Source organism: Chromohalobacter nigrandesensis (genome assembly GCF_023061285.1).
Lineage (GTDB): Bacteria > Pseudomonadota > Gammaproteobacteria > Pseudomonadales > Halomonadaceae > Chromohalobacter > Chromohalobacter nigrandesensis.
On record NZ_JAKGAM010000012.1, the window covers coordinates 1 to 55,500 of the forward strand.

General features: G+C 62.9%; 58 protein-coding genes and 1 tRNA gene (1 of these 59 only partly in view). 34 read left to right on the forward strand and 25 right to left on the reverse strand.

The genetic code is table 11. The annotated features are described in order from the left end of the window. Positions 1 to 172 precede the first annotated feature (172 nt). Positions 173 to 940 (forward strand): ABC transporter substrate-binding protein, encoded by a 768-nt coding sequence (locus L1073_RS13310; RefSeq protein WP_246900005.1) that lies wholly within the window; start codon positions 173 to 175, stop codon positions 938 to 940. A 75-nt stretch (positions 941 to 1,015) separates the two neighbouring features. Here the strand turns inward: L1073_RS13310 and L1073_RS13315 are convergent, their stop codons facing one another. After that, positions 1,016 to 2,122 carry an AbrB family transcriptional regulator gene (locus tag L1073_RS13315; RefSeq protein ID WP_246900007.1) on the reverse strand — a complete coding sequence of 369 codons (1,107 nt, stop codon included), beginning with the start codon at positions 2,120 to 2,122 and terminating at the stop codon, positions 1,016 to 1,018. A 243-nt stretch (positions 2,123 to 2,365) separates the two neighbouring features. Between L1073_RS13315 and L1073_RS13320 the strand changes: the two genes are divergently transcribed. Further along, the gene (locus L1073_RS13320) at positions 2,366 to 2,872 is read left to right on the forward strand and encodes a methylated-DNA--[protein]-cysteine S-methyltransferase (protein WP_425531587.1); all 507 of its coding nucleotides are present in this window, start codon (positions 2,366 to 2,368) and stop codon (positions 2,870 to 2,872) included. 25 nt (positions 2,873 to 2,897) lie between these two features. After that, on the forward strand, positions 2,898 to 3,452 hold the full coding sequence (locus tag L1073_RS13325) for a DUF924 family protein (RefSeq protein WP_246900008.1): 555 nt from the start codon (positions 2,898 to 2,900) through the stop codon (positions 3,450 to 3,452). A gap of 44 nt (positions 3,453 to 3,496) precedes the next feature. Here L1073_RS13325 and L1073_RS13330 read toward each other — a convergent pair whose 3' ends face one another. Then, on the reverse strand, positions 3,497 to 4,333 hold the full coding sequence (locus L1073_RS13330) for a hypothetical protein (protein ID WP_246900009.1): 837 nt from the start codon (positions 4,331 to 4,333) through the stop codon (positions 3,497 to 3,499). 634 nt (positions 4,334 to 4,967) lie between these two features. On the opposite strand from L1073_RS13330, the gene L1073_RS13335 reads away from it, so the two are divergent. The 8 genes from L1073_RS13335 (at position 4,968) to L1073_RS13365 (ending at position 10,847) form a co-directional block, all read left to right on the forward strand. Beyond that, positions 4,968 to 5,315 (forward strand): putative quinol monooxygenase, encoded by a 348-nt coding sequence (locus tag L1073_RS13335; RefSeq protein WP_246900011.1) that lies wholly within the window; start codon positions 4,968 to 4,970, stop codon positions 5,313 to 5,315. Between the two features lie 57 nt (positions 5,316 to 5,372). Further along, the gene (locus L1073_RS13340) at positions 5,373 to 6,248 is read left to right on the forward strand and encodes a LysR family transcriptional regulator (RefSeq protein ID WP_246900013.1); all 876 of its coding nucleotides are present in this window, start codon (positions 5,373 to 5,375) and stop codon (positions 6,246 to 6,248) included. Between the two features lie 144 nt (positions 6,249 to 6,392). Further along, entirely contained in the window at positions 6,393 to 6,977 is a 585-nt protein-coding gene (locus L1073_RS13345; RefSeq protein WP_246900015.1) for an NAD(P)H-dependent oxidoreductase, read from the forward strand. A 146-nt stretch (positions 6,978 to 7,123) separates the two neighbouring features. Further along, a complete protein-coding gene (locus tag L1073_RS13350; protein WP_246900017.1) occupies positions 7,124 to 8,323 on the forward strand; it encodes a CynX/NimT family MFS transporter in 1,200 nt (399 codons plus the stop codon). Positions 8,324 to 8,486: 163 nt separating this feature from the next. Continuing rightward, positions 8,487 to 8,945 carry an NfeD family protein gene (locus L1073_RS13355; protein ID WP_246900018.1) on the forward strand — a complete coding sequence of 153 codons (459 nt, stop codon included), beginning with the start codon at positions 8,487 to 8,489 and terminating at the stop codon, positions 8,943 to 8,945. 2 nt (positions 8,946 to 8,947) lie between these two features. Then, entirely contained in the window at positions 8,948 to 9,997 is a 1,050-nt protein-coding gene (locus tag L1073_RS13360) for an SPFH domain-containing protein (protein ID WP_246900020.1), read from the forward strand. A 75-nt stretch (positions 9,998 to 10,072) separates the two neighbouring features. Continuing rightward, complete coding sequence (locus L1073_RS17370) at positions 10,073 to 10,231, forward strand: YhfG family protein (protein WP_425531588.1); 159 nt, start codon at positions 10,073 to 10,075, stop codon at positions 10,229 to 10,231. Positions 10,232 to 10,235: 4 nt separating this feature from the next. Next, complete coding sequence (locus L1073_RS13365; RefSeq protein ID WP_343322511.1) at positions 10,236 to 10,847, forward strand: putative adenosine monophosphate-protein transferase Fic; 612 nt, start codon at positions 10,236 to 10,238, stop codon at positions 10,845 to 10,847. Positions 10,848 to 10,861: 14 nt separating this feature from the next. On the opposite strand, the gene astB is transcribed toward L1073_RS13365, so the two are convergent. The 5 genes from astB to L1073_RS13390 form a co-directional block, all read right to left on the reverse strand. Then, positions 10,862 to 12,205, reverse strand: a complete 1,344-nt coding sequence (astB, locus tag L1073_RS13370) for an N-succinylarginine dihydrolase (RefSeq protein ID WP_425531590.1) — start codon at positions 12,203 to 12,205, stop codon at positions 10,862 to 10,864. Between the two features lie 26 nt (positions 12,206 to 12,231). After that, the gene (gene astD, locus L1073_RS13375; RefSeq protein ID WP_246900024.1) at positions 12,232 to 13,701 is read right to left on the reverse strand and encodes a succinylglutamate-semialdehyde dehydrogenase; all 1,470 of its coding nucleotides are present in this window, start codon (positions 13,699 to 13,701) and stop codon (positions 12,232 to 12,234) included. Between the two features lie 179 nt (positions 13,702 to 13,880). Continuing rightward, the gene (gene astA, locus L1073_RS13380) at positions 13,881 to 14,897 is read right to left on the reverse strand and encodes an arginine N-succinyltransferase (protein ID WP_246900026.1); all 1,017 of its coding nucleotides are present in this window, start codon (positions 14,895 to 14,897) and stop codon (positions 13,881 to 13,883) included. After that, positions 14,897 to 15,961 carry an arginine N-succinyltransferase gene (locus L1073_RS13385; RefSeq protein WP_246900028.1) on the reverse strand — a complete coding sequence of 355 codons (1,065 nt, stop codon included), beginning with the start codon at positions 15,959 to 15,961 and terminating at the stop codon, positions 14,897 to 14,899. Before L1073_RS13385 ends, astA begins: the two co-directional genes overlap by 1 nt. 23 nt (positions 15,962 to 15,984) lie before the next feature. Then, positions 15,985 to 17,199 (reverse strand): aspartate aminotransferase family protein, encoded by a 1,215-nt coding sequence (locus L1073_RS13390; protein ID WP_246900030.1) that lies wholly within the window; start codon positions 17,197 to 17,199, stop codon positions 15,985 to 15,987. Positions 17,200 to 17,418: 219 nt separating this feature from the next. Here L1073_RS13390 and L1073_RS13395 point away from each other — a divergent pair, with 219 nt between their 5' ends. Continuing rightward, a complete protein-coding gene (locus L1073_RS13395; RefSeq protein WP_246900032.1) occupies positions 17,419 to 18,213 on the forward strand; it encodes an SDR family NAD(P)-dependent oxidoreductase in 795 nt (264 codons plus the stop codon). Positions 18,214 to 18,336: 123 nt separating this feature from the next. Continuing rightward, positions 18,337 to 18,954, forward strand: coding sequence for a class I SAM-dependent methyltransferase (locus L1073_RS13400; RefSeq protein WP_246900034.1), 618 nt, complete (start codon positions 18,337 to 18,339; stop codon positions 18,952 to 18,954). A gap of 23 nt (positions 18,955 to 18,977) precedes the next feature. Here L1073_RS13400 and L1073_RS13405 read toward each other — a convergent pair whose 3' ends face one another. Next, positions 18,978 to 19,457: a GNAT family N-acetyltransferase gene (locus L1073_RS13405; protein ID WP_246900036.1), complete on the reverse strand. Its 480-nt coding sequence runs from the start codon at positions 19,455 to 19,457 to the stop codon at positions 18,978 to 18,980. A 147-nt stretch (positions 19,458 to 19,604) separates the two neighbouring features. On the opposite strand from L1073_RS13405, the gene tsaA reads away from it, so the two are divergent. After that, on the forward strand, positions 19,605 to 20,363 hold the full coding sequence (gene tsaA / locus L1073_RS13410; RefSeq protein ID WP_246900038.1) for a tRNA (N6-threonylcarbamoyladenosine(37)-N6)-methyltransferase TrmO: 759 nt from the start codon (positions 19,605 to 19,607) through the stop codon (positions 20,361 to 20,363). 91 nt (positions 20,364 to 20,454) lie between these two features. On the opposite strand, the gene purC is transcribed toward tsaA, so the two are convergent. From purC to L1073_RS17265, 5 genes are all read right to left on the reverse strand, one after another. After that, positions 20,455 to 21,165 (reverse strand): phosphoribosylaminoimidazolesuccinocarboxamide synthase, encoded by a 711-nt coding sequence (gene purC / locus L1073_RS13415; RefSeq protein WP_246900039.1) that lies wholly within the window; start codon positions 21,163 to 21,165, stop codon positions 20,455 to 20,457. Between the two features lie 117 nt (positions 21,166 to 21,282). Further along, a complete protein-coding gene (locus L1073_RS13420; RefSeq protein WP_246900041.1) occupies positions 21,283 to 22,065 on the reverse strand; it encodes an MBL fold metallo-hydrolase in 783 nt (260 codons plus the stop codon). A gap of 16 nt (positions 22,066 to 22,081) precedes the next feature. Further along, positions 22,082 to 23,032: an outer membrane protein assembly factor BamC gene (locus L1073_RS13425; protein WP_246900043.1), complete on the reverse strand. Its 951-nt coding sequence runs from the start codon at positions 23,030 to 23,032 to the stop codon at positions 22,082 to 22,084. Between the two features lie 85 nt (positions 23,033 to 23,117). Continuing rightward, complete coding sequence (gene dapA, locus L1073_RS13430) at positions 23,118 to 24,002, reverse strand: 4-hydroxy-tetrahydrodipicolinate synthase (protein WP_246900044.1); 885 nt, start codon at positions 24,000 to 24,002, stop codon at positions 23,118 to 23,120. Beyond that, positions 23,999 to 24,130 carry a hypothetical protein gene (locus L1073_RS17265; RefSeq protein ID WP_281506095.1) on the reverse strand — a complete coding sequence of 44 codons (132 nt, stop codon included), beginning with the start codon at positions 24,128 to 24,130 and terminating at the stop codon, positions 23,999 to 24,001. The genes dapA and L1073_RS17265 overlap by 4 nt, the downstream gene beginning before the upstream one ends. 142 nt (positions 24,131 to 24,272) lie before the next feature. On the opposite strand from L1073_RS17265, the gene L1073_RS13435 reads away from it, so the two are divergent. Continuing rightward, positions 24,273 to 24,749, forward strand: a complete 477-nt coding sequence (locus L1073_RS13435) for a peroxiredoxin (RefSeq protein ID WP_246900045.1) — start codon at positions 24,273 to 24,275, stop codon at positions 24,747 to 24,749. Here the strand turns inward: L1073_RS13435 and L1073_RS13440 are convergent, their stop codons facing one another. Further along, complete coding sequence (locus L1073_RS13440) at positions 24,750 to 25,841, reverse strand: AI-2E family transporter (protein ID WP_246900047.1); 1,092 nt, start codon at positions 25,839 to 25,841, stop codon at positions 24,750 to 24,752. Continuing rightward, the gene (locus L1073_RS13445; RefSeq protein ID WP_246900197.1) at positions 25,838 to 26,089 is read right to left on the reverse strand and encodes a sulfurtransferase TusA family protein; all 252 of its coding nucleotides are present in this window, start codon (positions 26,087 to 26,089) and stop codon (positions 25,838 to 25,840) included. The genes L1073_RS13440 and L1073_RS13445 overlap by 4 nt, the downstream gene beginning before the upstream one ends. A gap of 144 nt (positions 26,090 to 26,233) precedes the next feature. Here L1073_RS13445 and L1073_RS13450 point away from each other — a divergent pair, with 144 nt between their 5' ends. Further along, positions 26,234 to 27,679 carry a M48 family metalloprotease gene (locus L1073_RS13450; protein WP_246900049.1) on the forward strand — a complete coding sequence of 482 codons (1,446 nt, stop codon included), beginning with the start codon at positions 26,234 to 26,236 and terminating at the stop codon, positions 27,677 to 27,679. A gap of 20 nt (positions 27,680 to 27,699) precedes the next feature. On the opposite strand, the gene L1073_RS13455 is transcribed toward L1073_RS13450, so the two are convergent. After that, positions 27,700 to 28,674, reverse strand: a complete 975-nt coding sequence (locus L1073_RS13455; protein ID WP_246900051.1) for a GlxA family transcriptional regulator — start codon at positions 28,672 to 28,674, stop codon at positions 27,700 to 27,702. Between the two features lie 60 nt (positions 28,675 to 28,734). After that, the gene (fabV, locus tag L1073_RS13460) at positions 28,735 to 29,940 is read right to left on the reverse strand and encodes an enoyl-ACP reductase FabV (protein WP_246900053.1); all 1,206 of its coding nucleotides are present in this window, start codon (positions 29,938 to 29,940) and stop codon (positions 28,735 to 28,737) included. A gap of 184 nt (positions 29,941 to 30,124) precedes the next feature. On the opposite strand from fabV, the gene L1073_RS13465 reads away from it, so the two are divergent. After that, entirely contained in the window at positions 30,125 to 30,514 is a 390-nt protein-coding gene (locus L1073_RS13465; protein WP_246900054.1) for a DUF7079 family protein, read from the forward strand. A gap of 12 nt (positions 30,515 to 30,526) precedes the next feature. Here L1073_RS13465 and L1073_RS13470 read toward each other — a convergent pair whose 3' ends face one another. The 3 genes from L1073_RS13470 to L1073_RS13480 form a co-directional block, all read right to left on the reverse strand. Beyond that, positions 30,527 to 31,021 carry a glutathione peroxidase gene (locus tag L1073_RS13470; protein WP_246900056.1) on the reverse strand — a complete coding sequence of 165 codons (495 nt, stop codon included), beginning with the start codon at positions 31,019 to 31,021 and terminating at the stop codon, positions 30,527 to 30,529. Positions 31,022 to 31,086: 65 nt separating this feature from the next. Next, the gene (locus L1073_RS13475; RefSeq protein WP_246900058.1) at positions 31,087 to 31,692 is read right to left on the reverse strand and encodes an NUDIX hydrolase; all 606 of its coding nucleotides are present in this window, start codon (positions 31,690 to 31,692) and stop codon (positions 31,087 to 31,089) included. Between the two features lie 79 nt (positions 31,693 to 31,771). Next, entirely contained in the window at positions 31,772 to 33,004 is a 1,233-nt protein-coding gene (locus tag L1073_RS13480; protein ID WP_246900060.1) for an MFS transporter, read from the reverse strand. 87 nt (positions 33,005 to 33,091) lie between these two features. Here L1073_RS13480 and L1073_RS13485 point away from each other — a divergent pair, with 87 nt between their 5' ends. Together L1073_RS13485 and L1073_RS13490 are read left to right on the forward strand one after the other, a co-directional pair. After that, positions 33,092 to 33,661, forward strand: coding sequence for a TetR/AcrR family transcriptional regulator (locus L1073_RS13485; protein ID WP_246900062.1), 570 nt, complete (start codon positions 33,092 to 33,094; stop codon positions 33,659 to 33,661). Positions 33,662 to 33,749: 88 nt separating this feature from the next. Further along, on the forward strand, positions 33,750 to 35,402 hold the full coding sequence (locus tag L1073_RS13490) for an acyl-CoA dehydrogenase family protein (RefSeq protein WP_246900064.1): 1,653 nt from the start codon (positions 33,750 to 33,752) through the stop codon (positions 35,400 to 35,402). A 19-nt stretch (positions 35,403 to 35,421) separates the two neighbouring features. Here L1073_RS13490 and L1073_RS13495 read toward each other — a convergent pair whose 3' ends face one another. Beyond that, positions 35,422 to 36,030: a LysE family translocator gene (locus L1073_RS13495; RefSeq protein ID WP_246900065.1), complete on the reverse strand. Its 609-nt coding sequence runs from the start codon at positions 36,028 to 36,030 to the stop codon at positions 35,422 to 35,424. 33 nt (positions 36,031 to 36,063) lie between these two features. After that, positions 36,064 to 36,438, reverse strand: a complete 375-nt coding sequence (locus L1073_RS13500) for an MliC family protein (RefSeq protein ID WP_246900067.1) — start codon at positions 36,436 to 36,438, stop codon at positions 36,064 to 36,066. Positions 36,439 to 36,635: 197 nt separating this feature from the next. On the opposite strand from L1073_RS13500, the gene L1073_RS13505 reads away from it, so the two are divergent. Then, positions 36,636 to 37,415: an EAL domain-containing protein gene (locus L1073_RS13505; protein WP_246900068.1), complete on the forward strand. Its 780-nt coding sequence runs from the start codon at positions 36,636 to 36,638 to the stop codon at positions 37,413 to 37,415. Between the two features lie 190 nt (positions 37,416 to 37,605). On the opposite strand, the gene L1073_RS13510 is transcribed toward L1073_RS13505, so the two are convergent. Continuing rightward, positions 37,606 to 37,692: transfer RNA gene (locus L1073_RS13510), tRNA-Leu, on the reverse strand. 160 nt (positions 37,693 to 37,852) lie between these two features. On the opposite strand from L1073_RS13510, the gene queA reads away from it, so the two are divergent. The 5 genes from queA to secF all read left to right on the forward strand — a co-directional run bounded on the left by queA (position 37,853) and on the right by secF (position 43,379). Further along, positions 37,853 to 38,923: a tRNA preQ1(34) S-adenosylmethionine ribosyltransferase-isomerase QueA gene (gene queA / locus L1073_RS13515; protein ID WP_246900070.1), complete on the forward strand. Its 1,071-nt coding sequence runs from the start codon at positions 37,853 to 37,855 to the stop codon at positions 38,921 to 38,923. Between the two features lie 67 nt (positions 38,924 to 38,990). Continuing rightward, the gene (gene tgt, locus L1073_RS13520; RefSeq protein WP_246900198.1) at positions 38,991 to 40,109 is read left to right on the forward strand and encodes a tRNA guanosine(34) transglycosylase Tgt; all 1,119 of its coding nucleotides are present in this window, start codon (positions 38,991 to 38,993) and stop codon (positions 40,107 to 40,109) included. Positions 40,110 to 40,177: 68 nt separating this feature from the next. After that, entirely contained in the window at positions 40,178 to 40,507 is a 330-nt protein-coding gene (gene yajC / locus L1073_RS13525) for a preprotein translocase subunit YajC (RefSeq protein ID WP_246900072.1), read from the forward strand. A 100-nt stretch (positions 40,508 to 40,607) separates the two neighbouring features. Continuing rightward, positions 40,608 to 42,458, forward strand: coding sequence for a protein translocase subunit SecD (secD, locus tag L1073_RS13530; RefSeq protein ID WP_246900074.1), 1,851 nt, complete (start codon positions 40,608 to 40,610; stop codon positions 42,456 to 42,458). A 12-nt stretch (positions 42,459 to 42,470) separates the two neighbouring features. Beyond that, entirely contained in the window at positions 42,471 to 43,379 is a 909-nt protein-coding gene (secF, locus tag L1073_RS13535; RefSeq protein ID WP_246900075.1) for a protein translocase subunit SecF, read from the forward strand. Positions 43,380 to 43,465: 86 nt separating this feature from the next. Here the strand turns inward: secF and L1073_RS13540 are convergent, their stop codons facing one another. Beyond that, on the reverse strand, positions 43,466 to 44,881 hold the full coding sequence (locus tag L1073_RS13540) for a sigma-54 interaction domain-containing protein (protein WP_246900077.1): 1,416 nt from the start codon (positions 44,879 to 44,881) through the stop codon (positions 43,466 to 43,468). A 185-nt stretch (positions 44,882 to 45,066) separates the two neighbouring features. On the opposite strand from L1073_RS13540, the gene speB reads away from it, so the two are divergent. From speB to L1073_RS13575, 7 genes are all read left to right on the forward strand, one after another. Beyond that, positions 45,067 to 46,029: an agmatinase gene (gene speB / locus L1073_RS13545; protein WP_246900079.1), complete on the forward strand. Its 963-nt coding sequence runs from the start codon at positions 45,067 to 45,069 to the stop codon at positions 46,027 to 46,029. A 44-nt stretch (positions 46,030 to 46,073) separates the two neighbouring features. After that, positions 46,074 to 47,465: a YjiH family protein gene (locus L1073_RS13550; protein WP_246900081.1), complete on the forward strand. Its 1,392-nt coding sequence runs from the start codon at positions 46,074 to 46,076 to the stop codon at positions 47,463 to 47,465. Positions 47,466 to 47,475: 10 nt separating this feature from the next. Further along, the gene (locus tag L1073_RS13555; protein ID WP_246900083.1) at positions 47,476 to 49,113 is read left to right on the forward strand and encodes a 5-guanidino-2-oxopentanoate decarboxylase; all 1,638 of its coding nucleotides are present in this window, start codon (positions 47,476 to 47,478) and stop codon (positions 49,111 to 49,113) included. Between the two features lie 69 nt (positions 49,114 to 49,182). After that, positions 49,183 to 50,517, forward strand: a complete 1,335-nt coding sequence (locus L1073_RS13560) for a purine-cytosine permease family protein (protein WP_246900085.1) — start codon at positions 49,183 to 49,185, stop codon at positions 50,515 to 50,517. Between the two features lie 5 nt (positions 50,518 to 50,522). Continuing rightward, on the forward strand, positions 50,523 to 51,305 hold the full coding sequence (locus L1073_RS13565) for a carbon-nitrogen hydrolase family protein (RefSeq protein ID WP_246900087.1): 783 nt from the start codon (positions 50,523 to 50,525) through the stop codon (positions 51,303 to 51,305). Next, entirely contained in the window at positions 51,302 to 52,045 is a 744-nt protein-coding gene (locus L1073_RS13570; RefSeq protein ID WP_246900089.1) for an MBL fold metallo-hydrolase, read from the forward strand. The genes L1073_RS13565 and L1073_RS13570 overlap by 4 nt, the downstream gene beginning before the upstream one ends. 10 nt (positions 52,046 to 52,055) lie before the next feature. After that, positions 52,056 to 53,504 carry an aldehyde dehydrogenase family protein gene (locus tag L1073_RS13575; protein WP_246900090.1) on the forward strand — a complete coding sequence of 483 codons (1,449 nt, stop codon included), beginning with the start codon at positions 52,056 to 52,058 and terminating at the stop codon, positions 53,502 to 53,504. 85 nt (positions 53,505 to 53,589) lie between these two features. Here L1073_RS13575 and L1073_RS13580 read toward each other — a convergent pair whose 3' ends face one another. Beyond that, positions 53,590 to 54,384, reverse strand: a complete 795-nt coding sequence (locus L1073_RS13580; protein WP_246900092.1) for an inositol monophosphatase family protein — start codon at positions 54,382 to 54,384, stop codon at positions 53,590 to 53,592. A 133-nt stretch (positions 54,385 to 54,517) separates the two neighbouring features. Here L1073_RS13580 and L1073_RS13585 point away from each other — a divergent pair, with 133 nt between their 5' ends. Together L1073_RS13585 and iscR are read left to right on the forward strand one after the other, a co-directional pair. Next, positions 54,518 to 55,294, forward strand: a complete 777-nt coding sequence (locus L1073_RS13585) for an RNA methyltransferase (protein ID WP_246900094.1) — start codon at positions 54,518 to 54,520, stop codon at positions 55,292 to 55,294. Between the two features lie 112 nt (positions 55,295 to 55,406). Continuing rightward, a protein-coding gene (gene iscR / locus L1073_RS13590) for a Fe-S cluster assembly transcriptional regulator IscR (protein WP_246900095.1) crosses the window boundary here: on the forward strand, positions 55,407 to 55,500 show its 5' portion. 389 nt of this gene lie beyond the right edge of the window; 94 of the gene's 483 nt are visible here — the first part of the coding sequence; it begins with the start codon at positions 55,407 to 55,409; its stop codon lies off the right edge, out of view.

The following is a 55,500-nucleotide window of genomic DNA, read 5'->3' on the forward strand; positions in this document are numbered from 1 at the left end:
AGCGCTATGGAATTCAGCCGACGCACGCGGCTACCTGCTGCCCCGCCCCTCGCCAAGCCACGCGATGCTAGGCATCAAGGCGGCGCTTCGCTATGCTGCAAGGCGTGAAACTCAGGGCTGCTCACGAGGCGGCTCCATAACAACACACTGCAAATTCCGTAGAGAGCTTTCCATGAAAAAATTGCTGACCATCACCCTTCTCGGCAGCGCCCTGCTGGCAGGGAGCGCTTTCGCTCAGGACACCTTGCGTATCGGCGTCGACGTGCCTTACGAGCCGATGGAATACCGTACGTCCGACGGTGAACTCACCGGCTTCGACATCGAGCTGGGCAATGCGCTGTGTGCCGAGATCGACAGGAAGTGCGAGTGGGTCGTGCAAGCGTGGGATGGCATCATTCCGGGCCTGATGGCGCGTAAGTACGATGCGATCATGTCCTCGATGACCATCAACGAAGAACGCAAGGAGACCGTGCTCTTCTCCGACCCCTACATCACGCCGCCTTCAGCGTGGTTCGCGCCGCAAGACAGCAGCATCGACTTCCCCGCCAAGGAGACGCTCGAAGACAAGACCATCGGGGTGCAGCGCGGGACCTTGCAGGACAATTACGTCACCGACATGTTCGGCGACGCGGCAGAGATCAGCCGTTACTCCACCGCAGACGATCTCGTCCTCGACATGGATGCCGGTCGCGTCGACATCGCCTTCCTGGACTTCCCGATAGGCAAGTCCACCCTGCTGGATAGCGATGAAGGCGATTATAAAGTCGTCGGCGAGATGATCACCGAGCCCAAGAAGTACTTCGGCGAAGGCTTCGGCGTTGCATTCCGCAAGCGCGATCAGGAACTGGCGAACCAGTTCAACGAGGCGCTGGCGACCCTGAAAGACAACGGCACCTATGAGGAGCTCTACAACAAGTATTTCGTTGGAGAAGCCAAGTAAGGCGGCGTTTTACAAATTAACGCCAGACGCCATGGGGGCGGCCTTCGGGTCGCCCCTTTGCGTTACGGCAAACGCTCAGGACGTCTCCTCCACGGGCCGGGCGAAACGCGCGATGAAGCGCGCCATCGCCGGCCCCAGCAGCATCACCGTGAAAAGCCGCAATGTCTGCAGCGCCACCACTAGCCCTACATCGGCATGCGTGTCGATGGCGATGATTGTCATCGAGTCAAGTCCACCGGGGCTGGTCGCCAGATAAGCGGTAATGAAGTCTGTATCCATGAGCCCCACCATCAACAGCGCCGAGAGCGCGCATAGGGCGATCAGCACCAGCGAGGCCAAGACCATCTTGCCTAGCGAGCGGGCCACGGTCGCCAGCGCGTCACGATCGAAGCGCAGCCCTACATAGACGCCGATGAAGCCGTAAGCCAGCATCAGCAAGGGCGCGGGCATCGACAGCGTCGCCCAGCCGCCGAGATGCAGCAGCGTGCCGATGAGCATCGGCCCCAGCAAGGCACCCGCCGGCAAGCGACGATCGCACAGCCAAACCCCACCGACGACGACCGCCAGGGTAATCGCCAGATCGAGCACCCCGGCCAAGTCGCCTGGCAAGCCGCTTCCGCTGCGCGATGGCGTACCGCTTACCCCTAGCCAATGGCTCACCAGGGCGCCCACGAGCACCACGCATACCACCCGCACGTATTGCATCGCCGCCACGATGCGCGGGTCGGTATCTTCGCGCTCCTCAGCCATCGCCACCATCGCCGCCGCCGCGCCCGGCGTGGTGCCCCAGGCTGCCGTGCTCCCGGGAAGCCCGCCGTAACGCACCAGAACGATCCCCACCAGCAGGCTGAGCAGCAAAGTAATGGCCGTGGCCAACAGCATCACCAGCCAGCCATCGAGGATCGTCATCAGCACGCTCATCGTCATGGCGTGCGCGATCAACACGCCGACCGTGCCCTGGCCGAGCTTGAAGCAGCGCCTCGGCAGACGCAGGCCGCTGCCGCCGATACCGAAGGCGATGCCCACCAGCATCGGGCCGATGAAACCGCCCGCCGGCATATGCCAATAGTTGAGCACGCCACTCGCCACGCAGCACGCCACGAACAAGCCCAGCCACAGCCCGGCACGGCGCATGCGGGAAGATGACGGTCGAGAAGGCGCAGGGGACGGAGAAGGGGCCAAGGGAATGCTCCGCAAAAGAGACGCATTATAGCAGGCTAAGTAATATCGGCGAGACCACCGCCCGCGCATATCACTACCGAATCCGGCGAGTCCGGTGCCGCCAACGCGTTACACTAGGGTCGTCATGCCCACGAGGAGTCCCCGCCATGCTCGATCCCGACCGCTGCCGCGTGGCCCGTCTGTCGCGGGATGCTCGCTTCGATGGGCGCAGTTATCTCACCCTGCAACTCTGGAGTCGCTGATATGGTAATGCCCGCTTACGCTATCGATTACTTCACGCCTGAGCCGACCTCGCCGCTGGGCATGCTACGCATCCTCGCCAGCGAGCATGGAATTCGCGAGATCACCTTCGTCGACAGCGTCGAGACACAGGCGCCGGCGTCACCCTCGCCGCTCACCGAGACCTGCCGCGAGCAGCTGAGCGCCTATCTCAAGGGAGAATTGCGCAACTTCGACGTGCCACTCGACCCTCAAGGTACGCCCTTTCAGCAACGCGTATGGGCGGCATTGGCTCGCATTCCTTTCGGGGAGACGCGCAGCTACGCGGAGATCGCCCGGGACATCGACAACCTCAAGGCAATGCGCGCGGTCGGCGCCGCCAACGGGCGCAATCCGTTGCCCATCGTCGTGCCTTGTCACCGCGTGATCGGGCGTGATGGTACGCTCACCGGGTACGCTGGCGGGCTCGAGCGCAAGGCCTGGTTACTTGAGCTCGAGCGCACGCATATCAAGCACCATCCAATGCGTTAAACGCATCAAACAGCGGAGGTGAGCCATGACGCAAGATGTTGAACAGGCGCGGCAAGTGCTGGATTTCTGGTTCGTTGAGGCGGGCCCCAAGCAGTGGTTCAACAAGAGCACGTCGTTCGATCAGGCGCTCACCGAGCGCTTCGGGGCCCTCCACGACGCGGCGTGTCGCTGCGAGCTTTACGCCTGGCGGCAAAGTCACCGCGGTGCCTTGGCGGAAATACTGCTGCTCGATCAGTTCTCACGCAATATCTACCGCGATCAGCCCCTGGCCTTCGCTCAGGACCCGCTAGCGCTGAGCCTCGCCCAGCATCTGGTCGCGCAAGGCGGCGATCAAGGACTACCGTCCGAACAGCGCGCGTTTGTGTATATGCCGTATATGCACAGCGAATCGCCCGTGATCCACCAGGAGGCTCTGCGGCTTTTCGATCATCCGGGACTGGAGCGCAACCTGGACTTCGAGCAGCGCCATTGGGCGATTATCGAGCGCTTCGGCCGTTATCCGCACCGTAATGCGGTACTTGGTCGGGAATCGACGCCGGAAGAACGCGACTTTTTACGCCAGCCCGGCTCGTCTTTCTAAGCATTGTCTGGAAAGTATCTAGTTTGAGCGACCCGGTCTGGCGATCAGGCGCCGCGAGCAACAGGATAACGCCCTGCCAGCGGGGCTGTCAGCGTGCCGAGCAGGCGCCAGCCCAGATAGAGAAAGCCCAGCGGGAATAGAATCGTCTGGACGATGAACACCGCCGACAAGGCCACCACGTTCTCGGTCATGCTATCCAGACGTGTCAGCAGATCGCGCACCGGATGGCCCACGGCACTGTCCCATTTATCCTTGAGCCGCTGCCAAACACCGTCGTCTTCTTCACGCATGCCAGCCTGCGTCTCGGCGACGTCCTGAAACACCGCGCGGTCCTGGTCCAGCGCCGTGTAAAGTCCCTCGCGTTGGTCGCCGATCAGTGCATCGCCCACCCAGGTACTGGCCAGCGCCGCGATGAGCACCGCGAAACGCAAGAACGCCATCAGCAGGAACGCCCGACGCGCCCATTCGCGCCAGACACCACGCCCCCAGACGAGCGACACCGCCAGCAACAGGCAACTCAATGAGAAAAGCGCCTTGATGAGCGTATGGCCGGCCATCTGGATCAAGACCTTCTGCATGGCCAGCGAGGCCGTGGAGGCGAACATGATCCATGAGAAACGCTCGACGAGATCGTTGGCGGGGTCCAGCGCCTGGCCGAACTGCACCTGGAAGACCATGGCGTCGGCGGTGATGCTCTGCATCACCGAAATCGCCGCGTTGAGCGCCTTGGCCAGGGCAAAGCTCTTGAACGCCGTGGACAGAGCGTCATCCAGCGTGGCCATCGCCACGTCGTGCGTGACGCCGAGCCACGAGACCAGCGCCAATACCAGTAACGCCGCCACCACCCAGCGACAATGGGGCATGCGAGAAGACAGCGACATGACGAAAGCTCCCGGGACAATGCCCAGACCCTAAGCTCTGTCTGAAAAATCGGCGAGCGATGGCCAGACAAGGCAAAAATTGGCGAAAAAGCGGAGTTTACACAGGGTAAATGAGCATTTTGAGTCGATTTTTAACGCCGTATGGGTGAGCGCAGGCATTTTTCCGATAGAGCGTAACCGCTCGGCGGCCCGAGCGCCATCGTCATCAGATCAGCAGTTGGTAGCTCAACGCCGATAACAACAAGGTGGCGGAGCCCATCGCGGAGACGATGAGGGCATGGCGCAGGGTATCCGGCTTCACGATGCGCATGGGGGCAACCTCGCATGACAGTGACTTGTGCCTCCTTGATAAGCAATTACGCTAGCGCGCTCAATACGCCTTTGGATTAAGACGCCGCGACGGACAGCCGCGATGCGGCTCTGAGGGTGTTTACAAAACAGGCGAACGAAGACAAGACAAGGCAAAATTGGCTGAAAAAACGGAGTTTAGATGGGGTAAATGAGTATTTTGAGGCCGATTTTAACGCCGTATTGTCGAGTGCAGCCCTTTTGTAAGCACCCTCTCACGCTACCGATACCAGACACCAAGATGATATCGTCTACGCCTTCATCCGTATCCATTCACGAGGTCATCATGTCCAGCAAGATCTATTGCACCGCCCAGTTCAAGCCCAAGCCCGGCAAGGAAGAGAGCGTCTTTCAGGCACTTCAGGCGCTCGAGCCCAACGCGCACCGCGAAGACGCCTGCATCCAGTACACCGTGACCCGGAAGATCGACAACCCGTTCGCCGATGGCACCAGCTATCCCATCGTCTTCCACGAAATCTGGGCCGACCGTGCCTCTTTCGAAGCGCATTGCCAGCGTCGCGAAGTGCAGGCCTTCTTCGCTGACTACGTCGAAGCCGAGGACGGCGATGTCGAAGACGCCAATGTCTGCGTGTATACCGATGAGCCGGCCAATTTCGACGCCCCCAAGCTGTAATGCGCCGCACCGTCGGATGATCGTCCCTGCCATTGCCTTCGTGCATCGCGAGGTGGCATGAAAAGCCGCTGGGACGATCTTGAGGCGTTGCTCGCCGTGGTCGATGCCGGTGGCTTCACCGCCGCCGCCGAGCGCCTGAGCACCAGCACCGCACGGCTTTCGCGGGCCGTCTCGCGCCTGGAGAAGCGGCTCGAGACGACCCTCGTGCACCGCACTACGCGACGCCTGGATATCACCGAGGAAGGCGAGGCATTCATCGCCCAGGCCCGCCAGGCGCTGGGTACCCTGGAAACCGCCGAGGAAGCGCTCACGGTGCGCCGTCGCGAGCCCGCCGGGCGCCTGCGCGTCGACGCCGCTACGCCGTTTCTGCTGCATCAGATCGTCCCCCACCTCGCCGAATTCCATGCCGCCTACCCCAAGATGCGCCTGGAATTGACCACCCACGAGACCAACATCGACCTGATCGAACAACGCACCGATGTCGCCATTCGCATCGGGCGCCTGGAAGATTCCACCCTGCATGCCCGTCCGCTCGGCCATAGCCGGCGCCGCCTGGTGGCGAGCCCCGCTTACCTGGCACGCTATGGCACGCCGCACCATGTCGAGGATCTGGCGCATCACGTGCTACTGGGCTTCACGCATTTGACCCAGCTCAACCGCTGGCCCATCGGCGACGGCCGTACCATCCAGCCCACCCTCGCCTCGAGCAGCGGCGAAGCGTTGCTGCAAATGGCGGAGGCCGACGTGGGCATCGCTTGTCTGGCGGATTTCCTGACGCGCGGCGCTCGCCAGGCCGGACGCCTGACGGTGGTACTCGACGACGCCACCCACGAGCGCCACGAGCCCATTCAAGCGGTCTACTACCGCAATACGGCGCTCCACGGCCGCATCAATGCCTTTTTGGATTTCTTCGTCGACCGCCTGACACTCTGATTCCATCACGCCGCACCATGCACGCAGCTACCTTTGCGATTAATGCAAGAATGTTTTGCAATTAGGCGTCTTTATCGCAAGGCCGCGACTCGGCAGACTGCCCCACCTTTTGCATTCACATGCCTACCAAGTGGGAACGACACCATGAAGATTCTGCTGATCAACGGCGCCAAGGCCTTCGCCCATTCCGGTGGCCGTTACAACGATACGCTGCACGACGTGGCACGCGGCGAACTCGCCGAAATGGGCCACGAGATCCGCGAGACCCGCGTCGACGACGGCTACGATACCGACGCCGAAGTCGAGAAATTCCTGTGGGCCGATGTCATCGTCTATCAGATGCCCGGTTGGTGGATGGGCACGCCATGGACGGTCAAGCGCTATATCGACGAGGTGTTCACCGCCGGCCACGGCTCGCTCTACGCCAGCGACGGCCGCTCACGCAAGGACCCCAGCCTTCAGTACGGCAGCGGCGGCTTGCTCCAAGGACGTCACTACATGCTCTCGCTGACATGGAACGCACCCGCCGAAGCCTTCGATGAAGCCGGCAACTTTTTCGAGGGGCGCGGTGTCGACGGTGTCTACTTCCCGTTCCACAAGTCGCAGGCATTCATTGGCCTGGACGCCATGCCGACCTATATCGCCAACGACGTCATCAAGGCACCCGACATCGAAGGTCATATCGACGCCTATCGCGCCCACCTGCGCGAGCACTTTTCCAACGCCTGAATCGGCACACCGGGCCGGCGCTTCACCGCGTCGGCCCGCACTTCTCTTGCCTACCTCGTTCTCCTGCGCTTTCACCTTTCGGCCCACGGCAAGCGTTTCAACGAGATGCTAAGATAGCGCGCCCGTTCGAGAGGAAGGCTTTGTCCATGTCCGCGCGTTCCGCTTCCCCAGCCGCTCCCCTGCCCGCTGCGCTATGGCTCGTCGCCTTCGCGTTGGCGGCCGTCAATCTGCGCGCGCCGATCGTGGTGGTGGGGCCGGTACTCGAATCGATCATGCAGACACTGGCCATCGGCGCCGGCGTCGCCAGTTTGTTCACCACCGGCATGATCCTGTGCTTTGGGGTGCTCTCGCCGCTGGCGCCCGGCGTCGCCGCACGCCTGGGGCTGGATCGCGCCATCGCTCTGGCACTCGGCGCTATCGCGCTGGGTGGGCTACTGCGTGGCATCGAGAGCCTGCCGGTGATGCTCGTCGGGACATTCTTCGCCGGCCTGGGCATCGCCTTCGGCAACGTCTTCATGCCCAGCCTGGTCAAGCGCGACCGCCCCGAGCGCATCGGCCAGACCATGGGGCTCTACACAGTGGTAATGGGGATCGGTGCAACGCTCGGCGCGGGGACTGCCGTGCCTTTGATGAACCTCAGCGGTGCCTGGTCGGTGCCCATCCTGATGTGGGCGGGCGTGGGCGTCGCCACCACAGCGCTGTGGATCTGGATGGCCTGGCGGCGGCCCAAGGCAAGCGACGACGGGCAATCGACCAATATCACGCGGCTATTCAAGAGCCGCACCGCCTGGACCTTGACGCTGTTCATGGGCATGCAATCACTGGGCTTCTACACCCTGCAGACCTGGGTGCCCGCCGTGGCCTCGGCCGCAGGCGTGCCCAGCGCCGCTGCGGGGAACATGCTGTCAGTCATCAACCTGACCACCATTCCCGCGAGTTACGTGATCGCGCGTCTCGCCGCGCGCTTAAATCACCATAGCCTGCTGGTGCTGGGGCTTTGCCTGCTGATCGCGCTGGGGCTGGTAGGATTGTGGCTGGCGCCCACGGCGTCGCCCACGCTATGGGCAATCCTGCTCGGCGCCGGCCAGGGTGGCTGTTTCAGCTTCGCCCTGACCATGATCGTAATGCGCACCCGGCGTGCCAACCACGCCGCCATGCTCTCCGGCATGGCCCAGAGCCTCGGCTATCTCATGGCCGCCGGCGGCCCACTGGTGTTCGGCGCCCTGCACGGCGTCACCGGCGACTGGCGACTCTCGCTGTGGCTGCTGATGGCCCTGCTCAGCGTGCAAACCGTCGCCGGAGTGATGATCGGCCGGCCCAAGCTCGTCACGGTGCGCGAAGGTTGAGCCACCGTCACGTCGTGCTACCTCCCGCACCCATGCTGGCGGTCATTCCTCACCGCCCGCAGCGGCAATCTCTGATACGCTGCTGGATTAAATGCGAGTAAGCTCTTGGAGCCGATCCCCATCCTCGCAAGACTTCCGCAAGAATCGATCACCGAGGACTGATATGGACTGGAATATCGCCTACACCTGGCTGGCCATTGCCCTGCTATTGGGCCTTGCGGAGCTCGCCTCAGGCGCGTTGGTGCTGCTCGCTCTGGCCGTCGCCGCCGCGCTGACGGCGCTCCTGGCCTGGCTCGGCGCCAGCCTCGCCTGGCAACTACTGGGGTTCGGCGTCCTCGCCGGGCTGCTGTTGCCAATAACCATCAAAGTGATTCGCCCCTGGTTCTCGCCCCGCGGTGTCGCCTACGGAACGACCGGCACGGGCGTCGAGAAGGGCAATGAATATCGTACGCTCAAGCGCGATTTCGATGGCGCGACCGGCATCAAGATCAACGGCGATTTTTATCGATTGAGAGTCGCCGATACCCACACGACTGAACTGCCTTTAGACAGCCGAGTCGTTTTCCAGCGCTTCGATGGCACCACCGCCATCGTCACGCCAGCATCGCCACAGGAGCAATAAATATGGATTCATTTCTGACCCCGGGATTGATCCTCAGTCTGATCGTCGTTGCGATCGGCATTGTGATCATCGTCAAGGGACTGGTGATCGTTCGACAGTCCGAGGTAATGGTGATCGAGCGACTTGGCTCGTTCAACCGCCTGCTGGAGAGCGGCATCAACATCATCATCCCGTTCATCGAGCAGCCTCGCGCCATCAGCATGATCCGTTATCGCAAGCAGGGCGAGGAGTACTACCCGATCGCCACCGACGAGACCCGCATCGACCGCCGCGAGACGGTGATGGATTTTCCCGGTCAGCCGGTAGTGACCACCGATAACGTCACGGTGACCATCAACGGCGCACTTTACTACCAGATCATCGACCCCAAGCGCGCCGTCTACGAAGTCGCCAACATGAGTCAGGCCGTCGAGGTCCTGGCCAAGACCACGCTGCGCTCGGTGGTGGGCAAGATGGAACTCGACAAGCTGTTCGAGTCCCGCGCCGAGGTCAACAACGCGATCCAATCCGCCATGGAGGAGCCCGCGTCCAAGTGGGGCGTCAAGATCTCCCGCGTCGAAGTGCAGGACATCGCCATGCCCGAGGAAGTCGAAGGTGCCATGCGTCTGCAGATGGCGGCCGAGCGTAAACGCCGCGCGACGGTCACCGAAGCCGAGGGCGAAAAATCCGCCGCCATCGCCATGGCACAAGGCCAGCGTGAGTCATCGATTCTCAACGCCGAAGGCGACAAGCAATCCGCCATTTTGCGTGCCGAGGGCGAACAGGAGTCGATCAAGCTGGTCCTTAACGCCATCGGCGACAGTGAGGACGACAAGCGTACCGTGGTGGGCTACCTGCTCGGCCAGAGCTATATCAAGGTGCTGCCGAACATGGCCAAGGATGGCGAGCGCGTGTTCGTGCCTTACGAATCTTCCGCGCTGCTGGGCAGCATGGGCATGTTCCGGGAGATGGCCGGCTCACCGGAAGATGTGGTGAGCCAGCACGTCAAGAATCGCCAGGATGGCACCGACCTGCGCAGCGGAATGGTCGGCGGCGCCGGCAGCAGTAGCTGACTCAGGCCGTGCGCTCACTCTCTTCATCGCGACCATGATGCGGTAGAATAGGAAGAAACGCTTGTAGGAGTCGTCATGCCAAACGTATCTCTGAAGGCCAAGCGGGCCTATTTCGCCAAGGTGAGACAGGCCAACTATGCAGCCAGTCTACGACTTGAGGGTGTAGATGTGGCTTCCTCTTACCGGCCCACGAGCAGCAAAGCAGCTGTCCTGAAAAAATATCGTCAGAATTAACCTTGTGGATAAGTACGGTGCTGGCCAAGACCCTTATTGCTACGAGGGGACTACCATGCTCAGGAACTTACTGGGCATTCGCGATGATCCTACGCTTGAAGCAGCGGAGCGTGAGCTGACGGTTCTCGCCGCAGACACTATTCAGTTCGCTCCGCCCCCTTACGACCTCGATTATCTAAAGCACCTTCATCGCCAGCTATTTGCCGATCTTTATCCTTGGGCTGGTGAGATCCGAACCATCGACATCGCCAAAGGTGAGACGCGCTTCTGTAACGTACAGCGCATCGAACCCGAGGCATACAAGCTCTTCACCCGCCTGAGGCATGAGACTTATTTCACGAATCTGCCTCGTCAACAGCTAGTCAGTGCCGTCGCAGAGCTTTATGGCGATTTGAATGTGATTCATCCCTTCAGAGAAGGCAATGGCCGGGCACAGCGCCTTCTCTTCGAGCATCTCATCATTAATAATGGCTATGAGATTTCATGGGAAGGGATTCAGCGTGAAGAATGGCTTCACGCCAATATCGCTGCCTACCATTGCGACTATGATGCAATGATTGCCATCTTCGATAGATGTATCGGCTGGCCACTAGATGAGTTGTCTCCCAACTCGTGAACCACGCCAGGCGATCACCCCAACTGAAACGGATATACCGCGCCGATGCCCAGTAGCTGCGTCAGTTCATCCAGGGCGGTGAGCGATTCCCGGGCGAGTTGCGGGTCGGCGAGATCGGCGGGCGTCAGCCGATCACGATAATGCCGCTCGACCCAGGCGGTGAGGTCGCCATGCAGGACCTCGTCGAGCAACACGCGGCCACCCAGCGCTTGGCGTTCGGCCGACGAGAGCGCGACGCGCAGGCGCAGACACGCCGGGCCGCCGCCGTTGCGCATGCTCTGCTTGACGTCCTTGACCAGCACCTCGCTGATGGGGTTGTACCCCGCCAACAGCAGGTCCTGAATCGTCCGCCACACGGTTTCATTTTCCTGACACTCGCCAGGCACGACCAGCGTCATGCTGCCGTCAGGGTTGGAGAGCAGTTGCGAGTTGAACAGGTACGTCGACACCGCATCCTCGAGACTGACCGCCTCGCTCGGCACCCGCACCGGGATCAGCGGCGACGCCATCCGTGCGCGCAGCGCGTCCAGCGTGGCGTCTTCATCCCGAAACGCCATATCGTGATAGAGCAGCACCGGGCCATTGCCGACGGCGATGACGTCGTTATGGAAGACACCGGCATCGATGGCCTCGGGATTTTGCTGGGCGAACACCGTCTGCGCGTCGCTCAAGCCATGCTGCCGGGCGATCGCCTGGCTCGCCTCCAGGGTCTGGCGCGCGGGATAGCGCGTGGGGCCGTGTTGCCCGCCGAACGCCTGGCGACCGTAGACGAAAAGATGCACGCCGGGCTCGCCATGCGCGCCGCTCAACCGGGTGTGATTGGCCGCGCCTTCGTCGGAGAAGGCCGGCGTCGCCGGCAGCACCGGGTGATGCGCGAAGTGCGTCTCGTCGCGGAACATCGCCGCCAGCACGCGCGCGGTGGTGCGCGGTTCGAGGTAGCGATGAAAGCTCGATTGCAGATTCGCGGCGGTGAAATGTACGCGGCCATCCGGGGCATCCGCGCTCGGCGTCACGGTCGCCGCGTTGGCCGTCCACATCGACGAGGCCGAGCATACCGCGCGCAGCAGTTGTGGGGCTTCCTGGGCCGCTCGCGCCAGCACGCTCGCGTCATCACCGGTAAAGCCGAGATCGCGCAGCGCGCCCAGGTCGGGGCGTTGCTGGGGCGGCAACACGCCTTGCGCGTAGCCGGCCTCCATCAGCGACTTCATCTTGTCGAGCCCCTGCAACGCCGCCTCGCGGGGATTGGCCGTAAGCCCCTCGTGGCGCATCGACGCTACGTTGCCATGCGCCAGCCCGGCGTAGTTGTGGGTCAGTCCTACCAGGCCGTCGAAATTGACCTCGCGTACCTCTTTACTCATAGAACCTTCACTCATAGCACCTTCGCTCATAGCGTCACCCCCGGCGGCAGGGTATCGGGCAGGCTAAGCGTCTCGGTTTCCATCGAAGCGACCGGATAGGCGCAGTAATCGGCGGCGTAATAGGCACTCGGGCGGTGGTTGCCGCTATCGCCGATACCGCCGAACGGCGCGTCGCTGGAGGCGCCGGTGGTCTGGCGGTTCCAGTTGACGATGCCGGCACGGATGCGCAGCAGGAAGTCATCCCAATCGGCCTGCTCACCGCCGATCAGCCCCGCCGACAGGCCATAGCGGGTATCGTTGGCCAGGGCGATGGCCTCGTCCCAATCATGATAGCGATGCACTTTGAGCAGCGGCCCGAAGTGCTCCTCGTCGGGCACCTCGCAGCCGGTGACGTCGATCAGCCCCGGCGAGAGGATGCTGGTGCCCTCCTCCAGGCGACGCAGCGGCGCGAGTATTCGCCCGCCGCGTGCGACGAAATCGTCTTGGGCTGCCAGCAAGCCATCCGCGGCCTCGACGCTGGCCAATCCCGCATAGAACGGCGGCGGTTCGCTGAACGGCCCCGCCACGCGCAGCGCGCCAATGGCATGTACCAGCGCTTCGAGCAACGCATCGCCGGCCGCCCCCTGGGGCACGATCAAACGCCGCGCGCAAGTGCAACGCTGGCCGCCGGAGGCGAACGCCGACTGCAGAATCGACAGTACCGCCGCGTCCTGATCCGGCACGTCCTTGACCACCAGCGGATTGTTGCCGCCCATTTCCAGCGCCAAGATCTTGTCGACCTGGCCGCCGAACTGGCGATGCAGAAGCCCGCCGATCTTGGCGCTTCCGGTGAACAGCAAGCCGTCGATGTCGGCGCTGCCGGCCAATGCCTGACCAACCTCGGCCGCGCCCTGCACCAGATTGATCACACCGGCGGGCAGGCCCGCCTCGAGCCAGCATTGCAGCGTCAGATCGGCGGTCATCGGCGTCTGCTCGCTGGGCTTGAAGACCACCGCGTTGCCGGCCAAAAGCGCCGGGACGATATGCCCGTTGGGCAGATGCCCGGGGAAGTTGTATGGGCCGTATACCGCCAACACGCCATGCGGGCGGTGGCGCAGCACCGCACGGCTGCCGCCGACATCCCGCGCGCGTTCGCCGGTACGCTCATGATAGGCGGTGATCGAAATTGCCACCTTGCCGATCATCGCGCCGATCTCGGTACGCGCCTCCCACAGCGGCTTGCCAGTTTCCTGCGCGATGCTCGTCGCCAGCGCCTCGCGATTGGCTTCCAGACGCTCGCGGAAGCGCTCGACCACCGCCTGACGTTCTTCGAAGCTGTGACGCGCCCAGGCGGGAAACGCCCGGCGTGCGCCGGCTACCGCCGCTTCGACCTGGGCCGCGCTGGCCGCGCTGGCACTCCATAGTGTCTCGCCGGAGACGGGGTCGGTCTTGTCGAAACGCGCGGCATCACCCTCGACCCAGGCGCCGTCGATCAGCAACTGCTGTTTGGGTTGCATATGTCGCTCCTGATTCATTTGTAAGCTACGAGCTACGAGCTACGAGCTACGAGCTACGAGCTACGAGCTACGAGCTACGAGCTACGAAAAGCAGTATTCGGCCACGCTGAAAGCTCGCAATCCTTTTCCCGAAGCCCGTCGCTGACAGCTTATGACTTCTCACTCCCGGCGCAGCCGGATTACGTCTCGAGCAGGCGCAAGCGGTCGCCCGCACCGACGCCGAGACGCCGAGCCTCATCCGCGCTCAACGTGAGCACGCCATCCGCACTGGGCCCGCGTCCGATCCAGGCGGCTCGGAATTCGCTAATGTTCGCCGTCGCTACCAACCAGGTCGGGCGTTCGACACTGGCGGCCTCGTCCACGATCTCCACAGGATAGGACGCCGAGTCGCGCACCGCGCGTACATCGTCGATATAGGCCTCCACCGTGGGGCCGCCGTCGAAGATGTCGATGTAGCCCTCCCAGCGCAGCCCTTCCTTCCTGAGCATTTCCAGCGCCGGGCGGGTGTGCTCGTGAACCGCGCCGATGCAGGCCCGCGCTTCTTCGGACAGAAACGGCGTGTAAATCGGGAACTTGGGCATCAGCTCGCCGATGAAGCTTTTCTGCCCGAGGCCGGTCAGGCGGTCGGCCTCGTTGAAGTTCATGGGAAAGAAGTGGCTGCCCAGGCATTCCCAGAACGCGCTGGTGCCGTTCTCGTCGAAGCGCCCGCGCATCTCGGCAAGCACCTTGTCAGGGAAGCGATCGCGAAACTCGGCGATAAACAGCCAGCGCGCCTTGGACAGCAAGGCGCCGTTGCGATCGCGTCGGTATTCGGGGCGCAGATACAGCGAGCAGACTTCGGCATCGCCGGTATGGTCGGAACTGAGAAACAGCGTATCGATGGTGCGATGCAAGTCGAGCTGCACCGACGAATGCGCCAGAGTGCCCAGGCGATAATTGTAGAATGGCACTTCGCGGCCGACCTGCGCCTCGATGGCGCAACATCCGGCCAGCTCGCCGTTGGCGTCGTCTTCGAGCACGAAGAAATACAGCCGGTCGTCGATGGCGCTGCGCTCCTCGAAGGCGCTGACCGCGTGTTCGATCTTGGCAGCGAGGAAGTCGCGATTGTCGGGCAACGAGGTGAACCCCACGCCGGTCTGCCAAGCCATGGCTTGCAGACTATCGATATCGCGACGTTCGATGGGTCGAATGCGCATCAGGTTTCTCCCTCGTCGAACTCATCCAGGACGCTGGGCAATGCCATTGGCGCGGCCAGGACCGCGCGACCTTCCTCGACGCCCAGCAACTCGGCATGCTCGGGCGTGAGCATCAACTGCCCGGTGGGCGACAGCGCATAGCGCGCCACCAGGCAGCGGAAGCCGCCCAGTTGCTGATTGGCGATCAACGCCGGTTCGGCATCCGGCAGCACGTTGCCGGGGCGCAAGCGTACCGGATGCCAACTGGCCTGGCGGACGCTCTGCAGACGGTCACGCTCGCCGCGCACCACCGGCCCGCCATCGAAGATATCCACGTGCCGCGAGCGCACGAAGCCTTCGCCGAGCATTTCCTCGAGCGCGCCCTCGTGGTCGGGGTGTTCGCGGCCGATGGCGGCACGCGCCTGGGGCGTGAGCAAGGGTAGGTAGAGCGGGAACTGCGGCATCACCTCGGCGATGAAGCTCTTCGAGCGTACCCCGGCCAGCAGGTTGATCTCCTGAAAGCCACGCGCAAAGAAGTGCCGCCCGACGCTGTTCCAGAACGGCGACTCGCCCTCGGCATCGAGATAGCCCGGGAAAGCCACGGCCAGAATCGAGGCGAAGCGCTCGGGGTACTGCGCGATGAACATCAACCGCGCGCGCCGCAACAGGCTCTCGGCGCTGGTGCCCTTGTAACGCGCGTCCAACGACAGCGCGCACAAAAGCGTGGTCTCGGAAGTCTCGTGCGACAGCGACAGGGTCTGCACCTCGCGGCGCACGTTGAGCTGTTGCGAGGCGTGGATCAGCGTTTCCTGACGATAGGTGTAGTAGGCATCCATGGCGCCCGCCTGGGCACGAATGCTGGCGGTCCCCACTACTTCGTCAAGCTCGAGATCCTCGAGCACGAAGGTATAGGCCTCGTCTTCGGGAAAATCGACCTCGCGCGCCAGGGCCCGCGTCGAGCGCGCAATACGCTCCTCGAGGCGGTCGCGATGCGCCGGCAGATTGGTCAGGCGCGGCGTGGCACTGCCCGCCAGGCGCTCCAGTGCCGGCAAGTCGCGGGGTTGAACGGGGCGAACGACAAGCATGGCAATGTCTCTCGATTGCGGGTTCATGCGTCCTGCACGAAGCGCGCCACGGCGCGTTCCAGGCGGGCCATCCCTTCACGGACTTCCGCCTCGGAGATCACCAGCGACGGCGCCATGCGCAGCACATTGGGGCCGGCGACCAGCGCCATCAGCCCCTCTTCCATGGCCAGCGGCAGGATTTCCTTGGCACGCCCTGCGTAGGCCGGCGCCATCTCAGCCCCGAGCAACAGGCCCAGGCCGCGCACTTCCTTGAAGATGTCGTACTCGCGATTGATCGCTTCGAGGTGCTCCTTGAACAGCGCATGGCGATGCATGACGCCTTCCAGGACCTCCGGGGTGTCGATGGTTTCCACCGCCGCCAGCGCCACCGCGCAGGCCAGCGGATTGCCGCCGTAGGTGGAACCGTGGGTACCCACCGCCAAGGAGGGGGCCACGCGGTCGGTGGTCAGCATGGCGCCGATCGGGAAACCGCCACCCAGCGCCTTGGCACTGGTCAGGATGTCCGGGGTCACGCCGTAATGCATGTACGCATAGAGATGCCCGCTACGGCCCACGCCCGATTGCACTTCGTCGAATACCAGCAGCGCCTGATGCGCGTCGCACAATGTGCGCAAGCCGCTCAGAAAGTCGGGATCGGCCGGTACCACGCCGCCCTCGCCCTGCATCGGCTCAACCACCACGGCACAGGTCTCGTCATCGATCAGCGCGCGCACGCTGTCGAGGTCGTTGTACACGGCATGTTCGATACGCCCGGGAATTGGGCCGAAGCCTTCGGAATACTTGGGCTGGCCACCGACGCTGACCGTGAACAGGGTGCGGCCGTGGAACGACTGGCGGAAGGAGATGATCTTGTCCTTGTGTGCACCGACGTTGTCGTATGCCCAGCGCCGGGCCAGCTTGAAAGCTGCCTCGTTGGCCTCGCCGCCGGAGGAGCAGAAGTACGCCTTGTCGGCGAAGCTACGCTCGACAAGCGACTTGGCCAGGGCCAGCGCCGGCTCGTTGGTGTAGACGTTGGAGAGATGCCAGACCTTGTCGGCCTGTTCCTTGAGCGCCGAGACCAGCGCGGGATGACAATGGCCCAGCGCATTGACCGCGATCCCGCCGGCGAAATCGATGTATTCGCGCCCGTCCTGATCCCACAGACGGCTGCCCTCGCCGCGCACAGGAATCGTCTGCTGCGGGGAATAGTTGGGCACCATGTAGCGGTCGAAATCGTCGCGGGTCGGTGACTGGGACATCGTGTCGGTCCTCCTGGGTGGGTCAACGAATACGGTAGGTTGGCATTGAGTATACGAGGCTGAGAGGTCTCGGGTCTTTCAGCGATGTGACGACGAATTATGAAAAGAGGTTGAGTTTTGGCGTCTACGCCCCGACTCATTCGTTTGCAGGCTCATGGTCGTGTCATCACGACGCGAGGAGCCACATCGGACACACGAGGCGCTACAAGGAGACGCACCATGCAGATCGATCTCAGCGGCAAATCCGCTATCGTCACCGGTTCCACCGCCGGCATCGGCTTCGCCATCGCCCAGGGGTTGGCCGAGGCCGGCGCCGAGGTCACCCTCACCGGCCGTACCCAAGAGCGGGTCGACAGCGCGGTGCAAGCGCTGAAAGCCGACGTCTCGGGCGCTCAGGTGTCCGGCGTCGCCGCCGATCTGGGCAGTACCGAAGGCTGCCAGGCACTGATCGACGCCCGCGCGGACACCGATATTCTGATCAACAACGTGGGCATCTTCGGCCCGCAGGATTTCTTCGAGATCGACGACGACACCTGGGAGCAGTTCTTCCAGGTCAACGTGATGAGCGGCGTGCGACTATCGCGCCATTACGCTCAGGGCATGAAGGCGCGCGGCTGGGGACGTATCCAGTTCCTGTCCAGCGAGTCGGGACTGAACATTCCCGCCGAAATGGTCCACTACGGCATGACCAAGTCCGCCGTGCAGTCGATCTCACGCGGGCTGGCCAAGGTACTGGCCGGTACCGGCGTCACCGTCAACGCGGTGTTGCCCGGGCCGACGCGTTCCGAGGGCGTGGTCAACATGATCGCCCAGATGGCCGAGCAGGAAGGCGTGTCCCAGGAGGAAATGGAAGCGCGTTTCGTCAAGGAAAACCGCCCCAGCTCGATCATCGGCCGTCTCGCCACCTCCGAGGAAGTCGCCAACATGAGCGTCTACGCCGCCTCGCCGCAGGCCAGCGCGACGACCGGCGCCCCCTTGCGAGTGGAAGGCGGCATCGTCGACAGCATGGCGTAATCGCACGCGCACGGCCCGATACCCCCGGGCCGTGTCGGCATCGTGTCGTGCGCCTATCCTCGCATGGACGCCCCACCGGCAACGTGCTAAGACAGCGGTATGTCTTTGCCGGAGCGCCGCGTCATGCTCAACACGACCGCCTGGAACCGTCTGCGCTATTCGCTTTATGCGCCGATCTATGACCTGGTGGCGGCGCGGGCGTTTCGCCGCGCACGACGCCTGGCGTTGGACGGTGTGCATTGGCGCCAGAGCCAGCGCGTGCTGCTGATCGGCGCCGGTACGGGGCTCGATTTGCCTTGCCTGCCGCGCGACATCGAAGTGCATGCCATCGATATCTCGCCGATGATGATCGCGCGCCTCAGGGCGCGTGCCGATCGCCACGGCCTCGACGTGATCGCCGCGACGATGGATGCCGCACGGTTGAACTACCCCGATGCGCATTTCGACGTGGTGGTAATGCACTTGATCGTCGCCGTCATGCCCGATCCCGAGGCCGGGCTGCACGAAGCGCACCGCGTGCTGACAAAAGACGGCCAGTTATGCGTGATGGACAAGTTCCAAAGCGATGCCCGCCCCGCCGGCTGGGGCAGGCGCCTGATGAACATCGTAACGTCGTTTGTGGCCACCGATATCACGCGTCAGGCGCGGCCACTTCTAGAAGGTGCAGGCTTCGTCATCGAGCACGATACACCGGTGATGATGGGCTCGCTGTTTCGTGCACTGCTGGCGCGCAAGGCATGATCGCTCACCGGCGCACGAACGCCTCACAACGCCTTGCTGAGCCTGACACGCGGCAGACGTTCGCCGCCTCGCGCCACCCAATCTTCGCCTTGATGCGCCCAATCGCGGCGCATCAAGGCATCCGCCAGTACCAGGCTGGCTTCGATCCGCATGCACGCCACGCCGCGCTGGCGCATTTCGCCCTCGGCGTGCTCCAACAAGCGGCTGCCCACGCCTCGACCGGCCAGCGAGGGCCACACGTAAAGCGTTTCGATACGCCCTTCGCCGGGGTCGAGCTCGCAGAACCCCACGCAGCGCCCGTCGCAGACCGCCACTAGGGTGGGATAAAGCACCTGACGCGCCGCCCAGGCTTCGGCATCGCGCGGCAGAGCCATGGTCCACGCCTCGCGTTGCGCCAGCGTGTAATAGCCGGCGGCCCCCTGCATCACGGCGTGGTGAAACACTTCCGCCTGGTCGGCGGCATCACGCGGCGTAGCCGCTCGATAGACGATTCGTTCGATCACCGTTGCCTCCTGGAAATGGCCTGCATGGCGGGTCACGCCGCAGACGCCCAACCCGCCATGGTGACGGGCACAGCGCAGCCTACACAAGGCCCAAGCGCCACACCAGCATGTCTCGTCGCATGGACCGGCATTAGGCATAATGCCACGATGACCGATTGCGATTTCTCCTCTGACGAAGCATCCAACGCGTTCACGCTCACGCCCATTGGGCGTATCGCCAGCGACTATCCGGACAAGTTCGGCATTCCGCGCCAGCCCGGGCTGGCCAGCGCCGCGCAAGCGACGCTGACGCTGACGCCGCCGTTCGACGATCCGCTTAGCGTGCGCGGGCTGGAGGCGTTCAGCCATCTCTGGCTGACCTTCGTCTTCCATCAAAGTCCCACACGCTGGACGCCGCTGGTGCGCCCGCCACGCCTGGGTGGCAATGTCAAGCACGGCGTCTTCGCCACGCGCAGCACGCATCGCCCCAACCGTCTAGGACTGTCGTTGGTCGAACTGGTGAAGGTCGACACGCACCATGGCGTGACACTGCACCTGCGCGGACACGATCTCGTCGACGGAACGCCCGTACTCGACATCAAGCCTTATCTGGCCTGGGCCGAAGCGCTCCCCGAAGCACACAGTGGCTTCGCCCCCGCACCACCACCGTCGCTTCCGGTGACGTTCTCGGCCGCCGCCGAGACACGCCTGCTGGTGCGTCGCGACGGCGACTCATTGCGTGAATTGATTCGCCAGGTGTTGGCCCAGGATCCGCGCCCCGCGTACCACAAGAACGCGCAGAACAAGCCCGAGCGTCGCTACGGCGTGCGCCTGCGCGATGTGGACGTGCGCTTCTACCCGACCACGACCAACGGCATCGAAGCACTGCACATAGAAGACATCATCGTGTTGTCTTCTCCCACGTGAACGACAGTCCCGCGTGAACGACAGTCCCGCGTGAACGACAGCGGGGCGCCCGTTGGCGCCCCGCTGGGGATAGGCCGGAAACGCGCGGCAATCAGAACGTGATGCCTATCCGCCGTCCGACTTCTTCATAGGCTTCGATGACGCCACCCAGGCCCTGGCGGAAGCGGTCCTTGTCCATCTTCTCGCGGGTATTGGCGTCCCACAGGCGGCAGCCGTCCGGCGAAAACTCATCGCCCAGGGTTACCTTACCGTCGAACATGCCGAACTCGAGCTTGTAATCGACCAGCAGCATGTCGCCATCGAGAAACAGCTGCTTGAGAACGTCGTTGACCTGGAAGGTCAGCGCTTTCATGGTCGCCAACTGCTCGGGCGTCGCCCAGCCGAACGTCTCGGCCAGCGACTCGTTGATCATCGGGTCACCGTTGGCGTCGTCCTTGAGGAACAACTCGAACGTCGGCGGTGTCAGCGTCTGACCTTCCTCGACGCCGAGACGGCGCACCAGCCCACCTGCGGCGACATTGCGCACCACGCACTCGACGGGAATCATCTCGAGGTTCTTGACCACGCATTCGTCGTCGGAGAGCAGCATCTCGAAATGCGTCGGAATGCCCGCCGCCTGAAGCTTTTCCATGATGAAAGCATTGAACTTGTTGTTGACCGTGCCCTTGCGCGCCAGCGATTCCTTCTTCTTGCCGTCGAAGGCGCTGGTGTCGTCGCGGAAGTGCAGGATCAAACGCTGCGGGTCATCGGTGCGGTAGACCGACTTGGCCTTGCCCGCGTACAGTTCGTCACGTTTTTCCATGGGGTCTCCACAATGGCCCTCGCGGGGCCGGCTGGCTCTTGTCTGGGCGCGGATCGCACGACCCGCGACGTATACTATTCAAGGCATTCTACGCTGCCAACGACGCGCGGCCTCGACTCACGCGATGCTCTGCCAGGCGAAGCCGTGTTCCTGCGCCGATACCAACAGCCGCGACTCATCGCCGGACAACAACGGCGTCAGCGCTTCCAGCGCCAGTTCGGGACGATTGTTCTCCACCGAGATATGCGAACACACGATACGCTGCAGGCGATCCAACCCCAGCCGCGTCAGGAGCTCCGCGGCCTGAACATTGGCCAGATGCCCCCAGTGCCCCCCGACCCGCCGCTTGAGGTTGCGTGGGTAGGGGCCGACATCGAGCATACGGCGATCATGATTGCACTCGAGAATCAACGCATCGCAACCCCGGAACGCATCGATGACGTGTTCGCTGGGATAGCCGAGGTCAGTGAGCACGCCCAGGTGACGCCCATGCGCGCGAAACCGAAACTGCACCGGCTCGCGGGCATCGTGGGGCACCGTGACCGCCTCGATCTCCAGTCCCTTGATCGCGAAGCATGACTGGGGCACCACCCACTCATGTCGCGGTACTTCGCCCAGCCGCCCCGAGAGCCAGGTGCCCGCGGTCAGGTAGACCGGCATCGCATAGCGCCGCGCCAGGGGCCCTACGCCACGAATGTGATCGCCGTGCTCATGGGTGAGGAGAACGGCATCGAGCTGGCGGGGATGCAGGCCGAACTGCGCGAGACGACGTTCCGCCTCGCGCATACCAAAGCCGCAATCCACCAGCACATGCGTTTCACCGTCACTGACCAGCGTGGCATTGCCCTTGCTGCCGCTACCCAGCGATGCGAAACGCAGGGCCGCCTGAGGCTGATCCATCATGCCGTCCGGCATCTCAGCGCAAGGTCGCCGCCACGGCGTCGAGCACTTCACGGGCATCGCCCGAATCCACTGGACCGCCGTCTTCGCTGCTGACCTGCACCTGCGTGGCGGTGCCGCCACTGGCACTGACATCGAGACGGTAGCGCTGGGTCGCATCGTCACCGCCGAACCAATCGAACCAGCCGGAATCGTCATCGCGAGCGGTGTAGTCGACCACGAACTGACCGGCACTACGGTTCTGGTCGACCAAGGCGCCGCGTTGGTCCTCGAAGTTGTTCTCCAACTGATAACGCAGTTCCGGCCAGGCACGCTCAAGATTCAGCGCCAGCTCGAGCTGCCACTCACCACCATGGTTCGATAAGCGTACGCGCTCATCGCTCGCCAGCGGTTGTGCCGCCAGAGACACGCCTTCCTGGTCACCGACATTGTCGTTCAGGTAGCGCTGCAGCGCGTCGAGGCACCGGGTTTCGTTGCTGCTGCCTTCACAACGCACCTCACTGGAGCCGTCACGCAACCCCTGACGGATGCTCAACGTCCCCAGGCTGGTCTCGAGACGCCCGCTATCGGCATCGGCACTGTCAACATTGGCGCCTTGCGCGGACGCAAATCCCTGTAGCATCGGCCAGACACCGCCCGGCGCGGCATTGACGACCAACCAGCGTTCGTCGCCAGCCTCGCGCGATTCGACGAATGTCGCCTCGGCTTCCTGGCTAGAAGCCAGCGGACGTGGACGCGGCACGTCGAAGTCTTCGTCCGTGGCCGCGAAATCACTCTCGGCGTCAGGTACCGGCATCGCGTCCTGGTAACGTGACGAATCGCGCGAGTCCGGCAGCGTCACTGGCTCGACCATCTCGGCATCGGCGTATTCGGCGTTGCGGTCGTAATAAAAACCGGAACGGCTACAGCCACTTACGATCAGAGTGGCGCCGATGATCAGCGGCATCCATTTAAGGACGGGTTTCATGCATCCACCTTCTTTATGCGTTGATCGGCGTCGAGGAGCATCGCTAACGCAGGTAAACGTCTGACCTCCCGCTCACGACGGTATGTCAATCTTCGGCCACATCGGCGAGCTGGAGTGCCTCACTCACCGTGGAGTGGTACTTCTCGGATAGCCACGTCATCGGCAGGCGAATGCCCTGCTCCGCCAACCCCATGCGGTTGAGCGCCCACTTCACCGGGATCGGATTGGCCTCGACGCCCAGTGCGGTATGCAGCGACATGAGACGTGAGTTGATCTGATGCGCTCTTTCGGCATCGCCGGCGACGGCGGCCTCGCAGAGATCGTGCATGGCATGCGGCGCGACATTGGCAGTCACGGAGATATCGCCGTGGCCTCCCATCAACATGAACTCGCACGCCGTGGGGTCGTCACCGGAATAAAGCGCGAAGCCGGTACCCTTGAGGCGATCGACCAGTTCCTCGGCGCGCTCCAGATTACCGGTGGCGTCCTTGAGCCCCACGACGTTCTCGATTTCGGCGAGACGGAATACGGTCTCGTTGTAGATATCCGAGCAAGTGCGACCGGGCACGTTGTAGAGAATGACCGGCAATCCGCCACCCTCGGCGACCGCCTTGAAATGCTGGTAAAGCCCTTCCTGAGTGGGCTTGTTGTAGTAGGGGGCCACCGACAAGCAGAGGTCCGCGCCGACTTCGCGTGCGTAACGCGCCAGCTCGACCGCTTCCGAGGTCGCGTTGGCGCCGGTACCGGCAATCACCGGAACGCGGCCGTCGACTTCCTCGACGACGCAGCGAATGACGTCGAAATGTTCGGCGAACGACATGGTGGTCGGCTCACCGGTGGTGCCCGCCGCGACGATGGCATCGGTGCCGTTGTCGAGATGGAATCCCACCAGGCGACGCAGCGCCTCCCAGTCGATATCGCCACTGGCCTTCATCGGTGTCGCCAAAGCGACGATGCTGCCTGTGATCATGCTGCAGTGCTCTCCTGTGAATCGGGCCAGCGTGCCACCGGCATGCGCGGGCGATCAAAATGCGCGTATCGCCAACCGGGCGTTTCGAGCGCCGGACCGGCTTTTTCTGTCATGATGTCGATCAACATCAAATGGTACTCAGCCAGCTTCATCCTGTACAGAAGCGGCGTGCTTTGACACGCGCGCCTGGCGGTTATGTAATCTGGACTATCCACGTTCAGGCAATGCTATCTTTCACGTCACTTTCATATCAGCACGCAAGGAACCCTCATGAGCGTCAGCATCGGCCAGCCCGTTCCCGATTTCACCGCCCCGGCAACCGGCGATACGCAGATCACCCTTTCCGACTACCGTGGCCAGCAGGTCGTGATCTATTTCTATCCCAAGGATAGTACCCCGGGCTGCACCACCGAAGGGGGCGATTTTCGCGATCACAAGGCCGACTTCGAGGCCGCGAACACCGTCGTTCTCGGTGTCTCGCGAGACGGGTTGCGTGCCCATGAGAACTTCAAGGCCAAGCAAGGGTTCAATTTCGAGCTGATTTCCGACAAGGACGAAGCGCTATGCCAGCTCTTCGATGTCATCAAGCTCAAGAAGCTCTACGGCAAGGAACATCTGGGGATAGAGCGCAGTACTTTCTTGATCGACACCGACGGCAAACTGGCGCGCGAATGGCGCAAGGTGAAGGTCAAGGGCCACGTCGAGGAGGTCCTCGACGCCGCCCGTGAACTCAACGCGACGTCCTGATCACTGCTCTGCAGGCGGAGATCGCAGGCCTGGGTCGCGCACACCGCGCGGCCAGGCATACACCAGCGCCTTGAGCAGGGTCGCCAACGGAATCGCAAAGAATACGCCCCAGAATCCCCAGATACCGCCGAAGAACAACACCGCGAGGATGATCGATACCGGGTGCAGGTTGACCGCCTCGGAAAACAGGATCGGCACCAGCACATTGCCATCCAGCGCCTGAATAACGGCATAGGCCAGCAGGACGTAGGCGAGTTGATCGCCGATGCCGAAGTGGAAACCTGCGACGGCCGCCACTGGCAAGGTCGCCACCGCCGCGCCGATGTATGGCACCAGCACCGACAAGCCGACGATCAGTGCCAGCAAGGTGGAATAGGGCAACCCGAACGTCCAGAAGGTAATGAAGGCGACCACGCCCACGATCAGGATCTCGATCGCCTTGCCGCGAATGTAGTTGGCGATCTGATCGTCCATCTCATGCCAGATGCGCGTCATCAAGGTACGCTTCTTGGGTAGCAGGGACAGCAGGAACAGCGTCAGGCGCTGGCGGTCCTTGAGCAGGAAAAACACCAGAATCGGCACCAATACCAGATAGACGATCACGCCCAATAAATTGCCCAACGACGCCAGCGACAGCGTCAGCGCCCGCTGACCGAGCTGGGTCGCTTCGCGCCCGGCGGTGGCAATCCACTGTTCGATTTGATCGGGGGTGATCAAGGTCGGGTAGCGCGACTGCAAGGCATCCAGCAATGCCTGACCACTGGCGAACATACGTGGCGCTTCCTGCACCAGTTCGACCATCTGGTTCCAGACCAGCGGCATGATCACCAAGGCCAGCGCCAATAATGCCCCCATGAAAATCAGGAACACGACCAGTACCGACAGCAGGCGTGGCAAGCCTCGCCGTTCCAGCCACGCGACCACGCCTTCCAGAAGGAAGGCCAGCACCAGAGCAGTGAAGAACGGCGCCAGCATCCGGCCCAGGCAAATGACAGCGGCAAAGCCCAGCACCAGCACGATAAGCAAGACGACCGCTTCCTCATCCGAGAAATAGCGCTCCATCCACCCCTTGAAGAGGCCTTTCATCGTCATGCGGTGCTTCCTCGTTCGCCCTTGCGCAGCCAATAATAGTAGACGCCGTCCCTTTCTTCGCGCGCCTCCAGGCAGTGCGTGCCCTGCGCGGCAAAGGTCTCGAAATCCTGCCACGAGCCCACATCGGTCGCCTGAACCTCAAGCAACGCGCCCACCTCGAGCGTCGACAGGGCCTGCTTGGCCTTGAGCAGCGGCAACGGACAATGCAGGCCGCGTGCATCGAGCATATGATCGGGTTGCAACGCCATCTGCGTCCCCCAGCGGTTGGGTAGTTGAAAACGCACCGATTTAAAGGCACTTTGCCAGTCAGTTCAATGTCGAAGACAACGGTAGCATGGCGTGCACCATGCCGTCGGCCTACCCGCCCCGTCGCGTCATTCAAGAGGATGCCCATGCCACGTCGCTGGACGCTGCTTCCTGCCCTATTCCTGGCTCTGACATTTGGCGCCTTTGCGTCGAATGCCCTGGCACAGAACGATTACGGCCTTCCCGAGCTGGGTGGCTCGAGTGCCACCGTTTCAAGCGGTGAGGAACACCGCCTGGGACGCGCCTGGCTACGCCAGTTCCGCGCCCAGACCGACGAGTGGCAGGACCCCATCGCGCAGGATTACATCCATGGCCTGGTGGCACGCCTGTTACCGCATACCGGGGTCCACGACGACACCGTCATCACCTTGGTCGACAGCCGACTTCTCAATGCCTTCGCCGTGCCAGGCGGCGTGGTCGGCGTCCACAACGGCCTGTTCACCTTCACCGAGACCGAGGATGCCCTGGCCTCGGTAATCGCCCACGAGCTCGGCCATCTGTCGCAGCATCATTTTGCGCGCCGCATGCAACGCGTGGAAGAGACACAGTTGCCCACCATGGGCGCCATGCTGGCCGGCATGGTGCTTGCGGCGGGTGGCGCAGGCGATGCCGGGCTGGCTGCCATGGTCGGCTCGCAAGCGGCATTCATCCAGGATCAGCTCGCCTATTCGCGGCGTTTCGAGCAGGAAGCCGACCGCGTCGGGCTGGAGGCCCTGGCCGACGCCGGTTTCGACCCGCAGGCCATGCCCGAACTCTTCCGCGTCATGCAACGCTTAGCCAGTCTCCAGGGCGGCAATCCGCCGGAATTTCTGCTCACGCACCCGGTTACCGAAGCCCGCATCGCCGACACCCAAGCCCGCGCCGACCAGTTGCCCTCGCCCGCACCGCACGATAGCACGGCCTTCAGCCTTATTCGCGCTCGCGCCCTGCTCGCGCTGAATCGCGACAATCCCGACCAGGCCATGACCCAGCTACGTCAGGACGATCCTCCTGACGCCGCGATACGCTATCTGCAAGCGCTGATCGACGCCCACAACGACCATACCGCACAGGCACTCGACGCCATCGACCGATTGAGCGCAGCGCAGCCGAATCTCTCGATGCTGCCGGCCAGCGCAGCCCAGGTAGCGCTCGACGCCGGCCAGCGCGATGCGGCATTGATCCGCGCCCGGCGCATCCTGCGTCTGCAACCGGACTACCGCCCGGCGCAGCTCATCGAAGCCGAGGTCCTGCTGCAGCAAGCCCCACGCCAAGCATACGATATCTTGCGCCGCATGAGCGATCAGTACCCCGAGGATCCGCAGGTTTTCTCCCTGCTCGCGGAAGCCGCCGGACGTAGCGACCGCAACCTGTGGGGCATGCTCGCCCGCGCCGAGCAATTGCAACTGACCGGCCATATCGACCGCGCCATCAAACAGCTCGACATCGCCGAAGAGACGGCACGCAACCAAGGCGATTTCGCCATGGCCAGCCGCTTGGTTGAGCGCCGCAAGGCGTATTTGGGGTATCGGCAGACGCTCCAGGACTTCTAGGTTCTCTACGACAACTACCGTCAGTGACGCGGGATGCGTTCGTCGCGCGGGCTGATGCCGAAATGGTTACGGTACGCCGTAGAGAAATGCGCCCCGGAGGAAAAGCCCGTGGACAGGGCGATGTCGCCGACCGCCTGCTCGTTGTCACGCAGCAATTGGCGGGCCTTCTGAAGACGCAGTTCCAGATAGTAACGGCTGGGCACCGCCTGCAGATACTTCTTGAACAACCGCTCGAGCTGCCGCCGGGAAATCCCCAGGTGTTCCGCCAGCTCGTGGGTGGTCAACGGCTCCTCGATGTTCGACTCCATCAGCGTCACCGCGTCGACCAGACTCTGCGGTGCGTGCGAGAGGCGCGCGCGCAGCGGTACATGCTGGGGCTCGTCCGCCATGCGGATGCGCTCGCAGACGAAATGCTCGGAGACACGTTCGGCCAACCGCGCGCCATGCTGCTGGGCGATCAACGTCATCATCATGTCCATCGCTGCCGTACCGCCCCCGCAGGTCAGGCGGTCACGGTCGATCTCGAACAACTGATGCGAGACATGCACGCCGGGAAAATCCCGCGTGAACGCGTCGGCCCCGGCGACGTGCAGCGTGACCCGATAGCCTTCCAGCACGCCAGCGCGAGCCAGCACCTGGGTGCCACCGGCGATGCCGCCCAGCATGACCCCGCGTGACGCCAGCCGTTGCAACCAGCCATGCAAGGTCGGGGACTCGCTTGCTGGCGACGGACTCACGCCACACACCATGAGCATGTCCAGATGCTGGACATCGCTGCCCGCCACGCTTTCCGGGGTCAACGCCAGCTCTGCGGCACTTCTGACCGCGCGCCCATCGAGCCCGAAGGTACGCGGCACATAGAGTCGACGCTCGGCCAGCAAGTTAGCGACGTGCAACGGCTCCATGGCGCAGGCCTGCGCCAGCAGCGAAAACCCCGGCAGCAGCAAAAACCCCACCTGGCGTGGTGCATCGTGGCGCGCTTCACTGTCTGGCATCGAGCAGCGCCTCCACCAACGCATCCGTCTCGCGGTCGATCTGCGCGACGCGTGTAGCGATCACAGTTGCACGACGTCGAACTCCGCCACGGGATCGACGTCCGCCTCGTAATCGACATCCTCGCGCTCGAAGCCAAATAGCTTGAGAAAATCGTGCTTGTAACCGGCATAATCGGTCAGCGTGAAGAGATTGTCGGTGGTCACCTGTGACCACAGCTCCTTGCACGGCTGCTGCACGTCATCGCGTAGCTCCCAATCGTCGAGACGCAGACGCCCCGCTTCGTCGGTACCCTGCTCTTGTGATGCATACAGACGCTCGGCATACAGACGGTTGAGCTGATCGATGGTGCCTTCGTGCAGGCCCTTCTCCTTCATGATCTTGTAAACCATCGAGATATAAAGCGGCATCACCGGAATCGCCGCGCTGGCCTGGGTCACTACCGACTTGAGCACCGCTACGTTGGCGCTGCCGCCCTCTTTGGAAAGACGCGCGTCGATCTCGCCGGCGGCGCGATCGAGGTCTTCCTTGGCCTTGCCCAGCGCGCCATGCCAGTAGATCGGCCAGGTAATCTCGGTGCCGATGTAGCTGAACGCCACGCTGCGTGCGCCCGGCGCCAACACACCCGCTTCGTCCAGGGCGTCGATCCACAACTCCCAATCCTCACCACCCATGACGGTGATGGTATCGGCGATCTCTTCCTCGGTGGCCGGCTCCACGGAGGCCTCGGTGATGGCATCCTTGTTGGTGTCGATGGCCGTGGCAGTGTAGGTCTCGCCGATAGGCTTGAGGGCGGAACGCTTGAGTTCGCCGCTATCGGGCATCTTGCGTACCGGCGAGGCCAGCGAGTACACCACCAGATCGACCTGGCCCAGGTCCTGCTTGATCAACTCGATGGCCTTGGTGCGCGCTTCGTGCGAGAAGGCATCGCCATTGATCGCCTTGCTGTAAAGGCCTTCTTCCTTGGCGAACTTGTCGAACGCCGCCGAGTTGTACCATCCCGCCGTGCCCGGCTTCTTCTCTGTGCCCGGCTTCTCGAAGAAAACCCCAAGCGTCGATGCCCCATAACCGAAGGCCGCGGTGACACGCGCGGCCAAGCCATAGCCGCTGGAGGCGCCGATCACCAACACCTTCTTGGGGCCATTTTGCTGTTCGCTTTGCGGAATATTCGCACGCGTGGTGGCAATCTGCTCGGCGACATTGCGCTCGCAGCCCTTGGGGTGCGTCGTCGTACAGATGAAGCCACGAACCTTGGGTTTGATGATCACAGAGGGGACCTCTTTGCTGACGTCATTCGTTGATCGCGGTCGAAACCGCCACGGAGAAACGCGCGCCAATGCACGGTTTCTTTATTGTGGGGCATTCTAGCGGGTGATGGCGTCCATGTCCGCACCCCCTTGCTCGCCATGGCCGAGTGGCCGAAGATGCCCCTTCACAGCGAAGGTCCAAAACATGCACGACCCCAACGAGCTTGAAACCCTACTGGAACGCCGTGGCGCCCTGTGGTTGGCACTCTCGCCTTTATGGCTCGAGCGCGAGCCCCGGGAGCGCGAATACACCCGAATGCTCGAGGTGATCGAGACACAAGGGCATACGCCTCAGGAGCTGGAGATGATCTATCGCCTGGAGATGGCGCCGGTCATGTCACGTCGCCAGATGTCGGTGGCCGGCGAATGGCGCGCCTTCGACGAGGACCGCCTGCTGCTCGACCTGGCACGCCACACGCGGCGCTTGCATGGCTGGCGCAAGGGCTTCTGGCTGCTGTTTTCCGGGTTGACCACGATGATGAGTCGGCCACGCTTCGACATCCTGGTCGAACGTCTGCATGCGACCGCGCCATGAGCCGTACGAGCGTCATGCCGAGAACGGAATGTCCAGTGCCCGCTCGATATCCGCCGCCATACGGCGTGGCGAAACGCGCGGCGCAAAACGCCGAATCACATGGCCATCGCGCCCCACCAGGAACTTGGTGAAATTCCACTTGATGGGGGTACTGCCCAGCACGCCCGGCGCCTGGCGGCGCAGCAACACGAACAGCGGATGGGCATCGCGCCCATTGACGTGCACCTTTTCCATCACCGGAAAGCTGACCCGATATTCACGCATGCAGAAGGCGCCAAACCCCTCGGCCGACTCCGGCGTCTGGCGACCGAACTGATTGCAGGGGAACGCCAGCACGGTGAAGCCTTGATCGTGGTAACGGCGATACAGCCACTCGAGCTCCTTGAGCTGCGGCGTATAACCGCAGCGGCTGGCGACATTGACGATCAACAGCACCTGCCCGCGCAGCGCGCGCAGATTGAAGGGCTCCATCCGATTGGTATGGCAATCCTGGCTATATAGCGTCATGGCGGTCGCGCATCACGTTCATCGTCGGAGATACCTCTTCATTGTCGTCCGCCTGCGCCAGGGCTTCAATCGTTCCCTGCCGTCAACCAGCCCTGGGCGAGCATGCGCTCCAGCGCGACACGACTGTCCGGCGTGGCATCTTCCAGGGCCAACGCGGCCTCCACCGTCAACCAGGTGGCATCGGCGACTTCGTCAGCCTGCAGGACCAGCGGCCCATCGTAATCGACCACGAAGGCACTGCCATGAATGAAGTTGCCACCATCGGTATAACGGAACGTGAAACACGGCGTCAACGACACGCCCTCGATGCCGAGTTCTTCCGCCAGCTCGCGACGCGCGGCGACATGCTCCGCCTCCCCCGCGCCGACCACGCCCCCGGTCGCCAAATCATGATAGCCGGGAAAGACTTCCTTGGTCAGCGTGCGACGCTGCACGCATAGCTCGCTCCGTCCATTGCGGACGAACACGTACGTCGCACGGTGCCAGAAGCGAAAGCGCCGCATCAGCCGACGCGAGGCACTGCCACAAGGACGATTGCGAGCGTCCACCAGTTGGATGCGCTCATCCTTGATGACCGGCTCGGGCAATACCCCAAGCGTTGCGGAAGACGACGGCGTGACCATGGCGTGTCCTGTGACCTGTGACGTATCGATGCGAAAAGGCTTCAGCATGCCAGAGCCCGGGCATCGCGTCATGTCGAATCCACTAATGGACATGCAGAAGGCCTACACCAGAAGCCTGGGGCGCACGTCAGGCTGGGTTATCGCAGGCACGGCGGCGGGCCGGGGGCGAGCGCTGCGTCAACGCACCGATAAAAGCGGTGAGCGACAACGCCGCCACGACACCGCCATACACGTACGTCGTCGGCAGCAGGCCCATGTGCTGCGTCGCCACGCCGCCAACCATGGCCAAGAGGCTGGCGGACAAGTAGCAGATGACATAAAACGCCGCCATCAACGCCGAGCGCTCGGTGGGCGGTGCCAATGGCATCACCGTACGCATGGCGCCCATGAAAGCCGCCCCGAAACCAATCCCGGCAACGGCCGTGCCGCTCAACAGCACCGCCACGCTGCGCCAATAAACCCCTAGCAACAGCACGCTCATGCCGACGATCAAGCAGCCCGTGCCGATGAGCACGGCCACACGAGGCGGCTTGCCGCGCAGCGTCAACACACTGATGGCACCCACGCAGGGAAGCAGGAACGTAATCAGGCAACCCACCAGCGGGTTATGGATACCGCTGACGGTCTCCACCAGTGTAGGACCCAACGACAGTGAGAAACCGCCCAGCGCCCAGGACGAAATCACCGCTGCCACCACACGCAGCAGCGGCCCTCTGACCGGCGGCGGTATATAGGCGCGTGGCCGTAGCGAGGCCCAGACACCCGGGCGCGGTGTCACGCTCTCGCGGATGCGCCCCAGCAACAGGCCTTGAACCATCAGGACCGCAGCCAGGAGCGCATATACCAGATGCAGCGGTGCGGGGGCGTACGTCACCAGGATGCCCGCGATCAGAGCACCGATGCCCATGCCGAAAAGCGGCGCGATACTCGCCATGACGGGCCCACGCTGGTGATCACTATCAAGCATGGCCGCTGCCAACGCGCTGGTCACCACACCGGTCGCGATGCCCTGGAGAATACGTGCCACCATGAGCCACGCCAGACTATCGGCCCAGAAGAATACCCCCAGCGACAGGATTTCGCCCACGATGGCACCCGCCACCACCGGTCGCCGACCGATATGATCCGACAGCGATCCTGACACCAGCAGTGCCCCCAGCAAGGCGAACACGTAGCTGGCAAACACCAGCGTCAGCATCGTGGCGGAGAATCCCCACGTCTGCTGATACAGCCGGTACAACGGTGTCGGGGCACTGGACGCCGCCAGGAAGGTGATCATCAAGATGGCATAATAAGCCAGTTGCCCGAGGCGCGGCGTCGGGTAGGCATTCGTCGTACCCGTGGATGAAGGCGGTGACATGGTGAAGTCCATTAATGCTAAGATTGTGCGTTAGTAGCAGTCTGAACTTAGCAGGCTCATAAAGCAAATATTTTGCGTTAGGTAACCATGGCTATCAAAGAAGCCGTTCGTCCCGGGGGACGCAGCGCACGGGTGCAAGAGGCCGTGCATCAAGCGGTGCGCGAGTTGCAGACCGCCAAATCCCGCGAGGAACTCAGCGTTCCGCAGATCGCGCACAAGGCCGGCGTAACGCCGTCGACGATCTATCGCCGCTGGGGGAATCTTGCCGAGTTGCTGGCGGATGTGTCCCTCGAGCGCCTTCATCCCGACGACGAACCACCACATACCGGTTCCTTGGCGAATGACCTACAGGCCTGGGGCGAGCACTATCTCGACGAGATGACCTCGCCAACCGGCCAGTGCATGCTCGGCGATATCATGGCCAGTGCCGAACGCGAACGACGCCAACGCTGCTACCGTTACAATGAAACGATCATGGCATGCCTGCGTGAACGCGCCGTGATGCGCGGCGAAGCCACGCCGTCGGTCGAAGACTTGATGGACGGCGTGATCGCGCCGATGACCTATCGGCTGCTTTATGCCCCTGACACGGCGACGCCCGAGCGGCTCAGTCGCTGGATCGCGCAGACGCTGTCGAGTACCGACATGCCCGGCTAATCCCACCAGGGTCGCATTGACCCCGGCACGACGTCTGGCCATGCTCGAAGCACAGCGCAGTCCGCTGCCGCCTTCAGGAGTCGCTTCCATGTCCGACCACGCCGCTCGCACTCATCTCGCCACGCACGACGTCACCAACCAGCCCCCGCTCGGCGGCGACCATGACCTCTTGAAAGAGGACACGGCCCTGCACGAGGCCCTGACCCGCGAGGCCCCGGACTGGGTCGCGACGCGTCTCGCCCCGCTCGCCCGCGAGGCCGGGCGTGACACCTGGCAAACCATCGCCGACGAGGCCAATCGGTACCCTCCCGAGCTGCACTCGTTCGATCGCCACGGGCGCCGGCTCGACGAAGTGCGCTACACCGAGGCCTATCATCGCTTGATGCACTTGGCCTGCGATGGCGGCTGGCAGGCCGTAGCCTGGGAACAGGAAGGCGAAGGCGGTCACCAGGCGCATGTCGCCGCGCTTTATCTCTTGACCCAGGTCGAACCGGGGTTCTGCTGCCCGATCACCATGACCCACGCCGCCTACCCCGTGCTACGCCACGACAGAACCGTTCTCGAGACATGGGGACCGCGCCTGCTGGCAAACGATTACGACCCCCGCGCCCTGCCCGCCAGCGACAAGCGCGCGGCGACCTTCGGCATGGCGATGACCGAGAAACAAGGCGGCAGCGACGTGCGCCGCAATACCACTCAGGCGACGCGCCAGCCGGATGGCAGCGCGCGTCTCATCGGCCACAAGTGGTTCTGCAGCGCGCCGATGTCGGATGCTTTTCTAACCCTGGCCCAGGACGACGCCGGCATTGGCTGCTTCCTGGTACCGCGCTTTCGCCCCGATGGCGAGCGCAACGGCATCCAGTTGCAACGCCTCAAGGACAAGTGCGGTAACCGCGCCAACGCCTCGGCCGAAATCGAGTATGTCGACGCCTGGGCGCACCCCATCGGCGACCCGGGACGCGGCGTCGCCACCATTCTCGAAATGGTGCAGCAGACCCGGCTCGATGCCGCCACCGCCCCCGCCGGCATGATGCGCCAGGCGACGCTCGAGGCCTGGCGCCACGTGCAAGGCCGCGAAGCGTTCGGCAAACGCCTCGCCGACCAGCCCTTGATGCGCCGCGTGATCGCTGACCTGGCCCTGGAAACCGAGGCCAGCCTGGCACTCTGCCTGCGCACCGCCCGCGCCTTCGACGGCGCCGCCCGCGATCCACATGAGCACGCTCTGGCGCGTCTTCTCCCTGCACTGGCCAAGTTCTGGCACAACAAGCGTGGCCCGGCGTTCATGGCCGAGGCCATGGAATGCCTCGGCGGCATCGGCTACGTCGAGGAAGCACCGCTGGCGCGGCTTTATCGTGAGGCGCCGGTGAATTCGATCTGGGAAGGTTCGGGCAATGTCATGTGTCTGGACGTGATGCGCGTGATGGCCCGCCATCCGGAAAGTATCGCCGCCCTGCGCCAGGAGCTTGCCCTGGCACGCGGCGCTCACCCCGATTTCGACCGAGCATTTGAAGCCCTCGAACGACGTCTCAAGGCCACGCCGGACGTGCTGGAAGCCCAGGCGCGCTGGCTGACCCAGCGCCTCGCGCAATGTCTGCAGGCCGCGCTGCTGTTGCGCTACGCACCCAATGCTATCGGCGAGACTTTTTGTGCGGCCCGCCTCGGCGAGGAGGCCTCACCGTTGTTCGGCGTCTTGCCGTCTCACGCGCCGCTGGACGCCATCCTTGAGCGAATCGCGCCTTGAGGGTGGTTGCTACGCTCCATCAACCGATGACGATGCGCAGCGCCAGGCCCAGCAGCAAGACACCGGTCGCCCGGTTGATCCAGTGCGCGCGTGCCTGAAGCCAGGGTAAAACCGCCGAATGCGAGAGCGCCAGCGCCACCAGCACGTACCAGCCAGCGTCGATCAGTGACGCGGTCGCCACGATCAACGTCTTGGCCCCCGCGCCCATGTCGGCGCTCACGAACTGGCTCAACAAGGCCACAAAGAAAAGAATCAGCTTGGGATTGGCCAACGCCACCAGCACGCCGTCCCGCGCGGCCACACCAGGGCGACTGGCCACACCGCCGGTCTCCAGGGCCCCGCCCCGGCCAGCGCGCAACGCCTTCACGCCCAGCCAGGCCAGGTACGCCGCCCCGCCCCAGGTAATCGCCTGGAACAACAGCGGCTGATGAACGATGACCGCGCCCAGACCCCACACGGTCAGCGCCGCATAGAAGCCCACGCCCGCCGCATGGCAAACACCGGCGACCACGCCCGGCACGCGCCCACCGCCTAGCGTATGGCGCAGCACCATCGCCAAACTCGGCCCCGGCGACATCGCCCCCATGGCACACACCGCCGCCAGCGACAGCCACAAACTCAGTGACATCGCACAGGCTCCGTCATGAAATAAGCGCGCAACTTAGCGGTCGGCGTCCTTCATGCGGCCCTGGCAATCGCGCTCGATGACGTTGCGTTCACCCTCGTCGTTCTCGCGGTAAAGCTCACCTTCGTCATCCTGGGTGTGCCAGATGTAGGCGAGCTGTTCGTCGTCGCTGGCATAGCGTGCGTCGGCGCCCGAGGCAATTTGATGCATGGGAATGGAATCGTGACCGTAGCTCAACATGGCACTATCGGTGTCAGCGCCATATTGGAAATAGGTCACCGACAGCGATGTGTCTCCCTCACACTGGTAAATCTGGGTATGCTGATCGGCGCGATCATCATCGCCACCTTGCATGGCACACCCCGTCATCAAGGTCGCTAGCGCCAACAGGGTAAGACTGACAGGTTTCATCGGAACTCCTTATCCAAAAACATCATGATGGAAGCACGATACGACACGGCGTTCTCAAAGGCGTACCGCATCCATTTTATGATCGTACAATATGCTGCAGACATCTTATCTTAAACGACGCGTGACACACCCAACACGCACCGGGATATTTAGTGGGCATCATTACGGCGCTCTCAACCCATCACACGGAGGTCAGCATGACGAATTGCGCGCGAACCGACCATCATTGCCAGCGTTGCGAAGGCCCGTTGCCGTTCGCCTTCAGCATGGCGTTCCAGCCCATCGTCGATGTCGCGACGCAACGTATCGTCACTCATGAGGCCCTGGTACGCGGCGTCAATGGCGAATCGGCCTACCAGATACTTTCCCAAGTATCGGACGGCTTGCTCTACCGATTCGATCAGGCCTGTCGCGTCAAGGCCATCGAACTGGCCGACCAACTCGAGATGACAAGCGCGCTCTCGATCAACTTCCTGCCCAACGCCGTCTATGAACCCGAGGCCTGCATACAGGCTACATTGGCTATTTCCGAACGCGTGGGATGGCCCGCCGAGCGCCTGGTGTTCGAAATCACCGAAACCGAAAGCGTCACCGATCGCGCCCATTTGCGCAGCATCATCGACACCTATCGCCGGATGGGCTTCACCACCGCCCTGGACGATTTCGGCAAGGGCCACGCCAACCTGGATCTGTTGGTCGAGTTGCGCCCGGACAAGCTCAAGATCGACCGTGACCTGGTGATGGACTGCCACCACGACAGGCGTCGTCAGGTCCTGCTCAAGGCGGTGGCCGACATCGCCACTCAGCTCGACATCGAGATGGTCGCCGAAGGCATCGAGTGCCGGGACGAAGCGCGCTGGCTGCATGAGGAAGCCGGCATCGTGCAGCATCAAGGCTTTTATTACGCACGTCCCGCGTTCGAGGCACTGCCGTCGGTCACGGGTTTTTCAAATATCACAGACATCTCGAACGGCTAGCCAGAAGAGTAGTGGTCAAGTGTTTTTGGCCACTGCCTTTTGAGCATTCCAGCACTTCAACAAGCACTTCATGCCAAATAGAACGCGACGCACTATCAACAAGGCGAGTACGCGATGACACTTCGTTGACACATAAGGCTAAGGGAGCAAAACCAAGCGAGGAAGGGAACTGCTAAGTGCTTGATTTAGTTGGTGCCCGGGGTCGGACTCGAACCGACACGGTGTCGCCACCGGCGGATTTTGAATCCGCTGCGTCTACCAATTTCGCCACCCGGGCAGCGGAGACGTATTATACGGAGCAGATTGGCGACGTCAATCATCCGGACCTGACTTCGTCGCCTGTCTCGACTATCATAGGCCGCCTTCGCTGAGCGTACGCCGCGCGTGCCTCATCTCCGATTTCCGTTTTTCGATTACAGGTCGTTTTCTCCAACGCCATGCAGCGCGCCGATTTCCATTTCGATCTCCCCGATGAGCTGATCGCTCGTTACCCGTCCGAGAAACGCAGCGACTGTCGGCTACTTTGCCTGGACGACGCCAGCGGCGAAATTCAGCATCGACATTTCACCGACCTGCTGACGCAGCTCGAGCCCGGCGATCTGCTGGTGTTCAACGACACCCGTGTGATTCCCGCGCGGCTGTTCGGACAAAAGGCCAGCGGTGGGCGCGTGGAGATGCTTCTCGAACGCCCGCTGGATGCGCATCGCGGTCTGGCACACCTGCGCGCCAACAAGGCTCCCAAGCCCGGCACCGAGCTGATTTTCGAGGGCGATATCCACGCAGTGGTCGAGGAGCGTCACGAGGCCTTGTTCGAGCTGCGCTTTTTAGGCGAGACACCGCTGATCGCGCTACTCGAACGCCACGGGCACATGCCGTTGCCGCCGTATATCGACCGCGAGGACGAGCTCGATGACCGCGAGCGTTATCAGACCGTCTACGCCCGTCGCGAGGGCGCGGTGGCAGCGCCCACCGCCGGCCTGCATTTCGACGAGGCGCTGATGGCAGCGCTGCGCGAAAGGGGCGTGGAGATCGGCTATGTCACCCTGCATGTGGGCGCGGGCACCTTTCAGCCGGTCCGCGTGGACGATATTCGCGAGCACCATATGCACAGCGAATGGCTGGAAGTCGACGAGACGCTATGCCGCCAAGTCGAGGCCACCCGAGCACGCAGCAAGCGCGTAATCGCCGTGGGCACGACCAGCGTGCGCTGCCTGGAAACCGCTGGCCAGGGCCACGACGACGGCCGTATTGCGCCTTACCGTGGCGACACCGATATCTTCATCTATCCCGGTTACGCTTGGCGCTGCGTCGATGCACTGATCACCAACTTCCACTTGCCCGAGTCGACCCTGTTGATGCTGGTCTCGGCATTTGCCGGCTATCGCCAGACCATGCGTGCCTACCGCGAAGCCGTTGCCGAGCGCTACGCCTTCTTCAGCTATGGCGATGCCATGTTCCTCAGCCGGTCGGCAACGTCACATCCGTCCCCCGAGACTTCTCATGCGTAACGAGACCTCCCATGCCTAACGAGACTTCCCATGCGTAACGAGACTTCCCATGCGTAACGAGAGCTTCATGCGTTTCGAGCGCCTCGCCGAAGATGGCATGGCGCGCCGTGGCCGTTTGAGCTTCCCCCGCGGCAGCGTGGAAACGCCCGCTTTCATGCCCGTCGGCACCTACGGTACAGTCAAGGGCATGACGCCCGAGTCGGTCGAGCAGATCGGCGCCGAGATCATCCTCGGCAACACCTTTCATCTCTGGTTGCGGCCGGGCACCGAGGTCATCGAAACCCACGGCGACCTGCACGACTTCGCCCAGTGGCACAAGCCGATCCTCACCGATTCGGGCGGCTTTCAGGTCTTCTCACTGGGCGACATGCGCAAGATCACCGAGGAAGGCGTTCACTTCCGCTCGCCCGTGGATGGCGCCAAGGTCTTCATGGGACCCGAGGAATCGATGGCCGTGCAGCGCGCGCTGGGCTCGGACATCGTGATGATCTTCGACGAGTGCACGCCCTATCCGGCCACTGAGGAAGACGCCAAGCGCTCGATGGAGATGTCGCTGCGCTGGGCCGAGCGTTCGCGCATCGCGCATGGCGATTCGCCCTCGGCGCTGTTCGGCATCATTCAGGGCGGCATGTATCCCGAGCTTCGCGAGCGCTCCCTGAAGGGGCTTTTGGACATCGGCTTCGACGGCCTCGCCATCGGCGGACTATCGGTGGGCGAACCCAAGGAAGAGATGCTCAAGGTACTCGACTACCTACCGGGCTGGATGCCGGACGACAAGCCGCGCTACCTGATGGGGGTCGGCAAACCCGAGGATCTGGTCGAAGGCGTGCGGCGCGGGGTGGATATGTTCGACTGCGTGATGCCCACGCGCAACGCGCGCAATGGCCATCTCTTCACGGCCGAAGGCACCGTCAAGATCCGTAACGCCCAGCATCGTCACTCCACACAGGCACTCGAAGCGGAGTGCGATTGTCATACGTGTCGGCACTTCACGCGCAGCTATCTGCATCATCTGGATCGTTGCGGCGAAATGCTCGGCGCCATGCTCAATACCATCCACAATCTACGCTATTACCAGCGTGTCATGGCTGGTTTGCGCACTGCCATTGAAGCGGGTACATTGACAGCCTTTGTCGAAGACTTCTACGCACGGCGTGGCATGCCGGTGCCGGCGCTGTCAGCGTGATCGAATGCCATCCGGGACACGCTCTCGGGCACAGATTCACCCTCACTACCATCCGGAGATAACAATCCATGCTGGAGTTTCTCATTCCCGCAGCTCATGCGCAGGATGCTTCCCCCGCAGGCGGCGGCATTGCCCAGATCGTCATGCTGGTCGGCTTCGTACTGATCTTCTATTTTCTGCTCTGGCGTCCGCAGTCCAAGCGTGCCAAACAGCACAAGCAACTGATCAGCAACCTTTCCAAAGGCGATGAGATCGTCATCGGCGGCGGCTTGATGGGACGTATCACCAATGTCGGCGACGATTTCCTCAGCATGGAAATCGCCGAAGGTACCGAGGTGAACGTTCAGAAAAGCTCTGTCGCTGCAGTGTTGCCCAAGGGCACCTTGAAGTCCATCTGATTCCCTATCAGGAGGCGCGAAACCGCCCCTCCTCAACGCCACCGACCATATTCTATGGTCGGTGGTTGTCTTCTGCATCAGCAACAAGGACAGGGCTTCCATGCTCAACCGTTATCCCCTGTGGAAGTATCTGCTGATACTCATCGTACTTCTCGTCGGCATCGTCTACGCATTACCCAATCTTTATCCCGCCGACCCCGCCGTTCAGATCAGCAGTACCGCCAGCGGCAGCGCACTCGATCAAGAGCGCCTAGATCGCTTGACCCAAGCGCTCGAGGACGAAGGCATCGATATCAAGCAAAGCGAGCTGGATGGCAATAGTGCGCTGATTCGCCTCGACGAGGCCGATCAGCAAATCGCTGCCCGCGACATCCTCGACGAGCGGCTGGGCGACGCCTATACCGTGGCGCTCAACCTCGCCGATGCGACACCCGACTGGTTGGCCGGCCTTTCAGCCGCGCCCATGAAGCTCGGCCTCGACCTCCAGGGCGGGGTACACTTCCTGCTCGAAGTCGACATGGACGCCGCCGTCCAGCAACGCCTGGAGGCAAATGCCAGCGCTGTCCGCAGCATCCTGCGCGACGAGCGGATCCGCTACCGTGACACCGATATCGGTGACCGTACGATCACGTTCCAGTTCGCCAACGAGGACGATCGCGACGAGGCGCGCGGTTTGATCACCGACCAGTTCCCCGACTTCGACTACGAGAACGAAGACAGCGACCGCGGAGCCGCCCTGGCGATGACCTTCACCGAGGAGGCCGTGGAAGAACTACAGGACTACGCCGTCAATCAGAACCTGACGACGATCCGCAACCGCGTCAACGAATTGGGCGTCTCGGAGCCACTGGTGCAGCGCCAGGGTCCCAGCCGCATCGTCGTCGAGCTACCCGGCGTGCAGGACACCGCCGCCGCCAAGCGTATCGTGGGCGCCACGGCGAACCTGGAGTTCCGCCTGGAAGCCCGCTCGGATACCCCCGACCGCGAGATCGAAACGCTCGACTTCCGCAATGACGAAGACCGTAATGCAGAGTTGATGCGTGACGTCATCGTCACCGGCGATCATGTCTCCAGCGCCAGCCGCAGCTTCGACCAAAACAACCGTCCGCAGGTCAATATCAACCTCGATGGTACCGGTGGCTCAATGATGAGTCGTGCCACGCGCTCCAATATCGGACGCAACATGGCAGTCGTCTTCATCGAGCACAAGACGCGCACACGTACAGTCATGGAAGACGGTGAAGAGGTCGAAAAGCGCGAGGCTTATACCGAGCGCGGCATCATCAGCCTGGCGACCATTCAAAGCACCTTGAGCAACCGCTTCCGCATCACCGGTCTCGATTCCTCGAGCGAGGCGGCAGACCTGGCCTTGCTGCTGCGCTCCGGCTCGCTGGCGGCGCCCATTTATTTCGCCCAGGAGCGCACCATCGGGCCTAGCCTGGGTGCTCAGAACATCAATCAGGGCATTCTCTCGGTAGAACTCGGCCTGTTGCTCGTGGTGCTGTTCATGCTGGCGCGCTACAAGGCCTTCGGCGTGGTCGCCAACATCTCTCTGGGGCTCAACCTGGTGCTGCTGGTCGCCGCGATGTCGATGCTCGGCGCTACACTGACGCTCCCCGGGATCGCCGGTATCGTGCTGACACTAGGCATGGCAGTGGATGCCAACGTCTTGATATTCGAGCGAATACGTGAAGAGATCAGAGCCAAGATGCCTGCCCAGCAAGCGATACATGCCGGCTTCGAGCGCGCCTTCACCTCGATCGTCGACGCCAACATCACCACCCTGCTGGTGGCAGTCATACTGTTCTCGATCGGCACCGGACCGGTCAAAGGCTTCGCCGTCACACTGTCGCTGGGCATTCTGACCTCGATGTTTACCGCCATCCTGGTCTCACGTGCCCTGATCAACCTCACCATCGGCGGACGCCCGCTGAAGAAAATCTGGATCTGAGGAGAGCGAGCGATGCGACAGTTAGACTTCATGGGCAAACGCCGCATAGCCTTCGCCGTTTCCGTGCTGCTCGCGGTCATTGCGATCGGTGCCCTGGCGTTCAAAGGCCTCAACCTGGGCCTGGACTTCACCGGCGGCACGCTGGTGGAAGTCCGCTACGAACAAGCCCCGGCGCTTGATGAGCTACGCAGCCAATTGGGCGACGAGGGCTTCGAGGAAGCCCAGGTACAAACCTTCGGCACTTCCAACGACATCCTCGTGCGCCTGCAGCAGACCTTCGACAATGATGTCGGGCAACGCGTCGTGGGCATTCTGGACAGCGACGCAAATCCGGTGGATCTGGTCCGCGCCGAGTTCGTCGGCGCGCAGGTCGGCGATCAGCTCCGCGATCAGAGTGGTATGGGCATGCTGCTGGCCCTGGCGGTGGTCATGGTGTACGTGGCGTTCCGTTTCCAGTACAAGTTCGCGCTCGGCGCCCTGATCTCGCTGGGCCATGACGTGGTGATCATACTCGGCATCTTCGCGCTGTTCGGGCTGGACTTCGACTTGACGGTACTGGCCGCCATATTGGCGGTGATCGGTTACTCCCTCAACGACACCATCATCGTCTACGACCGAATACGCGAGAATATCCGCAAGTCACAAATCGATGACATGGCGCAGATATTCAACGAGGCGATCAACCAGACCCTGGCGCGCACCATGGCAACGTCGGGGACCACATTGCTGGTACTGCTGGCACTGTTCTTCCTCGGCGGGGACATGATTCACAACTTCTCGATCGCCTTGATTCTGGGCGTCATCGCGGGGACCTTCTCGTCGGTCTACGTCGCCGCAGCGTTGCTGCTGGCCATCAAACTGCAGCGCCAGGACCTGATCCGGACGAAGAAGGAAGACGACGAGGAAGAAGAACTGCCCTGAGACATCTTCAGCCTAGCTGTTACGCTGTCCGATACGCCTCCCCCCCGGGAGGCGTATTGCGTTGGGGCTTGTTTTGCGTTGAGCGCTTAATCGCGCGACACGATCTTCAACCCATGACGGCGCAGCTTGCGCACCACGCTAGGCTGACTGATGCCCAGGCGCTCGGCCATGGCGTAGGTGCTCGACAAACGCGTCGCCAACTCGCCGAGGATCTCAGCCTCGACGGCCTCCAACGTTTCACGCAAGGAGCGTCCCTCTTCCAGCGTCGCCAGCGGGCTACTTCCACTTGCCGCCGTACTCACGCGCGCCGACGCCACGTCACGCTCCTCCATCGGCGCGCCAATGACACCGCCCTCGGCGGATAGCCAGGCGCGTTCGAGCCAATTCTCCAGCTCGCGCACGTTCCCCTGCCAGTCGCCGCCCATCAACTCCGGCCACACGCGCGGATGCAACACCTTGTCCATGCCGTAGCGCTCATTGAGCCTGGCGAGCTGGCGTTCCGCGAGGCCGGGAATATCTTCACGGCGCTCGCGCAGGGGCGGTAGCGTGACGGGAATCACGTTGAGCCGATAATAAAGATCGAGTCGAAAACGCCCTTCCTCCACGCGTTGCGCCAAGTCCTGATTGGTGGCGACCACCAGGCGAAAATCGACCCGCCGCGAACGCGTATCGCCCAGTCGCGTCAGATAACCGTCCTGGATCACCTTCAGCAGCTTGCTCTGCATGGCCAGAGGCAACTCGCCGATCTCGTCGAGAAACAGCGTCCCCTTGTGGGCCTGCTCCAGGAGCCCGGCCTTGCCCATCCGCGCGGCACCGCTGAACGCGCCGGGTTGATAGCCAAACATTTCGGATTCGAACAGCGACTCGGGGATCGCCGCGCAATTGACGTCCACGAAGGCGCCATCGCAACGCTGGCTCCAGCGGTGCAACTGGCGAGCGAAGGCCGTCTTGCCAACCCCCGACTCGCCGAGCATCAGCACCGTGGCGTCGGTCGGCGCCACCCGCTTGATGAGGTGCGCCACCTCGTGCATGACCTGACTGCGCACCTCCAGCGATTCCAGTTCCAACGCATCCCCCGATGCCGGACTACCGCCACGCTTGAGATGCTCATTGAAGCGGCGCTGGAGAAGTGCGTATTCGTCTTGCAGCAGGCGCAGATCGGTCATGTCCATGGAACGACTGATGACGCGTACCAAGCGCCCGGAGGCGTACACCGGGTAGGCCTCGGCGATCACCTGGCGTCCCGTACCGGTGCGTTGCATGACCTGCGCCGGCTGACCGGTTCGAATGACCTCGAGCGAGACCGAGGGCGATAGCACGCCGCGCGCCTCCAGTTCATAGACCGTGGTCGCGCACAACGACTCACGGCTCATGCCATAGACGGCGGCACTGCCCGGGCTGACATCCAGCACCTGACCATCGACATCGACGATGAAGACATGATCGTGGCCGGTATGAATCAGTGCCTCGAGCGTTCGCGCGTCGATATCGTGTTCTTGCATGGCGCTCTCGATTCAATTTTGCATCAAGATACAATAGTGGATCACCAATCGCCGCCGAGCAATGCATCTTTGCATCAGTCATGGCGCTAAGTTATTGATTATAGTCACTCCTAAACTTGGCATGGTTCGTGCCTGCAATAAATCAGTACCAACAACAATTCACTGCTTCCCACCAGGAGCCAAGCATGAGCAATCACGACGCCTCGCATCTCAACCAACCCTTGGGCGGCAACGAGATGCCCCGCTTCGGCGGCATCGCGAGCATGATGCGTCTGCCCACCCAGGCGGACGCCGACGGGCTCGATGCCGCCTTCGTCGGCATCCCCATGGACATCGGCACCTCGAACCGCCCCGGCACCCGTCTGGGGCCGCGCCAGATCCGCGACGAATCGCGCATGCTGCGCCCCTACAACATGGCCACCCGCGCGGCGCCATTCGACAGCCTGCAAGTAGCGGATACCGGCGATGTAGCAATCAACACCTTCGACCTAAAGAAAAGCGTCGAGATCATCCGCCAACATTACCGTGAGCTACTTAGCCACGACGCCGTGCCACTGACGCTCGGCGGGGATCACACCCTGACATGGCCGGTGTTGCAGGCGATTGCCGAGAAACACGGTCCGGTGGGGCTGATTCACATCGACGCCCACGCCGATATCAATCCGCACATGTTCGGTGAGGAGGTCGCCCACGGCTGCCCGATTCGCCGCGCTCAGGAAGAAGGCCTGCTGGATAGCCAACGCGTGATCCAGATCGGTCTGCGCGGTACCGGCTATGCCGCCGACGATTTCGACTGGTGTCGCGACCAGGGCTTTCGCGTCGTCACCGCCGAGCAGTGCTGGTACAAGTCGCTGGAACCGCTGATGGCCGAGGTGCGCGATCAGATGGGCGACCGCCCCGTGTACATCACCTTCGACATCGACGCCCTCGACCCCTCGGTAGCGCCCGGCACGGGCACCGTCGAGGCAGCCGGCCTGACCATGTCGCAAGGCCTCGAGATCGTCCGTGGGGCCTGGGGCTTGAATATCGTCGGCGGCGACCTGGTCGAAGTCGCGCCGCCCTACGACCCCAGCGGCAACACCGCGCTGATGGGCGCCACGGCACTCTATGAAATGCTCTGCGTGCTACCCGGCGTCAAGCGCCGTTAAGTCTGCCTCGGCATTGGGGCTCTACAACAACAAGTGGTGACATCATGTCCGCACCCCTCGATTCCACCGCCTCTGGCGGTAGCAATCCCGATCACGCGCGGCTGACGTCGCGCGGACTACTCAAGTTTCTCATCCCCTCGCTGATCGGTATCGGCATGTTTCTGGTGCCCTTCTCGACAGGCGATACCATCAATATCGGCATGGGACTGCTCGCCGATGGCCTCAAGGCGCTTCTAGGCGACGCATTACCGGCCATCGCCATGGCCGTGCTATGCGCTTCGGCACTGCTGACCCTGCTCGTCAAGTTCTCCAAACCCCACTGGGCCCGCGAAAATGCCTTAGGTGAACTGTTCGACGTCGAGCCGCTGTGGATGGCGATGCGCCTGCTGGGTGCCGCCTTCGCGCTCATGACCTACTTCCAGATCGGCCCCGAGTTCGTGACCGCTTCGTTCACCGGCGGAGTGATGCTCAACGACCTAGCGCCGGTCCTACTGACCTTTTTCTTCTTCGCCGCCATCCTGCTGCCATTCCTGGTCGACTTCGGCTTCATGGAATTCATCGGCAGCCTGGTGCGTACCCCCTTCCGCAAGATTTTCGGTCTACCGGGGCGCAGCGCCATCGACGCCACCGCTTCGTGGATGGGCTCGGGCACCGTGGGCGTACTGATCACCACGCAGCAATACGAGCAGGGCTATTACAACCGACGTGAAGCCTCGACCATCGCCACCAATTTCTCCATCGTCTCGATTGCCTTTGCACTGCTGGTGACCAACTTCATCGGCATCAATCACCTCTTTGTCCCGTTTTACCTCACCGTGGTTGTGGCGGGATTGGTGGCTGCAGTGATCGTCCCGCGCCTGCCGCCGCTCTCGCGCAAGCCGAATACCTACTACGAACCGGTGGGTTGCCGCCTCGCCGAGGAACGCACCGGCACCCAAGGCCTGTTCCGCTACAGCCTCGGCATGGCCGTCTCACGGGCCGACCAGGCCCCCGGCCCGCGCCAGCTGGTGCGGCACGCCCTGCTGAACGTGGCCGACATCTTCTTCGGCCTGCTGCCCCTGGTCATCGCCATCGGGACCGTGGCCCTGATCCTGGCCGAGTTCACGCCGCTGTTCACCTGGCTTTCGTACCCGATGGTGCCAGTCCTCGAATGGATGCGCGTGCCCGAAGCGGCGGCCGCCGCGCCGGCCACGCTGGTGGGCTTCGCGGACATGTTCCTGCCCGCCGTGCTGGCCAGCGATATCGAGAGCGAACTTACCCGCTTCGTGATCGCCTGCCTGTCGTTGACGCAGTTGATCTACATGTCGGAAATCGGCGCCTTGCTGCTCAAGTCCAAGATTCCGCTCAAGCTCTGGGAACTGGTCATCATCTTCCTGCTGCGTACCGCCATCACGTTGCCGATCATCGTCGTGATGGGCCACTGGCTGGTGGCTTAAGGTGCTTCCCATGACCACCGAAACGAATTCGCCTTATCTTCGCTCGATTAGCTGCGCCGAGGCGCTGGTCCGGCTGCTGCGTGACAGTTACGCCGTGGATACCGTCTTCGGCATCCCCGGCGTGCATACCGTGCCGCTGTATCGTGGACTGGAAGCAGGCGGTCTGCGCCATGTCACGCCGCGCCACGAACAGGGCGCAGGGTTCATGGCGGACGGCTACGCCCGTGCCAGCGGTAACCCCGGGGTCTGCTTCATCATCACCGGACCGGGGATGACCAATATCGCCACCGCCATGGGCCAGGCACTGGCCGATTCCGTGCCCATGCTGGTGATCTCCAGCGTCAACCGCCGCGACACCTTGGGACGCGGCCAGGGGCGACTCCACGAGTTGCCCAGCCAGCAGAACGTGCTGGCGGGCGTTAGTCGTTTCAGCCATACCCTGCTTGACCCGAGCGCTTTGCCCGAAGTCCTGGCGCGCGCTTTTGCGGTCTTTCGTTCCGAGCGGCCAGGGCCGGTGCATATCGAAATTCCCATCGATCTTTTCGATGCGCCGATCTCCCTACCCACCGAGTACGCACCGGCAAGGCTCTATCGTCCCGCGCCGCACCCCGACGGCGTAGCACTCGCCGCCGAGTGGCTGCGCGAGGCTCATGCTCCGCTGGTGTTATTGGGGGGCGGCTGTGCGGACGCATCAAAATCGGCTCGGGCGCTGGTCGAACATCTCGACGCACCGACCGTGACCACCATCAACGCCAAGGGGGTACTTGGACGCGGGCACCCACTCGACCTGGGTGCCAACGCCACCTGGCCCGAGGTCCGTGCGCTGGCTAGCGACGCCGACGTTATCCTCGCCGTGGGTACCGAACTCGGCGAAACCGATTACGATGTGGTATTCGATGAGGGCTTCACCCTGACCGGACGCTTGATTCGCATCGACCTGGAAGCGGAGCAACTGGTGCGCAATCAGGCTACGGCGCTGGGCCTTGTCAGTGACACCGGTATCGCGCTGTCGGCTCTGCTGGCGCATTTCCCCACCCCACTCGCGCGTCAGGGTGCGAAGCGCACCCGCGCCATCCATGAAGCACTGGCGCTGCCGACGCGTCCGGACATGGCGCCGTTCGTGCCGCTTTATGCCGCGCTCGATCACGCCTTGCCCGAGGCCATCATCGTCGGCGACTCCACCGCGCCGGTCTACGCCGGCAATCATCTCGTCGAACGTGCGGCGCCACGTCGTTACTTCAATGCCTCGACCGGCTACGGCACCTTGGGATACGGCCTACCGGCGGCGCTTGGCGCCCAACTGGCCAAGCCCGGCACGCCGGTCGTGGCCCTGGTCGGCGATGGCGGCTTGATGTTCACCCTCAGCGAGCTGGCCACCGCCGTCGACGAAGGGCTGCCGGTGGTCGTGGTGCTCTGGAACAACGCCGGTTACGAGGAAATCCGCCGTTACATGGACGCGCATGGTGTCGCGCGCATCGGCGTCGACCCCACGCCGCCCGATTTCCAGCGCTTGGCCGAAGGCTTCGGCCTCACCTCGCAGCGCATCGAATCTCCCGCCGCTCTCGGCCTCGCACTCAGCAACGTCTCGCGTAACGCACCCACGCTGATCGAGATCGATGCCGAACGCTGGCAAGCGGCACTCGGCTGAGGCGCCATTCGCGTCCCGAAAAGGCTTCTCAAGAACAACGGCTTCCCAAAACATTACAAGGACAACACCATGGCTTTCTTCCACCGTCTGCTCGGTCAGGACACCCTCGACGACCACCAGCACAAGAGCCTCGGGGCATTCGGCACTGTCGCCCTATGGCTCGGCGCCAACGTCGTGGTCACTACCATCCTCACCGGCATGCTCCTGGTGCCCGACCTGCCCTTCACGACCGCCATGGGCAGCGTACTGATCGGCTCGCTGATCGGTGCCATCCCTCTTTTACTAGTCGGCCTGATGGGGCAGCGTACCGGCCTGCCCTCCATGGCGCTGACCCGAAGGGCCTATGGGCCACTTGGCAGTCGGCTGATTTCACTGGTCAACATGGGGGTGTTGATCGCCTGGAGCTGGATCCAGGCCCTGCTTGCCGGCATGAGCCTCGACTACGCTATCCAGGCCACCACCGGTTACTCCAACCTACCCTTGATGACCATCCTCTGCGAAAGCGTGGTGGTTCTCATCGTACTGCGTGGCCACCTGGGCATCGAACGGGTCGAGCGCTGGGCAGCAATGGCCATGGTCGGCCTCGCCGCCCTAGTCCTCTATCAGTTGAATCTTCACTATGATGTCTCGACGCTCTTGGACATGCCTGTCGAAGCGCGTAACGGCATCACGCTGGGGATCGCCTTCGACATCGTCATCGCCACCGCCTTCTCGTGGATCTCGTCCTCGGCGGATTACAACCGCAACTGCAAGAGCGGCGCCATCGCCGTCTGGGGCACCTACATTGGCTATGTGATGGCCGCCATGATCGCCATGGGCCTGGGCGCCGCAGTCTCCGGGCTCTCGGTCCTGAATGGCATGGAGCAGACCTACGACCCGACCCGGCTGCTCTCCGGTTTCGGCTTCGGCCTGCCCGCAGCCCTGGTCATCTTCTTCTCCGTGATGACTACCAATGTCATGGCCGTCTACAGCGCCACCCTGTCCTGCATGAACGTGTCGCCCGGCATGGCCTTCTGGAAACCGGCGCTGATCATCGGGGTCGTGACCGTCTTCGGCGCCCTGATTCCCGGCATACTCGATCAATTCCAAAACTTCCTGCTATTAATAGGCGCTTTGTTCATTCCGGCCTTCTCGGTGATCATCGTCGATTACTACCTGGTCGGTCGCGACGGCTACAGTCCCGAGCTACTCAAGGCGCGTCACCAGCTGGGACGTCCCACTGCGCCGGTGGCCATCGGTGCCTACGTGATCGGCGCCGGGCTGGCCGCCTATTGGTCGCTGGTCGCCCCGCTGGCCTTCGGCGCCTCGCTGCCGGTCTTCATCATCACCGGCGGCCTCTACTGGCTCGGCGCCATGCTGTTGACCAAGTCCCGTGCGAACGCTTCACAGACGACAGGAGAGTGACACCGATGAGACTAATGCTGGCGCAAACCGCCCCCGTATGTGGCGACGTGGCCGCCAACCTGGCGTCTCTCCCGCGCCAGTGCCAGCAGGCAGCAGCAGCCGGTGCGGACCTACTGGTCCTCCCCGAGCTTGCCCTGAGCGGCTACAACATCTTCGAGCGACTGGAGGAACTCGCCGAGCCGGTAGGCGGCCCAATCGCCCAGCGAGCCGCCAAACTCGCCGCCGAGCACGAGATGTTCTTGCTCTTCGGCCTTGCCGAACGGCAAGCCGACGGACGCCTGACCAATTCCGCCGTGCTGATCGACGACCGGGGCGAGCATATCGCCACCTATCACAAGCGCCAGCTGTGGGATCGCGAACATGCCTTCTTCACCGCCGGCGAGGAATGCTGCGTGGTGGATACGCGTCTCGGCCGTCTCGGGCTGATGATCTGCTATGACAATGAGTTTCCCGAGATGGCCAGAGCACTCGCCACAAGCGGCGCGCAGATCATTCTTTCACCCACCGCCAACATGGTGCCCAACGCTGAACGTCAAGCGCTGCAGATTCGTGCCCGAGCCCTCGACAATCAATGCTTCGTCGCTTGCATCAACCGGGCAGGGATGGAGGCCGAACTTCACTATTGCGGCAACAGCTTGATAGCAGGGCCGGATGGCGAGGTTCTGGGCCGTCTCGGTGCCGACGCAGGAAGCTTGGTGGTGGACATCGACCTGGAACGTATCAACGAGAGTCGTGCCCATCAGGACTATCTCAAAGATCTCAGACCCATACCGGAGGCCACCTTATGAGCGGCTTCTTACTCCCTCGAGGAAAAACCGCAACCTGGTATCGCACCACGGCACTCGCTGACGGCATCACGCGGATCGACGAGCCCGCCATCAAGCCGTTCTACCGCTGCAACATCTGGCATGTACGGGGTCGGGATCGGGACTTGTTGGTGGACTTCGGGCTCGGCGCCGTGCCGCTACGCAGGCAGGTACCGCTACTCAGCGAACGCGACCTGATCGCAGTGGCGAGCCACACGCACTTCGATCATATTGGTGCCGCTCACGAGTTCGAGTGTTGCCATGTGCATGCCGCCGAGGCCGACATCCTGGCCAGCCCGGACAACTCGCGCACCCTGGCCGCCGACTTCCTCGATGACGCCATGTTCGATGCCCTGCCACCGGCGCCCTTCGAATACCATAGCTACCGTATCGCCCCACCGGCGTGCATCGTCACGCTCGAGGATGGCGAAATCATCGATCTCGGCGACCGCCGTTTCGAGGTCATCCACACGCCGGGGCATTCCCCTGGCGGTATCGCGCTATGGGAAGCCGCCAGCGGTACCTTGATCTCGGGCGATCTGATCTATGACGGGCCGCTGATCGAGGATGTCTATCACAGCAACCTCGACGATTACGCCGCCAGTATGCGCCGACTACGCGAACTCCCGGCGCGTATCGTCCATGGTGGCCATTTTCCTAGCTTTTCCGGGGCACGCTTACACGCCATGATCGACGATTGGCGCCGTGAGCACGCCCTTTGAAGGAGTCTTCATGCAACAGCTCGATCAGCAGTTTATCGACAATCGCTGGGTGGTTAGCCAAGGCACGCGGCGCCTGGCGGTGATGGACCCGTACCATGAGCGCCAGATCGCCGAGGTCACGGGCGGCGATACCGCAGACGTCGACGCGGCAGTTGACGCCGCACGTCGCGCCCTGCCCGCTTGGCAAGCGCTGGGCGGCGAAGTGCGCGGGGCGTATCTGGAGGCGCTGGCCGATGCCCTCACGGCGCGCCGCGAAGCGCTGATGGAGCTTTCCGCGACCAACAACGGCAAGGCGCTCGCCGAGGCCGGCATCGACCTCGACGACGCCATCGCCTGCTATCGTTACTACGCACGCCAGGCACGCGAGCTGGAAGCCCGACAGGGGCGGCGTATCACGCATGATATTGAAGGCGTCGATGCCTACTGCTACGAAGATCCTGCTGGGGTGATCGGCTTGATCACGCCGTGGAACTTCCCGCTGGTAACCAGCGCCTGGAAGATCGCCCCGGCCCTGGCCGCGGGCTGCACAGTGGTTTTCAAACCCTCTGAAGTGGTGCCGCTGCCGGAGCAGGCGCTGGCCGAGATCGCTCTGGAAATCGCGCTACCGCCCGGCGTTCTCAATCTGCTGCACGGCGATGGCGACGGCATCGGCGCGCCACTGACGCGCCATGCGGGTATCGACAAGCTCTCCTTCACGGGCAGCAACGCCGTGGGCGAACGCGTGATGCAAGCCGCCGCCGAAGGCAGTCGCGGGGTGTCACTGGAGCTCGGCGGCAAATCGCCGATCCTGGTGCTCGACGATGCCGAGATCGATCAGGCCGCCGACTGGGTCATGGCCGGCATCTACTTCAATAGCGGACAGATTTGCTCGGCGACTTCGCGCTTGATCGTGCATGAATCGCTGACCGAGGCACTTTATGAAGCGCTGGCGACACGCATCGACGCGATCCGCCTGGGCAACCCGCTGGGCACGGAAACCGACATGGGACCGATGACCAGCCAGCGTCAGCGCGACCGCGTGCGCGATTATCTGGCCATCGCCGAGCGCGAAGGCCTCCAGGCAGTACGCGATGCCCGCCATCGGCAACTGCCGGAACAGGGCTACTTCATCGCCCCCACCCTGTATCGTGATGTGCCCACCGAGAGCCGCTTGTGGCGCGAGGAGATCTTCGGGCCGGTCCTGTGTGGGCGTAGCGTCGCTTCCGACGACGAGGCCATCGCGTTGGCCAATGCCAGCGACTTCGGCCTGGCCGCCACGGTGATCAGTGGCGACCCTCAACGCGCCAGGCACGTCGGCAGAGCCCTGCGTGCCGGCAACATCTGGTACAACAGTGAGCAGATCGTCATGCCGGAAGCCAGCTGGGGCGGTTTCGGGCATAGCGGCATAGGCCGCGAACTGGGTCCCTGGGGACTCGCCGCCTATCTCGAGGTCAAGCACCTGATCGGCCCGGCGGACTGACCGCAACGCACCGCACCGCACAACGAAAAATACCCCGCCGACATCGCGTTCGGCGGGGTATTTCGTGTGCTCGAGCCAAAAGGACTTACATTCGCGGCTTGAGCTGCTGTACCAGTGTCTTGTAAAGGCGCGGCGTGGCGGCCATGAGATCTTCTTCGGTGCTGACCGAGGGACTACCGTCGGGCCCGCCCAGCAGTGCACCGGCCTCCTTGAGGAGGAGGCTGCCAACCAGTTGATCCTGCTCCTCGAGGCCCAGCACGAAGGCGGCATCGGCACGGCCGGCGGCGAGTTGCGCGAGATCCAGGAGGCCGCTACCGCTGCTGAGGAAGTTCTCGACCTGTGACCCAAGCGCCTGGGTCAGGGTCAAATACGTCTGCAGATGACGCGAACGTAGCCATGGCTCCGGCAAGCCAACGGCGATGCGCGCGTCCTCGACCGTGATATGGTCGGGCACGCGAATGCGGCGTCCATTGAGCTGCGCGCCACGCCCACGGCTGACGAGATACTCATCATCGTTGAAGGGGCAGACGATCACCGCATGCTCAGGCTTGCCCTTGACCAGGCAGACGATCGATATAGCAAAGTTGGGCGATGCCACGGCCAGGTTGGAATAACCATGGAACGGCTCGATGCGCCAATGGAAATCGGCGCCCTCGCCTTCGCCATCACGGTGCGCCGTATAGCGGCCGGAAAGGCCATGCTGGGGATAACTGCGACGAAACTGCGCGTCGATGAGAGTTTCGGCGTTACGCGCAGTATCTTCCAGCAGCTTATCGAGCTGTTTGTCGCCACGCGCAACTTCGATACGGTCGCGAGCACGCACGAACTGCTCGGCGGCACTACGCGCGGCGCGCAGTGCGAATTGAACCATGGGATGCATGATACGGGCCTGAATCTCGGAAACTGTTAAAGAACGTCGCGCATCCTAGCAGAAGGCGCCCACGACGGGAAGTTTCACGGCCTCAAGCCATGCTAGACTCGCCGTTCGTTTCTCAGCCGCGCGCCCTATCATCATGCTCGACAAACTACGTATCGTTCTCATCGGCACCAGCCATCCCGGCAATATTGGCGGCGCCGCCCGCGCCATGCACAACATGGGCCTCGCCGACCTTGCCCTGGTCGCGCCACGCTGCGAGGTGTACGGCGCCGAATCCCATGCCCGTGCGTCCGGCGCCGATGCCCTGGTGAGTCATGCCAAAGTGTATGCCACGCTCGAGGAGGCCGTCGGCGACTGCACCTTCGTGGTCGGTGCCAGCGCCCGCGTGCGCCATCTGCCCTGGCCCATGCTCACCCCGCGGGCATTGAGCGAACGTCTCCCCGGAGAGTGCGCGCCCGAGGGCGCCCAGGCCGCACTGGTCTTCGGACGCGAGGACAGCGGCATGACCAATGGCGAATTGCAGCGCTGCCATGCCCATGTGCACATCCCCACCAATCCCGACTTCAGCTCGCTCAACCTGGCCGCCGCGGTCCAGGTGCTAGCCTATGAGTGTCGGCTGGCGGCGCTGGGCGCGGACGACGCCCCGGACACACCGTTCGGCGTCGAATGGGACAACCCGCCGGCCAGTCATGACGACCTGGAGCGCTTCTTCGACCATCTCGAGCGAACGCTGGTCGAGATCGACTTTCACGACCCCGACAACCCGCGTCAGCTGATGGCGCGTCTGCGCCGACTCTTCATGCGCAGTCACATCGACAGCATGGAGATGAACATCCTGCGTGGCATCCTCGGAGCCGTGAACAAGCAAAGCCGGGCATTGGCCCACCAGAAGCACCACGACGGGAATGGTTGACCGCATTACTGGGTTTTCCCATAATACAGGCACGTTTCAGGCAAGAAATCCATGCGGATTGAATACCTGCCTGGTCAATCGCTTCATCACCGACGCCCGATCACCTCGACTTATGCGCTTGACGACCAAGGGACGCTACGCCGTCACCGCGATGCTGGACCTGGCGCTGCATGCCGATGCCGGCCCCATCAGCCTCGCCGACATTT

Excerpts from the sequence above, each read along its gene's own strand:
- L1073_RS13310 (WP_246900005.1), top strand. The coding sequence starts at position 173 with ATGAAAAAATTGCTGACCATCACCCTTCTCGGCAGCGCCCTGCTGGCA.
- L1073_RS13320 (WP_425531587.1), top strand. The coding sequence starts at position 2,366 with ATGGTAATGCCCGCTTACGCTATCGATTACTTCACGCCTGAGCCGACC.
- L1073_RS13325 (WP_246900008.1), top strand. The coding sequence starts at position 2,898 with ATGACGCAAGATGTTGAACAGGCGCGGCAAGTGCTGGATTTCTGGTTC.
- L1073_RS13330 (WP_246900009.1), bottom strand. The coding sequence starts at position 4,333 with ATGTCGCTGTCTTCTCGCATGCCCCATTGTCGCTGGGTGGTGGCGGCG.
- L1073_RS13335 (WP_246900011.1), top strand. The coding sequence starts at position 4,968 with ATGTCCAGCAAGATCTATTGCACCGCCCAGTTCAAGCCCAAGCCCGGC.
- L1073_RS13340 (WP_246900013.1), top strand. The coding sequence starts at position 5,373 with ATGAAAAGCCGCTGGGACGATCTTGAGGCGTTGCTCGCCGTGGTCGAT.
- L1073_RS13345 (WP_246900015.1), top strand. The coding sequence starts at position 6,393 with ATGAAGATTCTGCTGATCAACGGCGCCAAGGCCTTCGCCCATTCCGGT.
- L1073_RS13350 (WP_246900017.1), top strand. The coding sequence starts at position 7,124 with ATGTCCGCGCGTTCCGCTTCCCCAGCCGCTCCCCTGCCCGCTGCGCTA.
- L1073_RS13355 (WP_246900018.1), top strand. The coding sequence starts at position 8,487 with ATGGACTGGAATATCGCCTACACCTGGCTGGCCATTGCCCTGCTATTG.
- L1073_RS13360 (WP_246900020.1), top strand. The coding sequence starts at position 8,948 with ATGGATTCATTTCTGACCCCGGGATTGATCCTCAGTCTGATCGTCGTT.
- L1073_RS17370 (WP_425531588.1), top strand. The coding sequence starts at position 10,073 with ATGCCAAACGTATCTCTGAAGGCCAAGCGGGCCTATTTCGCCAAGGTG.
- astB (WP_425531590.1), bottom strand. The coding sequence starts at position 12,205 with ATGAGTAAAGAGGTACGCGAGGTCAATTTCGACGGCCTGGTAGGACTG.
- astD (WP_246900024.1), bottom strand. The coding sequence starts at position 13,701 with ATGCAACCCAAACAGCAGTTGCTGATCGACGGCGCCTGGGTCGAGGGT.
- astA (WP_246900026.1), bottom strand. The coding sequence starts at position 14,897 with ATGCGCATTCGACCCATCGAACGTCGCGATATCGATAGTCTGCAAGCC.
- L1073_RS13385 (WP_246900028.1), bottom strand. The coding sequence starts at position 15,961 with ATGCTTGTCGTTCGCCCCGTTCAACCCCGCGACTTGCCGGCACTGGAG.
- L1073_RS13390 (WP_246900030.1), bottom strand. The coding sequence starts at position 17,199 with ATGTCCCAGTCACCGACCCGCGACGATTTCGACCGCTACATGGTGCCC.
- L1073_RS13395 (WP_246900032.1), top strand. The coding sequence starts at position 17,419 with ATGCAGATCGATCTCAGCGGCAAATCCGCTATCGTCACCGGTTCCACC.
- L1073_RS13400 (WP_246900034.1), top strand. The coding sequence starts at position 18,337 with ATGCTCAACACGACCGCCTGGAACCGTCTGCGCTATTCGCTTTATGCG.
- tsaA (WP_246900038.1), top strand. The coding sequence starts at position 19,605 with ATGACCGATTGCGATTTCTCCTCTGACGAAGCATCCAACGCGTTCACG.
- purC (WP_246900039.1), bottom strand. The coding sequence starts at position 21,165 with ATGGAAAAACGTGACGAACTGTACGCGGGCAAGGCCAAGTCGGTCTAC.
- L1073_RS13420 (WP_246900041.1), bottom strand. The coding sequence starts at position 22,065 with ATGGATCAGCCTCAGGCGGCCCTGCGTTTCGCATCGCTGGGTAGCGGC.
- L1073_RS13425 (WP_246900043.1), bottom strand. The coding sequence starts at position 23,032 with ATGAAACCCGTCCTTAAATGGATGCCGCTGATCATCGGCGCCACTCTG.
- dapA (WP_246900044.1), bottom strand. The coding sequence starts at position 24,002 with ATGATCACAGGCAGCATCGTCGCTTTGGCGACACCGATGAAGGCCAGT.
- L1073_RS17265 (WP_281506095.1), bottom strand. The coding sequence starts at position 24,130 with ATGTTGATCGACATCATGACAGAAAAAGCCGGTCCGGCGCTCGAAACG.
- L1073_RS13435 (WP_246900045.1), top strand. The coding sequence starts at position 24,273 with ATGAGCGTCAGCATCGGCCAGCCCGTTCCCGATTTCACCGCCCCGGCA.
- L1073_RS13440 (WP_246900047.1), bottom strand. The coding sequence starts at position 25,841 with ATGACGATGAAAGGCCTCTTCAAGGGGTGGATGGAGCGCTATTTCTCG.
- L1073_RS13445 (WP_246900197.1), bottom strand. The coding sequence starts at position 26,089 with ATGGCGTTGCAACCCGATCATATGCTCGATGCACGCGGCCTGCATTGT.
- L1073_RS13450 (WP_246900049.1), top strand. The coding sequence starts at position 26,234 with ATGCCACGTCGCTGGACGCTGCTTCCTGCCCTATTCCTGGCTCTGACA.
- L1073_RS13455 (WP_246900051.1), bottom strand. The coding sequence starts at position 28,674 with ATGCCAGACAGTGAAGCGCGCCACGATGCACCACGCCAGGTGGGGTTT.
- L1073_RS13465 (WP_246900054.1), top strand. The coding sequence starts at position 30,125 with ATGCACGACCCCAACGAGCTTGAAACCCTACTGGAACGCCGTGGCGCC.
- L1073_RS13470 (WP_246900056.1), bottom strand. The coding sequence starts at position 31,021 with ATGACGCTATATAGCCAGGATTGCCATACCAATCGGATGGAGCCCTTC.
- L1073_RS13475 (WP_246900058.1), bottom strand. The coding sequence starts at position 31,692 with ATGCTGAAGCCTTTTCGCATCGATACGTCACAGGTCACAGGACACGCC.
- L1073_RS13480 (WP_246900060.1), bottom strand. The coding sequence starts at position 33,004 with ATGTCACCGCCTTCATCCACGGGTACGACGAATGCCTACCCGACGCCG.
- L1073_RS13485 (WP_246900062.1), top strand. The coding sequence starts at position 33,092 with ATGGCTATCAAAGAAGCCGTTCGTCCCGGGGGACGCAGCGCACGGGTG.
- L1073_RS13490 (WP_246900064.1), top strand. The coding sequence starts at position 33,750 with ATGTCCGACCACGCCGCTCGCACTCATCTCGCCACGCACGACGTCACC.
- L1073_RS13495 (WP_246900065.1), bottom strand. The coding sequence starts at position 36,030 with ATGTCACTGAGTTTGTGGCTGTCGCTGGCGGCGGTGTGTGCCATGGGG.
- L1073_RS13500 (WP_246900067.1), bottom strand. The coding sequence starts at position 36,438 with ATGAAACCTGTCAGTCTTACCCTGTTGGCGCTAGCGACCTTGATGACG.
- L1073_RS13505 (WP_246900068.1), top strand. The coding sequence starts at position 36,636 with ATGACGAATTGCGCGCGAACCGACCATCATTGCCAGCGTTGCGAAGGC.
- queA (WP_246900070.1), top strand. The coding sequence starts at position 37,853 with ATGCAGCGCGCCGATTTCCATTTCGATCTCCCCGATGAGCTGATCGCT.
- tgt (WP_246900198.1), top strand. The coding sequence starts at position 38,991 with ATGCGTTTCGAGCGCCTCGCCGAAGATGGCATGGCGCGCCGTGGCCGT.
- yajC (WP_246900072.1), top strand. The coding sequence starts at position 40,178 with ATGCTGGAGTTTCTCATTCCCGCAGCTCATGCGCAGGATGCTTCCCCC.
- secD (WP_246900074.1), top strand. The coding sequence starts at position 40,608 with ATGCTCAACCGTTATCCCCTGTGGAAGTATCTGCTGATACTCATCGTA.
- secF (WP_246900075.1), top strand. The coding sequence starts at position 42,471 with ATGCGACAGTTAGACTTCATGGGCAAACGCCGCATAGCCTTCGCCGTT.
- L1073_RS13540 (WP_246900077.1), bottom strand. The coding sequence starts at position 44,881 with ATGCAAGAACACGATATCGACGCGCGAACGCTCGAGGCACTGATTCAT.
- speB (WP_246900079.1), top strand. The coding sequence starts at position 45,067 with ATGAGCAATCACGACGCCTCGCATCTCAACCAACCCTTGGGCGGCAAC.
- L1073_RS13550 (WP_246900081.1), top strand. The coding sequence starts at position 46,074 with ATGTCCGCACCCCTCGATTCCACCGCCTCTGGCGGTAGCAATCCCGAT.
- L1073_RS13555 (WP_246900083.1), top strand. The coding sequence starts at position 47,476 with ATGACCACCGAAACGAATTCGCCTTATCTTCGCTCGATTAGCTGCGCC.
- L1073_RS13560 (WP_246900085.1), top strand. The coding sequence starts at position 49,183 with ATGGCTTTCTTCCACCGTCTGCTCGGTCAGGACACCCTCGACGACCAC.
- L1073_RS13565 (WP_246900087.1), top strand. The coding sequence starts at position 50,523 with ATGAGACTAATGCTGGCGCAAACCGCCCCCGTATGTGGCGACGTGGCC.
- L1073_RS13570 (WP_246900089.1), top strand. The coding sequence starts at position 51,302 with ATGAGCGGCTTCTTACTCCCTCGAGGAAAAACCGCAACCTGGTATCGC.
- L1073_RS13575 (WP_246900090.1), top strand. The coding sequence starts at position 52,056 with ATGCAACAGCTCGATCAGCAGTTTATCGACAATCGCTGGGTGGTTAGC.
- L1073_RS13580 (WP_246900092.1), bottom strand. The coding sequence starts at position 54,384 with ATGCATCCCATGGTTCAATTCGCACTGCGCGCCGCGCGTAGTGCCGCC.
- L1073_RS13585 (WP_246900094.1), top strand. The coding sequence starts at position 54,518 with ATGCTCGACAAACTACGTATCGTTCTCATCGGCACCAGCCATCCCGGC.